Source organism: Actinomadura alba (genome assembly GCF_014323705.1).
GTDB lineage: Bacteria > Actinomycetota > Actinomycetes > Streptosporangiales > Streptosporangiaceae > Actinomadura_C > Actinomadura_C alba.
Genome location: NZ_JABVEC010000002.1, coordinates 283,642 through 341,312 on the forward strand (window position 1 = coordinate 283,642; position 57,671 = coordinate 341,312).

47 protein-coding genes and 1 pseudogene (2 of these 48 only partly in view) are annotated in these 57,671 nt (G+C 70.1%); 31 read left to right on the top strand and 17 right to left on the bottom strand.

Annotated elements, in window-relative coordinates:
* Positions 1-275, bottom strand: the beginning of a protein-coding gene (locus HKK74_RS04395; protein WP_187241731.1) for a glycosyltransferase family 2 protein. Its footprint begins 784 nt before the window's first position; the window shows 275 of its 1,059 coding nt (coding positions 1-275); the start codon lies at positions 273-275; its stop codon lies off the left edge, out of view.
* A gap of 75 nt (positions 276-350) precedes the next feature.
* Here HKK74_RS04395 and HKK74_RS04400 point away from each other — a divergent pair, with 75 nt between their 5' ends.
* From HKK74_RS04400 to HKK74_RS04410, 3 genes are all read left to right on the top strand, one after another.
* Positions 351-2,000: an LCP family protein gene (locus HKK74_RS04400; RefSeq protein WP_187241732.1), complete on the top strand. Its 1,650-nt coding sequence runs from the start codon at positions 351-353 to the stop codon at positions 1,998-2,000.
* Positions 2,001-2,100: 100 nt separating this feature from the next.
* Positions 2,101-2,964, top strand: coding sequence for a hypothetical protein (locus HKK74_RS04405; protein ID WP_187241733.1), 864 nt, complete (start codon positions 2,101-2,103; stop codon positions 2,962-2,964).
* An 86-nt stretch (positions 2,965-3,050) separates the two neighbouring features.
* Complete coding sequence (locus tag HKK74_RS04410; RefSeq protein WP_187241734.1) at positions 3,051-3,503, top strand: hypothetical protein; 453 nt, start codon at positions 3,051-3,053, stop codon at positions 3,501-3,503.
* Positions 3,504-3,594: 91 nt separating this feature from the next.
* Here HKK74_RS04410 and HKK74_RS04415 read toward each other — a convergent pair whose 3' ends face one another.
* Together HKK74_RS04415 and ispD are read right to left on the bottom strand one after the other, a co-directional pair.
* On the bottom strand, positions 3,595-4,398 hold the full coding sequence (locus HKK74_RS04415; protein ID WP_187241735.1) for a glycerophosphodiester phosphodiesterase: 804 nt from the start codon (positions 4,396-4,398) through the stop codon (positions 3,595-3,597).
* Entirely contained in the window at positions 4,388-5,128 is a 741-nt protein-coding gene (gene ispD / locus HKK74_RS04420) for a 2-C-methyl-D-erythritol 4-phosphate cytidylyltransferase (RefSeq protein WP_187241736.1), read from the bottom strand. The genes HKK74_RS04415 and ispD overlap by 11 nt, the downstream gene beginning before the upstream one ends.
* A gap of 150 nt (positions 5,129-5,278) precedes the next feature.
* On the opposite strand from ispD, the gene HKK74_RS40695 reads away from it, so the two are divergent.
* From HKK74_RS40695 to HKK74_RS04460, 8 genes and pseudogenes are all read left to right on the top strand, one after another.
* Positions 5,279-6,970, top strand: a complete 1,692-nt coding sequence (locus HKK74_RS40695; protein ID WP_187241737.1) for a CDP-alcohol phosphatidyltransferase family protein — start codon at positions 5,279-5,281, stop codon at positions 6,968-6,970.
* On the top strand, positions 6,967-7,623 hold the full coding sequence (locus tag HKK74_RS40700; RefSeq protein ID WP_222721848.1) for a DUF5941 domain-containing protein: 657 nt from the start codon (positions 6,967-6,969) through the stop codon (positions 7,621-7,623). Before HKK74_RS40695 ends, HKK74_RS40700 begins: the two co-directional genes overlap by 4 nt.
* Positions 7,620-8,348, top strand: a pseudogene (locus HKK74_RS04435) (phosphocholine cytidylyltransferase family protein); the annotation flags it as partial. The gene HKK74_RS40700 and the pseudogene HKK74_RS04435, both read left to right, overlap by 4 nt.
* Positions 8,349-8,455: 107 nt before the next feature.
* A complete protein-coding gene (locus tag HKK74_RS04440) occupies positions 8,456-9,511 on the top strand; it encodes an iron-containing alcohol dehydrogenase family protein (RefSeq protein WP_187241965.1) in 1,056 nt (351 codons plus the stop codon).
* Between the two features lies 1 nt (position 9,512).
* Positions 9,513-10,331, top strand: a complete 819-nt coding sequence (locus HKK74_RS04445; RefSeq protein ID WP_246491175.1) for a CDP-alcohol phosphatidyltransferase family protein — start codon at positions 9,513-9,515, stop codon at positions 10,329-10,331.
* A 74-nt stretch (positions 10,332-10,405) separates the two neighbouring features.
* Positions 10,406-11,284, top strand: coding sequence for a glycosyltransferase family 2 protein (locus HKK74_RS04450; RefSeq protein ID WP_187241966.1), 879 nt, complete (start codon positions 10,406-10,408; stop codon positions 11,282-11,284).
* A 164-nt stretch (positions 11,285-11,448) separates the two neighbouring features.
* On the top strand, positions 11,449-13,803 hold the full coding sequence (locus HKK74_RS04455; RefSeq protein ID WP_187241740.1) for a HelD family protein: 2,355 nt from the start codon (positions 11,449-11,451) through the stop codon (positions 13,801-13,803).
* A gap of 213 nt (positions 13,804-14,016) precedes the next feature.
* Entirely contained in the window at positions 14,017-15,759 is a 1,743-nt protein-coding gene (locus tag HKK74_RS04460) for a trypsin-like serine protease (protein WP_187241741.1), read from the top strand.
* Positions 15,760-15,924: 165 nt separating this feature from the next.
* Here HKK74_RS04460 and HKK74_RS04465 read toward each other — a convergent pair whose 3' ends face one another.
* Together HKK74_RS04465 and HKK74_RS04470 are read right to left on the bottom strand one after the other, a co-directional pair.
* Entirely contained in the window at positions 15,925-16,260 is a 336-nt protein-coding gene (locus tag HKK74_RS04465) for a hypothetical protein (RefSeq protein ID WP_187241742.1), read from the bottom strand.
* A gap of 258 nt (positions 16,261-16,518) precedes the next feature.
* Positions 16,519-17,547 carry a LacI family DNA-binding transcriptional regulator gene (locus HKK74_RS04470; RefSeq protein WP_187241743.1) on the bottom strand — a complete coding sequence of 343 codons (1,029 nt, stop codon included), beginning with the start codon at positions 17,545-17,547 and terminating at the stop codon, positions 16,519-16,521.
* An 85-nt stretch (positions 17,548-17,632) separates the two neighbouring features.
* Here HKK74_RS04470 and HKK74_RS04475 point away from each other — a divergent pair, with 85 nt between their 5' ends.
* Together HKK74_RS04475 and HKK74_RS04480 are read left to right on the top strand one after the other, a co-directional pair.
* A complete protein-coding gene (locus HKK74_RS04475; RefSeq protein ID WP_187241744.1) occupies positions 17,633-17,827 on the top strand; it encodes a hypothetical protein in 195 nt (64 codons plus the stop codon).
* The gene (locus HKK74_RS04480) at positions 17,784-19,076 is read left to right on the top strand and encodes a hypothetical protein (RefSeq protein WP_222721849.1); all 1,293 of its coding nucleotides are present in this window, start codon (positions 17,784-17,786) and stop codon (positions 19,074-19,076) included. Before HKK74_RS04475 ends, HKK74_RS04480 begins: the two co-directional genes overlap by 44 nt.
* 101 nt (positions 19,077-19,177) lie before the next feature.
* Here the strand turns inward: HKK74_RS04480 and HKK74_RS04485 are convergent, their stop codons facing one another.
* Positions 19,178-19,633: a BRO family protein gene (locus HKK74_RS04485; protein WP_187241745.1), complete on the bottom strand. Its 456-nt coding sequence runs from the start codon at positions 19,631-19,633 to the stop codon at positions 19,178-19,180.
* 203 nt (positions 19,634-19,836) lie between these two features.
* Here HKK74_RS04485 and HKK74_RS04490 point away from each other — a divergent pair, with 203 nt between their 5' ends.
* The 5 genes from HKK74_RS04490 to HKK74_RS04510 all read left to right on the top strand — a co-directional run bounded on the left by HKK74_RS04490 (position 19,837) and on the right by HKK74_RS04510 (position 25,567).
* Positions 19,837-20,493: a helix-turn-helix domain-containing protein gene (locus HKK74_RS04490; RefSeq protein WP_187241746.1), complete on the top strand. Its 657-nt coding sequence runs from the start codon at positions 19,837-19,839 to the stop codon at positions 20,491-20,493.
* A gap of 220 nt (positions 20,494-20,713) precedes the next feature.
* A complete protein-coding gene (locus HKK74_RS04495) occupies positions 20,714-21,127 on the top strand; it encodes a hypothetical protein (protein WP_187241747.1) in 414 nt (137 codons plus the stop codon).
* A gap of 192 nt (positions 21,128-21,319) precedes the next feature.
* The gene (locus HKK74_RS04500) at positions 21,320-22,051 is read left to right on the top strand and encodes an APH(3') family aminoglycoside O-phosphotransferase (RefSeq protein WP_187241748.1); all 732 of its coding nucleotides are present in this window, start codon (positions 21,320-21,322) and stop codon (positions 22,049-22,051) included.
* A 612-nt stretch (positions 22,052-22,663) separates the two neighbouring features.
* On the top strand, positions 22,664-24,022 hold the full coding sequence (locus tag HKK74_RS04505) for a sensor histidine kinase (protein WP_312881239.1): 1,359 nt from the start codon (positions 22,664-22,666) through the stop codon (positions 24,020-24,022).
* 186 nt (positions 24,023-24,208) lie between these two features.
* Positions 24,209-25,567, top strand: a complete 1,359-nt coding sequence (locus tag HKK74_RS04510; protein ID WP_187241749.1) for a hypothetical protein — start codon at positions 24,209-24,211, stop codon at positions 25,565-25,567.
* A gap of 56 nt (positions 25,568-25,623) precedes the next feature.
* On the opposite strand, the gene HKK74_RS04515 is transcribed toward HKK74_RS04510, so the two are convergent.
* Positions 25,624-26,106: an SRPBCC family protein gene (locus HKK74_RS04515; protein WP_187241750.1), complete on the bottom strand. Its 483-nt coding sequence runs from the start codon at positions 26,104-26,106 to the stop codon at positions 25,624-25,626.
* A gap of 29 nt (positions 26,107-26,135) precedes the next feature.
* Positions 26,136-26,750 carry an HD domain-containing protein gene (locus HKK74_RS04520; RefSeq protein WP_187241751.1) on the bottom strand — a complete coding sequence of 205 codons (615 nt, stop codon included), beginning with the start codon at positions 26,748-26,750 and terminating at the stop codon, positions 26,136-26,138.
* Between the two features lie 100 nt (positions 26,751-26,850).
* On the opposite strand from HKK74_RS04520, the gene HKK74_RS04525 reads away from it, so the two are divergent.
* Positions 26,851-28,644, top strand: a complete 1,794-nt coding sequence (locus HKK74_RS04525; protein WP_187241752.1) for an outer membrane protein assembly factor BamB family protein — start codon at positions 26,851-26,853, stop codon at positions 28,642-28,644.
* A 16-nt stretch (positions 28,645-28,660) separates the two neighbouring features.
* Here the strand turns inward: HKK74_RS04525 and HKK74_RS04530 are convergent, their stop codons facing one another.
* From HKK74_RS04530 to HKK74_RS04540, 3 genes are all read right to left on the bottom strand, one after another.
* On the bottom strand, positions 28,661-29,842 hold the full coding sequence (locus HKK74_RS04530; protein WP_187241753.1) for a glycosyltransferase family 4 protein: 1,182 nt from the start codon (positions 29,840-29,842) through the stop codon (positions 28,661-28,663).
* Positions 29,843-29,944: 102 nt separating this feature from the next.
* Positions 29,945-31,225: a nucleotide sugar dehydrogenase gene (locus HKK74_RS04535; RefSeq protein ID WP_187241754.1), complete on the bottom strand. Its 1,281-nt coding sequence runs from the start codon at positions 31,223-31,225 to the stop codon at positions 29,945-29,947.
* A gap of 54 nt (positions 31,226-31,279) precedes the next feature.
* Positions 31,280-32,791, bottom strand: coding sequence for a glycosyltransferase family 4 protein (locus HKK74_RS04540; RefSeq protein ID WP_187241755.1), 1,512 nt, complete (start codon positions 32,789-32,791; stop codon positions 31,280-31,282).
* 99 nt (positions 32,792-32,890) lie between these two features.
* On the opposite strand from HKK74_RS04540, the gene wecB reads away from it, so the two are divergent.
* From wecB to HKK74_RS04560, 4 genes are all read left to right on the top strand, one after another.
* A complete protein-coding gene (gene wecB, locus HKK74_RS04545; RefSeq protein ID WP_187241756.1) occupies positions 32,891-34,024 on the top strand; it encodes a non-hydrolyzing UDP-N-acetylglucosamine 2-epimerase in 1,134 nt (377 codons plus the stop codon).
* Complete coding sequence (locus tag HKK74_RS04550) at positions 34,021-35,712, top strand: hypothetical protein (protein WP_187241757.1); 1,692 nt, start codon at positions 34,021-34,023, stop codon at positions 35,710-35,712. Before wecB ends, HKK74_RS04550 begins: the two co-directional genes overlap by 4 nt.
* A gap of 83 nt (positions 35,713-35,795) precedes the next feature.
* The gene (locus HKK74_RS04555) at positions 35,796-37,907 is read left to right on the top strand and encodes a glycosyltransferase (protein ID WP_246491225.1); all 2,112 of its coding nucleotides are present in this window, start codon (positions 35,796-35,798) and stop codon (positions 37,905-37,907) included.
* Between the two features lie 52 nt (positions 37,908-37,959).
* Positions 37,960-38,109 (top strand): helix-turn-helix transcriptional regulator, encoded by a 150-nt coding sequence (locus HKK74_RS04560; RefSeq protein ID WP_187241758.1) that lies wholly within the window; start codon positions 37,960-37,962, stop codon positions 38,107-38,109.
* 28 nt (positions 38,110-38,137) lie between these two features.
* On the opposite strand, the gene HKK74_RS39585 is transcribed toward HKK74_RS04560, so the two are convergent.
* On the bottom strand, positions 38,138-38,614 hold the full coding sequence (locus HKK74_RS39585) for a macro domain-containing protein (protein WP_312881242.1): 477 nt from the start codon (positions 38,612-38,614) through the stop codon (positions 38,138-38,140).
* A 92-nt stretch (positions 38,615-38,706) separates the two neighbouring features.
* Between HKK74_RS39585 and HKK74_RS04570 the strand changes: the two genes are divergently transcribed.
* The 5 genes from HKK74_RS04570 (at position 38,707) to HKK74_RS04590 (ending at position 45,394) form a co-directional block, all read left to right on the top strand.
* Positions 38,707-40,662: an arabinofuranosyltransferase gene (locus tag HKK74_RS04570; protein ID WP_246491176.1), complete on the top strand. Its 1,956-nt coding sequence runs from the start codon at positions 38,707-38,709 to the stop codon at positions 40,660-40,662.
* A 96-nt stretch (positions 40,663-40,758) separates the two neighbouring features.
* Positions 40,759-42,432 carry a hypothetical protein gene (locus HKK74_RS04575; protein WP_187241761.1) on the top strand — a complete coding sequence of 558 codons (1,674 nt, stop codon included), beginning with the start codon at positions 40,759-40,761 and terminating at the stop codon, positions 42,430-42,432.
* Positions 42,433-42,516: 84 nt separating this feature from the next.
* Entirely contained in the window at positions 42,517-43,086 is a 570-nt protein-coding gene (locus HKK74_RS04580; protein WP_222721850.1) for a Uma2 family endonuclease, read from the top strand.
* Between the two features lie 274 nt (positions 43,087-43,360).
* Entirely contained in the window at positions 43,361-44,347 is a 987-nt protein-coding gene (locus HKK74_RS04585) for an NAD-dependent epimerase/dehydratase family protein (protein ID WP_187241762.1), read from the top strand.
* 84 nt (positions 44,348-44,431) lie between these two features.
* Positions 44,432-45,394, top strand: a complete 963-nt coding sequence (locus HKK74_RS04590) for an NAD(P)H-dependent flavin oxidoreductase (protein ID WP_187241763.1) — start codon at positions 44,432-44,434, stop codon at positions 45,392-45,394.
* A gap of 67 nt (positions 45,395-45,461) precedes the next feature.
* Here HKK74_RS04590 and HKK74_RS04595 read toward each other — a convergent pair whose 3' ends face one another.
* The gene (locus HKK74_RS04595) at positions 45,462-47,087 is read right to left on the bottom strand and encodes a glycosyltransferase family 2 protein (RefSeq protein WP_187241764.1); all 1,626 of its coding nucleotides are present in this window, start codon (positions 47,085-47,087) and stop codon (positions 45,462-45,464) included.
* A 263-nt stretch (positions 47,088-47,350) separates the two neighbouring features.
* On the bottom strand, positions 47,351-48,601 hold the full coding sequence (locus HKK74_RS04600; RefSeq protein WP_222721851.1) for an ROK family protein: 1,251 nt from the start codon (positions 48,599-48,601) through the stop codon (positions 47,351-47,353).
* Between the two features lie 62 nt (positions 48,602-48,663).
* Between HKK74_RS04600 and HKK74_RS04605 the strand changes: the two genes are divergently transcribed.
* Positions 48,664-49,890 carry an MFS transporter gene (locus HKK74_RS04605; protein ID WP_312881243.1) on the top strand — a complete coding sequence of 409 codons (1,227 nt, stop codon included), beginning with the start codon at positions 48,664-48,666 and terminating at the stop codon, positions 49,888-49,890.
* A gap of 15 nt (positions 49,891-49,905) precedes the next feature.
* Here the strand turns inward: HKK74_RS04605 and mihF are convergent, their stop codons facing one another.
* The 3 genes from mihF to HKK74_RS04620 all read right to left on the bottom strand — a co-directional run bounded on the left by mihF (position 49,906) and on the right by HKK74_RS04620 (position 56,214).
* Positions 49,906-50,214, bottom strand: coding sequence for an integration host factor, actinobacterial type (gene mihF, locus HKK74_RS04610; RefSeq protein WP_187241765.1), 309 nt, complete (start codon positions 50,212-50,214; stop codon positions 49,906-49,908).
* 109 nt (positions 50,215-50,323) lie between these two features.
* A complete protein-coding gene (locus HKK74_RS04615; RefSeq protein WP_187241766.1) occupies positions 50,324-53,794 on the bottom strand; it encodes a bifunctional glycosyltransferase/CDP-glycerol:glycerophosphate glycerophosphotransferase in 3,471 nt (1,156 codons plus the stop codon).
* A gap of 59 nt (positions 53,795-53,853) precedes the next feature.
* Positions 53,854-56,214, bottom strand: coding sequence for a bifunctional glycosyltransferase/CDP-glycerol:glycerophosphate glycerophosphotransferase (locus HKK74_RS04620; RefSeq protein WP_312881244.1), 2,361 nt, complete (start codon positions 56,212-56,214; stop codon positions 53,854-53,856).
* 332 nt (positions 56,215-56,546) lie between these two features.
* Between HKK74_RS04620 and HKK74_RS04625 the strand changes: the two genes are divergently transcribed.
* Complete coding sequence (locus HKK74_RS04625; protein WP_187241768.1) at positions 56,547-57,485, top strand: NAD-dependent epimerase/dehydratase family protein; 939 nt, start codon at positions 56,547-56,549, stop codon at positions 57,483-57,485.
* On the top strand, positions 57,482-57,671 hold the start of the coding sequence (locus tag HKK74_RS41265) for a bifunctional glycosyltransferase/CDP-glycerol:glycerophosphate glycerophosphotransferase (protein ID WP_222721853.1). The gene runs 1,994 nt beyond the window's last position; only the first 190 of its 2,184 coding nucleotides appear in the window; its start codon is at positions 57,482-57,484; the stop codon falls past the right edge of the window. Before HKK74_RS04625 ends, HKK74_RS41265 begins: the two co-directional genes overlap by 4 nt.

The window sequence follows — 57,671 nt, forward strand, 5'->3', positions numbered from 1 at the left end:
ACCACGATGATCCGCGGATCCTCGGCGGCGATCCGGTCGGCGATCTCCTGGGTGCGGTCGCGGGACGGCCCGACGGCGAGCACCAGCTCGAGTTCGCCGGGATAGTCCTGGTCCAGGATGCGCGAGACGGCGTCGGCCAGATGCCGTTCCTCGTTGAGTACCGGCATGATCACGGATACGGCCGGCCAGGTTGTGGGGCTTTCGGTGCTCACTCGGCTGCTCTGAGGGCGCTGGCGGGGTTCGACTGAACCACGCGCGTTGGGAGAGGGATTCATGACGGCGCCACGCTACTGTACGGAACCAGGGTCAACGCAACGAACATGAGGGTTTCGCGCGGAGGCGGCACCAGGATGGCCAACGACAACGACTCCGATCCATTCGAACGCTACTTCCGGCCTCGCCCGAATGGACGGCAGAGCCCGGCCGATCCAGAGCCCGACGAGGGCCGGCCGGAGGGCGTCATCATCGATGACACCCGTTCTCCACGCGTCGAGGTCGGCTCGTCGCGCCGCCGGCGGCGCGGGGCGGCCCGGTCGGCGATGAACGCTCGCCGGCAGCGCAGGTTCCTGATGGTCACGGCCACCATGTCGGCGTTCGTGCTGCTCACGTCGGGCGGCGCGTGGGCCTTCCAGGGCTTCGTGCTCGGCCAGATCGAGAAGATCGACCCCTTCGACGGCATCGGCAACCGGCCGGACGCCGGCCCGAAGGGCGCGATGAACATCCTGGTCGCGGGCGTCGACCGCCGCGATGGGATGAAGCCGGACCAGATCCGCCGGCTGCGACTGGGCCGGTTCGAGGGCGAGCGCTCCGACACGATGATGCTCGTGCACCTGTCGACCGACCATGACAAGGTCTCCGTCGTCAGCCTGCCCCGCGACTCGCTGGTGACGATCCCGGCGCACCGGTCCAACGGAAGCGAGGGCGCCAAGGGCACCCCGATACCGCCCCGGCAGGGCAAGCTCAACTGGGCCTACCCCTACGGCGGGTCGTCGCTGACGATCGAGACGGTCGAGCAGACGACCGGCGTCCGGGTCGACCACTACGTCGAGGTCAACTTTCTCGGCTTCATCAAGGTCGTCGATGCGCTCGGCGGGGTCAAGATCTGCACGGAGCAGGCCATCGACGACCCGAAGAGCGGTCTGCGGCTGCCGGCCGGCTCGAGCCACGTGGACGGGGAGAAGGCGCTGGCGTACGCGCGGGCCCGCTACACGCTCAGCGGCGGCAGCGACCTCGGCCGCATCGACCGCCAGCAGCAGTTCATGTCCGCTCTCATGAGCCAGGCGCTGAGCACCTCCACGCTCACCGACCCGGTCAAGGCCACCAAGTTCGTCACCGCCATGCTGAAGTCGATCCGGGTGGACAAGGGGCTGGCCGACGACGCCCAGGCGCTGCTCCGGCAGATGAAGGGGATGTCCACCGACAGCGTCGCGTTCACCAGTGTGCCGCTGGCCGACTCGAACTACATGACACCCATCAACGGGTCCCGGCCGCAGTCCACCGTGCGGTGGGACCAGCAGGGCGCACGAGACCTGTTCCAGAAGCTCAAGCGCGACGAGCCGCTCATCCGGCCGGCCGCGCCGGCGTCGCCGACGCCCTCGCCGACGAAGGCCGGGAACGAGCTGACCGTGCGCCCGGCGGACATCCAGGTCAGGGTGCTGAACGGCGTCGGTACCCGTGGCGTGGCGCGAGGAGCGGCCGAAGACCTGCGCAAGGTGGGCTTCGACCCGATCGTCGTCCCCGGCGTGGCGAAGCAGATCGGGCTCGAGCAGACAGTCGTCCAGTACGGCGGCGGACGCGCGGACTCGGCCGAGACCCTGGCCGCCGCGATCCCCGGCGCGAAGGTGAAGCGGGTCCCGTCGCTCGGCGACCGCGTCCAGGTGATCGTGGGCTCCGACTGGGACGGCGCCAAGAAGGTGCAGGTGGCCGGACCGGCGGGTGACACGGGCACGGAGCCCAAGGGCCCTCAGGCCAAGACCGCGACCCAGAATCTCTGTAAATAGCCTCGAATCGGTACGAGAGGCCGGGGCGGTGTGCCCGGACCGGGTTATTCCGGGCTATCTTGCTGCGTGTCGGCGCTGCCTGCCGGCCGAGGAGGTACGGATGCAGAACGGTGCACGCCATGCCGTGGGCGCCGTGGTCGGGCTCATCGTGACTCCGCTGCTCGCCGCGGCGCTCATGTTCGGCACCGAGCGGTTCGTGCGGGGCTTCAGGTACTTCGTGCTCGACGGGACGGATCGGTGGATCGCCGGCGCCGTGGTCCTGTTCGTCGCCGCGGTTCTGGGCGTACTGGCCGGGTCGAGGGTGTCTCCGCTCGCCTCCCTCATCCCCGGGGTGGTCTACTTCATCGTGGGATTGCTCTGGATGGTCTCTCCCCGCTTCGCGATGGAGCACACCATGCGGAAACTCCCCGACACGCTCGACCGGGGTTACCTCATTCTCGGACCCTATGGGTTCCTTCTGCTGGTGGGCGGGTTCCTGCTGGTGGCCTCGCTGCCTCGGTCACGGTGGGCCGCCGGGACACCGCGACGGCCCTCGGGTCCCGCCGCCGGGCCGCCCTACGAGTTCGGCGGCATGGCCCCGCCGTACGGCCAGGTCCCGAGCCCGGGTCCGGGCCAGTCGTCCGGCCACGCCGGGCCCGCCGCCATGGGGCAGGCTCCCGGCCCGCACGGGCAGGCTCCCGGTCAGCACGCTCAGGCTCCCGGCTCGCACGGGCAGGCTCCCGCCCCGCACGGTCAGGCTCCCTCCCCGCATCAGGCGCACGGTCAGCCGCCGGCGCCCTACCAGCCCGGGCCAGGCACGCCACCGCCGGCCTACTCCCCACCTGCGTATTCCCCGCCGCCGCCCGCGCCCTCCGAGCAGCGCCCGCCCGCGCGCAAGGACGAGGGCGAGGATGAGAGCGAGGCCGGCAGCTGGACCCAGATGTACGGCACCGGCGGCTCTGACAAGGACGACCGGAACTCCTGACGCCTCCCGTCGGCGGGACGGCACTGGTCTCATGATGGATGAGGGCGCCGTGCCCAGATGCGCGACCTGGTCAATACCATCGCCGCATGAGCATGAAGCTACTGCCGGTGGACGACACCTGGGTCGGGACCATGATCTCCCTGGCGGACGGCCCCTGGACCGCCCAGTCCGTCGAGCGGACGTTCGTGGATCTCGGTTGGGCGCAACCGGACCCCGCGGGCATCGCCCATGTGCACTGGAACGTGGGTGACGTGGCGATGCCCGTGCTCTACCTCTTCGAGGATCCGGCGGAGAACGACGACGATGCGGAGGAACCCGCCGGGTGGCGGTTGGAACTGGGAACACCTCCGCCGGATCAGGGCTCAGGCGAATCGCGTGACATCGGCAGCCACGCGTTCCGAGAGATCTGGGACCGCGGGACGATGGCGCTCACGCTCACGATCGAAGACGACATCAACTCGTACTCCTACTACGACCACATCGCCTTGGGAGTCTGGCCTGCCGATTCGGCGGACTGGACCGGTTCCGACAGCGCGTGACGGCGTCCCGACAGACGGCGCACCGGCGGTTCGCCGAATGGACCGCCGCGCGAGTCGGTGCCGAGCCCCGGGTCCGGCCACTCCACGAGGTTCAGGAGAGGGCGGACAGCACTCCGGGAATGTCGTTGACGACGAGGGCGTCGACGCCGCCGGCGGCGTAGCGCGCGGCGTCCTTGGCGGCCGGGCACCACGCCATCACCTCGAGGCCCGCCCTGTGGGCGATGCCGACGGAGTGCTCCAGCGGCCGGATGCGGGTGTCGTCGCGGTCGAGCGCGAAGGAGCCGGTGTGCAGGCCGACCGCCTGCAGGCCCAGGTTGGCCGCGGCCGAGACTCCGTGCCAGAGGGGGAACGACAGCCAGGTGAGCAGGCCGAGTGGCACGCCGGGCAGGTTCTCCTTGAGGTACAGGAGCAGGGCCGGGTCGAACGAGGTCACCAGCAGCGGCCTGCGCCGCGCCTCGCGGGCGAGCACGGGCAGCAGCAGCGCGCCCGTGCGGCGCGAGGGCGAGTCGACGGCGTCCTCGAGGATCGTCTTGACGTCGACGTCCACCGCGACCTCGGGCGGCAGGGCCGCGAAGATGTCGACGAGCCGGGGCAGCCCCGAGTCGGCCGCGGTGCCGTCGATCAGGAAGACGCCGTCGGCGGTCGTCGGGTCGTGCCGCAGCACGAGATCGTCGTCGGCCGTGCGCTGCACGTCGATCTCGACCCAGGACACCCCGGCCTCGGCGGCCGCCAGCAGCGAGGCGATGGTGTTCTCGGCCACGACGGTGTCGTCGTCGGCCGCGACCGTGTCCTCGGCCACCGCCTCGGTGGCGCGCCGAGCGGCGGGGGACACGGTGATGTTCCCGCTCCCGAATCCACGGTGACCGATGATCGCCGGCTTCGAATCAAAGATCATGCGCGTCTTCCTTACCGGGGAGGCGGTCGGGGAGGTCCTTGGCGAGTTCCCCGGCGATGTGCTCGGCGAGGACGATGTCGAGCGGATGCGTGATCTTGAGGTTGCGCTCACTGCCCTCCACCAGCCTGATCGGCACATCGGGCAGGTAGCGGTGGACGACGCCGCAGTCGTCGGTCGCCGTGAAGTCGGGGTCGGCCATCGCCAGCTCGTAGGCGCGGCGGACGGTGCCGAGCCGGAAGCCCTGCGGCGTCTGGAACCGGCGCAGGGTCTGCCGGGCCGGCATGCCGGTGACCAGGTCGTCCTCGACGGCGACGATCGTGTCGGACGAGGGCAGGCCGACCGCCACCGCGTCGTAGCGGCCCAGCGCGTCGAGACAGCGGCCGATGATCGCGTGGTCGACGAACGGGCGGGCGGCGTCGTGCAGCAGCACCCGGGTGTCGTCGGGCTCGCCGGCGAGCGCCGCCAGCGCGGCCAGGGTCGACTCCGAGCGGCTCGCACCGCCCTCGATCACCGCACGGACCTTCGGAAAGGGGGCGGCGATCCGGGTCGCGGCGGGCAGGTGACCGGCCGCCATGACGACGAGGATCTGGTCGATGGGCCGGCAGCCGTCGAACGCCTCGATCGCGTGGGCCAGGATCGGGCGGCCGCCGACCTCGATGAGCTGCTTGGGAAGGGGCGATCCGACCCGCTGTCCGGTGCCGCCTGCGAGGACCACCGCGATGGTTGTCATCGGTGCGTATCCACCTTGATGCCCACTATGCAGATAAGTGTCACTCTCGCGTCTCCACAAGTTCGAGCCGCTACGCTGTGGAGACGCCCGCGGTGTTGATCATGTCCAGTGCGGTGCATTACCCCATGTCCTGATGATCGGAGAGCGTCGATGACTTTGGCTGTTGTTGTCGCGACCGAACCGGTCGAGGCGGCGGCCGCGGGGGGTCCGGCCTCGACGGCGGAATTGCACTACGGCGACACCGACCAGGCGCTGCTGCGGCGGCTGCTCGACCAGCTGGCCTCGCTCAACGTACACGACGCCCACGTCATCGCCCGGCCCGAGACCGCGACCGCCCTGCGTCATCCGGATGAAGCGGCCGACCCCGGTCATACCGTCGTCGAGTCGTACGACATCGCCATGGACCTGCGAGAGATCGCGCGGCTGGCCGGTGCGGCGCGAGAACCGGTGCTCATCCTGCACGGCGACCTGGTCATGAGCAACGAGCAGCTGGCCCGCGTGGTGCACGACGCCAAGCCGGGCGCGCTCGCCCTGGTCGCGGGGCGCCGCCCCGAGGGGGAACCGACCAGGCCGGTCGTGCGCACCAAGGGCGGGCTCGTCGTCTCGGCCGGGTCGCGCCATCACCAGGTCACCGACCCCGACGCCGAGTTCCGCGGCGTGCTGCGGCTCGCTCCCAAGGTCGCGGGAGAGCTCGCCGCGGCCGCCAAGAACCTCGCCGATCTCGTCGGCACGCTGCCCGAGAGCGAGCCGGTCCGCACGCTGGGGGAGGCCCGGCAGGAGGTCTCCAGGTTCGTCGACAACGAGGCCGTCGCCATCGAGCGGGCGCTGCGCGAGCGGCCGGCGGCCGGGTCGGCCGACACGGCGCTCGGCGGCACGCCGCCGCGGGGCGACGACGCGCCGGCGCTGCTGCTGGTCGGGCTCGTTCGCTCGGGCGTGCGGGTGGCGGCGCGGCCGGTCCGCGACCTGGTCTGCGACCGGGTCCTCACGGTCGGCCAGGTGTCCGCGGCACGCGCTGCCGTCGACGCGGTCGACGAGGACCGCGTACGCCTGAATGACGCGGTGAAGGGCAACGACGGGTTCTTCACCACCTACGCCGTGAGCACCTATTCGCGGTACATCGCCCGATGGGCGGCCGGCCGCAAGCTCACGCCGAACATGGTGACGTCCATGTCCATGGCCGTCGCGGTGGTGGCCGCCGTGTGGTTCAGCGAGGGCACCCGCCTTGGGCTGGTCGTCGGCGGGGTGCTGCTCTACTTCGCCTTCGTCCTCGACTGCGTGGACGGGCAGCTGGCCCGCTACACCCGGCAGTTCAGCACGCTCGGCGCGTGGCTCGACGCGACGTTCGACCGGGCCAAGGAGTACGTCGTCTACGCCGGGCTGGCGGTGGGCTCCACCGCGGCCGCGGTGGGCACCGCCGCCCACGGCGGCGACGTGTGGGTGCTCGCGGTCGCCGCGCTGATCCTGCAGACCGTCCGCCACATGATCGACTTTTCGTTCGAGGCGGCCAGGGTGCGCGCCCCGGCGGCGCCGCTGCCGGAGGTCCCGCTCACCGACCGAGACGACAGCGTGCTCGATCCGCCGCCTCGGCCGGCCGGCCCGGCCCGCCGGTCCGGTGGCCTCGGCCAGCTGGCGATGTGGCTGTCCGCGCGCACCGAGAGGATCGGCGGCCTTCGCTGGGCCAAAAAGATCGTGATCCTGCCCATCGGGGAGCGGTTCGCCCTGATAGCGATCACCGCCGCCCTGTTCAACGCCAAGGTGACGTTCCTGTCACTGCTGATCTGGGGTTCGCTGGCCACGGCGTACACCCTCACCGGACGAGTTCTGAGGTCCGTAGCGCGATGACCTTCACGATGCCGCGGCGGTCTCCCGCCGCCGACGATTCCGGCCGCTCCGGCCGGCTACAGGTCTACCGGGACGACGGGCCGCTCTGCGGGTTGCTGGGGCGGCTCGCCCAGGGGCAGCTGCCGCCGTTGCCGGGCGTCCTGGTGGCCGCCGCCGTGACGTTCGTCCTGCTCATCGCCGGTGGCGGCGAGCAGGCCGGCGTCGCGCTCTTCGCCCCGGTGGCGGCGCTGCTGCTGACCGGACCGGCCTCGACGCACCCGCACGGCGGCCGGCTCGACTGGCTCGTACCGCCCGTGATCAGGGCGATCGAGTATGGTTACCTCGCCGTACTGGGGTTCGCTCACGACCTGTCGGCACCGCTCATCTACCTGTTGATCGCGGTGCTGGCCTACCACCACTACGACACCGTTTATCGCACTCGCCAGAAGCTCTTGCCGCAGCAGTGGGTCTTCACGGCCGGTCTCGGCTGGGAAGGCCGCATGCTGATCGTGGCGGCCGCCGGCCTCGCGGGGATTCTCCCGTTCGCGTACGCCGCACTGGCCGTCTACCTCGGCGTGCTGTTCGGAACCGAGAGCATACGCACCTGGACCAAGACCGGGCGCGGCACTGGCGTGATGGTCGACCTCGAGAAAGAGGAGGAAACCGGATCATGATCGGCATGGTGCTCGCAGCCGGTGCGGGACGAAGGCTGCGCCCGTACACGGAAACACTGCCCAAGGCACTGGTCCCCGTCAGCCCTGACCCGGCCGACGACACCACGATCCTCGACATAGCCCTGAACAACCTCAGCGAGGTGGGGCTGACCGACGTGGTGATCGTGGTCGGCTACCGCGCGAACGCGGTCGAAGAACGCAAGTCCGCTCTGGAGGAGCGGCACGGCGTCTCCCTGACCTTGGTGCACAACGACAAGGCCGAGGAGTGGAACAACGCCTACTCCATGTGGCTGGCTCGCGACCACTTCACCCAGGGTGTCCTGATGGTGAACGGCGACACGGTCCATCCGGTGAGTGTCGAGAAGACTCTATTGTCCAGCCGCGGACCGGACATCATCCTGGCGGTGGACAACGTGAAAACACTGGCTGACGAGGAGATGAAGGTGACCCTCTCCGAGTCCGGCAGTCTGCATCGGATCACCAAGCTGATGGACCCGGCGCAGGCCCACGGCGAGTACATCGGCGCCACGCTCATCGAGCCCGCCGCGGCCGGTCCCCTCGCGAGCGCCCTCGAGGCCACCTGGAAGCGGGACCCCGACCTGTACTACGAGGACGGCTACCAGGAGCTCGTGAACCGAGGCGGCCTCATCTCGGTGGCCCCCATCGGTGCCGTCGACTGGGTCGAGGTGGACAACCACGACGACCTGGAGAAGGCCCGTCGCATCGTGGGCAGCGCCCTGAGCGATCCGCTCCGTTCGTACACGAAGCTCGGCGACGCACCGTCGACCGGCGCGGCGCAGCGCCAGGGACACTGATGCCGCTCCTCGCGAGGATGCTCACCGCCCCGCTGTCGATCGACGTGCGGCGAGGCGCCATCGCGGCGCTGGGCGAGCTGCTGGCGGACCGGCGCATCGCCACCGAGGGCAGGGTCGCCGTCGCCGTCGGCCCCGGCCAGGGCGACCAGATCGCCGAGCACGTGCGGCCGAGCCTGCGGGACTGCGAGATGTTCCAGGTCGAAGGCGCCACGGTCGACGCGGCCGTCGGGCTCGGCGCGCGGTTGCGCGGCGGGTCGTACGAGGCGGTCGTCGGCATCGGCGGTGGCCGGACAATCGACGCCACCAAGTACGCCGCGACGCTCGCCGGGATCCCGATGGTGTCGGTCGCGACCAACCTCTCTCACGACGGCATCTGCTCGCCGGTCGCCTCCCTCTCCCACGAGAAGGGCAAGGGCTCGTTCGGCGTCGCGATGCCGCTCGCGATGATCGTGGACCTTGACTACGTGCGGGCCGCACCGGACCGTCTCGTCCGGGCCGGCATCGGTGACGTGCTCAGCAACCTCTCCGCGGTCGACGACTGGGAGCTCGCCGGCCGGGAACGGGGTGAGCCGCTCGACCGGCTGGCGCTGACGCTGGCCCGCAACGCCGCAAACGCGCTGCTGTTCCATCCCGAGGGCATCGAGTCCGACCGGTTCCTGACCGTGCTCGCCGAGGGACTCGTGATGTCCGGGATGGCGATGTCGTTCGCCGGGTCGTCCCGGCCGTCCAGCGGCGGCGACCACGAGATCCTGCACGCGATCGACCAGCTCTTCCCCGGCACCGCCAACCACGGCGAGCTCGCCGGCATCGGCGCGGCGTTCTGCTACCACCTGCGCGTCGCGTTCCTTGACGAGGACCCCGGCCGGCTGGACGAGGTCGTGCGCTCCCTGCGGCGGCACGGCCTGCCCGTGGTGCCCGCCGACGTGGGGTTGACCGAGGAGCAGTTCACCGCCGCCGTGCTGCACGCCCCCGGAACGCGGCCGGGCCGCTTCACGGTCCTCGAGCACCTCGACCTCGACGAGAGCGCCGTCACCAAGACGGTCGGTGACTATGTACGGGAGCACGGACAATAAGATGCCTGCGCGCAAAGCCCCTACCGTCGCAGAGGTCCGCGCGGGCGGCCAGCCGCCGGGCCTGAAAGAGCGCCGCAACGAGGAGCACTGGGCGGGACGCCTCTACATGCGCACGGCGTCGCCCTACTTCTCCTGGTTGTTCCTGCGGATCGGGTTCAGCCCGAACCAGCTGACCTATCTAATGATCGTGTGCGGCATGCTCGGCGGCGTGGTGATCGCGCTGTCCTCCTCGGGAACGGCCGGGATCCTCACCGCCGTCGCCGGCGCGCTGCTCATCCAGGCGTACCTGTTGCTGGACTGCTCCGACGGAGAGGTCGCGAGATACAGCGAGCGGACCTCGATCACCGGGGTCTACCTGGACCGGATCGGCCACTACATGTCCGAGGTGGCGCTGCTGGTCGGGCTGGGCGTCCGCGCCCAGGGCGGGCTGGAGTCCGGCATCTGGGTCGAGCTGGGCCTGATCGCCGCCCTCGGTGCGGTGCTCATCAAGGCCGAGACCGACAACGTCGTGGTGGCCCGCGCCAAGTCGGGACTGCCCGCCGAGCCGGTCACCGGCGACCGGGCGCTGCGGCCCCGGTCGACCGGGCTGGCGCTGGCCCGGCAGACGGCGTCCATGCTGCGGTTCCACCGGATCATCGGTGCCGTGGAGTTGTCGCTGCTGATTCTGGCCGCCGCGCTGATCGACGTGCTCGTCCTGCATGCCGACGGCGACGACGGCTGGACGGTGACCCGGGTGCTGGCCGTGGCCGTCGCCGCCGTCGCCGTCGTACAGACCGTGCTGCACTTCGTCAGCATCGTGGCCTCCCGGAGGCTGCGGTGAACCCTGCTACGGACGGGAACGTCGTGAGCCGCCCGGACCCCGCTCGTCCCTCGGCCCGCGCCGGTGCGGACGCCATGCTCTCGGTGGTCATCCTGACGATGGGCAACCGGCCCGCCGAACTGGAACGGGCCGTACGCAGCGCCCTCGAGCAGGAGCACGTCGACATCGAGGTGGTCCTGGTCGCCAACGGCGTGGTGGGCGACTGGCGGCCCGGTGCCGCCGAGGTCTTCGACGACAAGCGGGTGACGATCGTACGGCTCTCGCAGAACGTCGGCATCCCGGCCGGACGCAACCGGGGCGTCGAGGCGTCGAGCGGCGAGATCATCCTGTTCCTCGACGACGACGGGTGGTACCGCTCCACCCGGCTCGGCGTCTACCTGCGTGAGCGGTTCAGCGCCGACCCGGCGCTCGGCATCGTCTCCTTCCGGGTGAAGGACCCCGAGGGCGGGCTGGGCGAGCGCCGCCACGTGCCCCGGCTCAGGGCCGGCGACCCCGACCGGTCCTCGCCGGTGACGACCTTCCTCGGCGGCGCCTGCGCCATGCGGCGGGTCGCCTTCGACGCGGCCGGCGGGCTGCCCGAGCGGTTCTTCTACGCGCACGAGGAGACCGACCTCGCCTGGCAGGCCATCAACGCCGGATACCGGATCGAGTACGACGCGTCCGCGGTGATGTTCCATCCGGCGGTGCTGCCGACCCGGCACGACATGTTCTACCGCTACAACGCGCGCAATCGGGTGTGGCTCGCCCGCCGCAACCTGCCGTGGCCGATCGCCTTGGTCTATCTCGCCGTGTGGGTGGGCCTCACCGTGCTGCGGGAGCGCAGGCCGGCGGCGCTCAAGCCCTGGTGCCGCGGCTTCGTCGAGGGCTGGCGCAAGCCGGCCGGCCGGCGCCGCCCCATCAAGTGGCGTACGGCCTGGCGCATGACCCGCACCGGCCGCCCGCCCATCATCTGACCTCGTGACACGAACCGCCGTGGGCTTTTGATCAAGCATCAGAGCATCCCCACGTGCCCGGATGCTTGATCCTCATCTCGGGAAGCAGCTGCACGCGGGCCTCCTCCGCGGTCACGCACAACGCCTAAGCTGTATGTTTTCGCCGGTTCCCAGGGAGTCGCTGGATGTCGTCCGCGGTCAAGGATCAGGAGATCGCCGCAGAGCAGGAACGCGTCGATGTCGCGTACGCCCGGCTTGAGGAGATGCGCGAAGACGCCAAGAACATGATCAAGGAGGGCTACCGGCAGGCGCAGGCGGGCACCAAGGCCTCGCTGGTCGACCGGGACGCCATGGTCCACCAGGCGGCGCTCCGCGTACAGGCCCTCAACATCGCCGACGACGGCCTGGTGTTCGGCCGGCTCGACCTGACCGGCGGCGAGGCCCGCTACGTGGGCCGGGTCGGGGTGCGGACCCGTGACCACGACTCCCTGGTCATCGACTGGCGGGCGCCCGCCGCCGAGGCGTTCTACCAGGCCACTCCCGAGGATCCCCGTGAGGTGATCCGGCGGCGGGTGCTGCACTCCCGCGGCGACAGAGTGATCGACATCGAGGACGACCTGCTCGACCCCGGTGCCGCCGACGGGTTGACCATCGTGGGCGACGGGGCGTTCCTCGCCTCCCTCGCCCGCACCCGCGAAGGGCCCATGCGCGACATCGTGGCCACCATCCAGCGCGAGCAGGACGAGGTGATCCGCGCCCCGGCCGACGGCACCGTCATCGTGCGCGGCGGTCCCGGCACGGGCAAGACCGCGGTGGCCCTGCACCGGGTGGCCTACCTGCTGTTCCGTCACCGGCGCCGGTTCGGGTCCCGCGGGGTGCTCATCGTGGGCCCGAACCCCCGGTTCACGTCGTACATCAGACGCGTGCTGCCGTCGCTCGGCGAGGGATCGGCGACGCTGCGCTCCCTCGGTGACCTGGTCGAGGGCGTGACGGCCACTGCGCACGACACCCCCGAGCTCGCGGCGGTCAAGGGCGCCGGATCGATGGCGCGGGTGCTCCGGCGCGCGGTGACCGACCACCCGCCGGGTGCCGCCGACTCGGTGACCGTGGTGCACGCCGGCGTGGTCGTACGGCTGGACAGGTCCAGGCTGGACCGGGTCCGCCAAAACGTGCACCGGCGCAGCCGCGGCAACGTCAACACCGCGCGCGGGCGGGCCGGCGAACAGCTCGTCGACGCCCTGTGGAACCGGTTCGTGGAGATCGGCGGCCTCTCCGACGCCGCGGGCACCAAGCGCTCGGAGTTCGCGGCGAACATCCGGGACCAGCGGACCTTCACCGACTTCCTCGCGACGTGGTGGCCGGTCCGCCGTCCGCTCGACGTGCTCCTCTCGCTCGGCGACGCCCAGCGGCTGTCCAGCGCCGCCGGGCGGGACCTGTCCGGTCACCAGGTCGGGCTGCTCGCCGCGAGCTGGTCCGCCGAAGCGGCGCGGACCTACCAGGACGTCGCACTGCTGGACGAGATCGACAACCTGCTGGGGGCGCCGCCGCGGACCTGGGCCGGTGCGAACGAGGACGACGAGGACCCCTACGCCTCCGACGGGATCAACATCTTCACGGGTGAGAGGACCGGTTCCGGCCAGCCGGCGATGCGCGAGCTCACCACCACGATCGAGCGAATGGAGCGGGCCCGCCGGGTCGACGACGGGGTGGAGGAGTCGCGCGAGTACGCGCACATCGTCGTCGACGAGGCCCAGGACCTGTCGCCCATGCAGTGGCGGATGCTCGGCAGGCGCGGCCGCCAGGCGACGTGGACGGTGGTGGAGGACCCCGCGCAGAGCGCGTGGGAGGACCTCGACGCGTCGCGCCAGGCCATGGATGCGGCGCTCGGCAGTCGCGCCCGCCGGGACTTCGCCCTGACCACCAACTACCGCAACTCCGTCGAGATCGCCGACGTGGCGGCCCGTGTGCTCACACTCGCCGTTCCGGGCGCCGTACCGGCACGTGCGGTGCGCGCTTCCGGGTACGAGCCCGCCGTGACGGTGACCGGATCCGGCGACCTCGCCGACGCGGTGCGCGAGGCGGTCACGACGCTGCTCGACCAGGTCGAGGGAACGATCGGTGTCATCGTCCCGCTCGCGGTGACCGGCCCGGCCGAGGTCGCGGCTTCGGCGGTCACTCCGCAGGCGGACGGGCAGATCGCGCTGCCGATCGGCGATCAGCTGCCCCGGTCACAATCACCTGCGGGAACAAGGCCGGGACCACCGGCGGAGTCGCGGCCGGAAACCGCGGCGGCGGCGTCCGGGCGTGACCGGCGTGCACTCGTGGCCGGATTCCCCGACCGGGTGCAGGTCCTCGACGTACTCGAGGCCAAGGGCCTGGAGTTCGACGCCGCGGTGATCGTGGCGCCCGAGGAGGTCGCCGTCCAGTCGCCGAGAGGCTTGCGCACGCTCTACGTCGCGGTATCGCGGGCCACCCAGAGGCTCACCGTTCTCACCGCCGACCCGCACTGGCGTGACCTGCTCGACCACTCCCCGGCGTGATGCGTCGAGGTGGAACCAGAGGTCGCGATCAAACACCCGGCGTCGGTTGTGTCGCTAATCAGTCACACGAAGATCTCACAGTCTCGTTTGTCTGGTAAGTCACGCTAACATCGCCCCGTCAGATATGCGGCAACACATCCCCTCAGTGTGCGAAGCCCTCTGACACCACGTCAGGCGCTATTGGAGCGCGCCTTCTTCTTACAGGGAACCCCTTTGAATCCTGCTCTGCGCAGCGGGAGAAGGACGGGCGTTCGCCGTGCCTTCTCCGCTGCCTTCCTCGCGCTGGCGCTTGCCGGCACTGGTGCCGCGACCACATCCTCGGCAGTCGCAGCCAGTGACGGCACGACGACCGGCAAGCTGTTCCAGAAAATCCGCGTCGCTGCTGAGAAGCAGGGCTATGTGCCGAAGTCGGTCGTCCGTAAACCGTCAGCGCAGTCGACGCCGAGCGCGACGCCTATGATCATCGGCGGCTCGCAGACCACTATCGGTGCGGCGCCGTACATGCTCCAGCTGTGGTACTCCAACGACACTTCGGGCGAAGTCATCTTCTGCGCCGGCACCCTGGTCGCACCCAACAAGGTGATGACGGCCGCTCACTGCATCGACGGCCTGGACTGGATCAACAACGGTCTGATCCTCGGCGGCAGCGCCACCCTGTTGGACGAGAACGCCAAGATGGCCCTCGTCAAGCGTCAGTGGATCAACCCGCGGTACAACGCGTCGACCATCGACAATGACGTTGCGGTACTCACGCTGGACCGGCCGCTGTCGCTCACCACCGCCAAGATCGCCGCCAACACCGACAGTGCCCTGTACGCGGCCGGTACCAACGCCACGGTGTACGGCTGGGGTCTGACCAGTTCGGGTCCGGACGGCACCCAGTCGGAAGTGCTGAAAAAGGCGACCCTGCCGCTCGAGTCGGACGCCACCTGCGACGCCGCCCTAAAGGCGTCGCTCGGCGCGGATTACTTCGCCAACGGGCACATGGTCTGTGCCGGTCCCGTCTCGACGGGTGACGACGCCACGACCACCACCACCTGCGTGGGCGACTCCGGTGGTCCTCTAGTGGTCAACGGGCGTGTCGTGGGCATCGTCTCGTGGGGTGTGTCCGAGGCCAACCCCGACGGCAGCGTCTCGAAGTACTGCGGCGTTGCCGGTACGTACCCGGTGTTCACCAAAATGAGTGCGTACACCGGCGTCACGCTGGCACGCGTCAACGACACCGACTGGAGCGGTGACGGTCTGGCGGATGTGTTCGCCCGGTACAAGAGCGGCGGCACCGCACGGGTGTACAAGGGCTCCAAGCTGACCTCGTACTCCTCGGGCGGCAGCGGCTGGGGCAGCTTCAACAAGGTGCTGCAGACGGACCTCAACCGCGACGGCGTGGTGGACTACGTCATGCGCACGACGTCCGGGTACCTCTACTGGCGGCACAAGTCCGGGAGCACTTGGGTCAACACCAAGATCACTTCGGGCTGGAGCACCGTCAAGCAGATCATCGCCCCGGGCGATGTGACCGGCGACGGCCTGCCCGACCTGATGTCGGTCAAGTCCAGCGGTTACCTGTACGTCTATCCCGGCAAGGGCAACGGGACCTTCGGCAGCGGCAAGTCCCTCGGCTCCGGCTGGCTTTCGTACGCCCAGGTCGTCGGGCACGGCGACCTCACCGGCGACGGCCGCCCCGACCTCATCGCCCGGACCTCCGGCGGTGCGACCTACCTGTTCACGAGCAGCACCACCGGAACGTTCAGCAGCCGCAAGCTGGTGAGCAGTACCGCTCTCAAGTCCGCCACCGCGCTCGTCGCCACCGGCGACGTCAGCGGCGACGGCAACGCCGACCTGGTGGCTCGGAGCAGTGCCGGCAACCTGTGGCTCTACAAGGGCAACGGCAATGGGACCTTCGCCTCAGGGGTGAAGGCGGCCACCGGTATGAACTCGTTCAACCTGTTCGGCTGACCCAGAGCACAGCGAGCGCGCCCGCCACGGAGTCCTCCCGCGGCGGGCGCGTTTCTGTGTTGACGACCAGATCTAATTCCGGCAGTTCCACGATAAGGGCCTTATTTCGTCCGTCTATGCCCTTGTGTCATGCCTGGAACTCAAGGTCGATCAGCTCGCCTTGAGTTAAACGCCCTTGTCGTCGCCTTCATCCTTACCTTTCCCTTTGCCTTTGCCCTGGCCTTTCCCTGCGCCCTTGCCCTTGCCCTTGCCTTCGCCCTTGCCTTCGCCCTTGCCGTCCTCGTCCCTGCCGGCGTGGCCGGTCGTGGAGTAACGGTCGCTCTTCCGGTCCCGCCGACCGGCCACGGGCCGTACGTCCGAGTCGTTGTCGAGCACGATGGGGCGGGTGCCGGTAGTGCGCACCGAGGTCGTGGCCGCTTCCGCCGAGCCCATGCCGAGGGTGAAGATCCCGGCCAGCGTGGCCGCCGCTCCCATTGCCGCGATGATCCGCTGCTTGCGCACAATTCCTCCAGAAGGGGGTGCTGACAGAATACGGCTGAGAGAGTACGGCGCGGTTCGTGTCATGGCGATTGCCATGACAGTGACTATTCATTAGCGGCGACGCCCGAACGTGGCCCGTTATTAATAATTACAATGGCATGTAGTCGTTATGTCCGTGGGTGCCCGGCAGGGGACGGTACGAAGAGGTCGTCCACGTGAACAAACGCGGCCCGCAGCCGGCCTGACAAGGCGAGACCCGGGGCGAATCCTGGCGTTTTGTCAGGCGCCAGGTGGAGGTGAGGTGGATGAACGGGTGATCAGCTCATAGGGCATGAGGATGCGCGGAGCATTGCCGATGGTCTCCTCCAAAAGGAGGCGCCCTACGGTGCGGCCCTTTTCGGATTTGGGTTGGCGGATGGTGGTCAGGCCTGCCTCTCCTGCTTCCGGGATGTCATCGAAGCCGGCTATCGAGACGTTGCCCGGGACGGTGAGGCCTCGCTCGGCCACTGCCTGAAGGGCGCCCAGGGCGATCAGGTCGGTGGTAGCGATGATCGCGGTGGGGCGAGGGTACAGATCAAGGAGTTGGGCGGCGCCGGAGCGGCCGCCTTCTCGGGAGTGGGTCGTCGGGCGCACGGCTACGTCGTCCCAGGAGAGTCCGGCGTCCAGGACTGCGTCTCGGTAGCCGGCGAGGCGGTCTGCGATAGCGCTTGACATGTGCGCGGTGTCCATATTGATCCGCGGGTGGGTGGCTTGGAGGACGGCGAGGCGGCGGTGGCCGAGCCTCAGTAGATGGGTGCAGAGTGTCTTGGCCGCGGCGCGGTCATCGATACCGACGAAGGGGACGCCCTTCACGTACGGCTCTCCGGCGATGACGAAAGGCAGGCGGCGCTGGTGGAGGGCTTCGAGGGCGGGATGGCCTTCGTCCATGCAAAAGGCGACGAAGCCGTCCACGATGGCTTCGCGTACGACACGCTCAGCGGACGCTTCGTCGGGCCAGGCCATGAGCAGCAGGCTGGTGGAGGCGGCCTCGGCGATCTCTGCCAGGCCGCGCAGGAACGCGACCGCGTACGGGTCCGTGAAGGCGTAGGACAGCTCTTCGGTGAGCAGGACACCGATGACGCCCGCCTTGCCGCGACGGAGCGTTCGGGCGGCGGGGTCGGGGCCGGCGTAGTCCAGCTCCTCGGCGACCTCGAGGATGCGGCGGCGCAGCTCGGGGTTGAGCTGGTCGGGGCGTGAGAACGCGTTCGACACCGTCGTGCGCGACACCCCGACGGCCTCGGCGATCGTCTTGAGTGTGACACGTGGCATGTCCGAATCGTAGTTCTGAATTGATTCAGATCCAAATGCGGTCTAACCTGAGGTTCGATCTGAATCGATCCAGAAGGTGGCTCGGATGAGCACGTACCTGTCCCACGGTCCGGCACTCAGCGCGCAGCAGTCGTTCGTGACCAGCGCGCTGCCGGACGCCCCCGTCATCCCGCACGTCGAACCGCGGCAGCGCACTGCCGTCGCGCGCCGCAAGGCGGCCGTCGCGCTGCACTCTCTTGCCGACCGGATCGCGCCGGCACCCAAAGAACAGGCCTGCTGAAAGCGCGCACTGGGAGCCCACCGAGCCGCGGGCGGATGGGCGCTCACAAGGAGCTAAGTCAACTGACCGTTTGGCGGATTCGTTTGTTCTGGCATGCTGTCAGCATGATCAAGAGAATCGAGTCCTCCGTTCGCCGATGAGCGAGACGGCCGAGCATGGATCGCTCGGACCCCGGATGAGCCTGTATGACCACGCTCTGCGGCTGCATCACCTGAATCCCGACACGGCGCTGCCTCGTGATGGCGAGCCGTATCCCGACGAAGAACACCATCGGCGCGATGGCCGGACGCGGCGGTCGGATGACGCCCGTCGCCAGGGTATGGACGCCGCCGCCATCCTCGATTCTCATTTCGCCAGGTCCGACGCCAAACCGAGCGAACTGGCCTGGGCGTTCCATGATGTGGACGTCCCGATTCATCACAACGAACACATAGCGGCGGCCGCCCTTCGGGCCGACCGCCAACGGGTGCAAGAGACCGGGCGATGGCTTGTACGGCACAGCTCCGACCGGTGCTCAGCTCTGATCGGAACTGCGCTTTTGGCGGCCGACTGGGCGGATGAGGATGTCGAGATCATCCGGACCATCGGTCTGCTTTCCGAGCGCTTCGGTGTTCTTGCCGCCCATGCGCTGAAACGGCGTAGGGGCGGTGTCGACGCCCTGCTCTGGCTGGCCGAACGAGTCGCGGGCTGGGGACGCGTCTACATCGTCGAGGCCCTCTGTCTGGGCGGCAGCACCCGGGCTCGGTCGTGGCTGCTGCGGCGAGCCTGCGACGGCGACTACCTCAACGGTTACTTCGCGGGCAGGGTCGCAACGGCTGCTCATCTCCACGAAGCGATCGTCGCCCCCGACGCCGACGAGCCACTGATCGACCACACCGGCCGGCTACTCAAGATCATGGCCCAGTGCGGCGGCATGGGTACGACATGGGAACACTACCCGCCGACCAGCATCGTCCTGGAGGCTCACGCCGGCCACCTCGCCCACCAGGCACCGACCTTGTCCCGCTACCTCGACGCCGCGCACATCGCCGATGATCTCGCCCAAGCGGCGCCTGACCGCCTTGGCATCACCGCCGACCATCGACAACGCCTGCTCGACCAATACCTGGTCGTACTGTGTCGCCCCGACTGGTCCGAGGCGGCACAGGCCGGATTCGATCCTGACAACGACTACTTCCCCTGGTTCGCCGAAACGATCGCGGCACGCCTCCGATTGCCGGGCTTCACCGAACCGGATACCGACCCGTGATCGAGGACTGAAAGATCTTCTGCCTAGTGCCTTGGCGCAGTCCGGCTCTGCGCCGTGGCACTAGGGAGATCGGCTTTGTGATCTCTCCGACTACCGCGGGTTCATTGCGCATGGGCGCTGCGGAACTGGGGGAAAACGACGCTGATGACCCAGCGGCGGAACATGCGTGGACCGTCGCATCGAGGAGCAGCGAGGTCGAGGGTGAGGAACCCGTTCTCGGTGACGAACCATTGCTCGGCGTTTCCGCTGGTCGCGCCCGCCCTAAGAAAACTTAGAGTGGCAGGGCCTGCGGAGACGCTCCAGATGTCGATCTTCTTTTTGTCTTCGTCCTCGACCAGGTTGATGGCCGCTGACGTGTTGGAGTACCCGGCGCCTTTGCAAAGGTCGCCGAAGTGGAACCAGACGACGTCATCCAGGCGTAGCCACCGCAGCGGCCAGCCGGTCTGCGCGTGGTAGATGATCCCGGCGTTCGCATTAAGGTCGATGCCGTCGCTACCGAACAGGTTCCGCTCGGTCATCACCTGATCCTTCCTGCCGCTGGCCGTGCTGTCGGCCATGCCCGGGAAGACTAGGTAACAATCGGGAATCTAGCAAGAAGAAAGCAGCAATCCCAGGCTGGAGCTAAGGGTCCTCGTGAGACCTTTACGGACCAATTTATTCTGCTATCGCCTGTTTTGTTCGACACTTATGGCCTGGCCGGATCGAGAAGTTGGCCAAAAGAGGCTGGATGTTCCCAGTTGTTCCCTGCATGATTGATGCCATGAGCAGGGACCGGACACGTGTCGCACGCTACGTTATTGCACGTCGAGGTGAAGTCGGCCTGACCCAGCAAGGGCTCGCAGACCGAGCGGGCGTCGACATCAAGACCATCTATAACCTGGAGTCCGGCGAGCGATGGCCCCAGGCGAAGACCCGCGGTGCCCTCGAGGCGGTCTTGAGCTGGTATCCGGGAGATTTGCAGCGCATCGCTGAGGGCGGGGAGCCGGTCGTCTATGAACGCCCACCGTCCAGGCGCGAACTGCTGGCCGACTACATCCGGACCCGCATGGATCAGCTCCGACTGACATGGGCTGACGTCGCCAGAGACGGGCGCATTCCGGAGGAGGAACTCCATGACCTCAGGCGCCAGATGATTCCCGAGGGTCATGTGAAACTCGGCCTTGAGCGTGCCTTGCGCTGGGAGCCGGGAAGCATCGATGCGATCGTCGATACAGGCAAGGAACCTGCCACCGTTCACCGCTGGCCCGAAGAGCAGCGCGTCAAGCCAACGCAGGGGTTCACCGAAGAAGAGGTGCGCCAGGCCGAGGAGATCGCCGAGCGGGTGCGAAACGATCCGGAACTGGCGAGGGCGGTCGCGACGCTGCTCGGATTTCGGTCGCCCGGCCACGACGGAGCTGACGCGCGGGACACTGCCTGACCGGAGCGAGTCAAGGTAACGGAACATTAATGTTGCGCACCGTGCATACTACGAGGGGCGTACGCCTGGATTTGGCCGCAAAATATCTAGCAGTGCTTCGACGCTGAGTGACCGTCGGCGCCGAATGCTTCAGCGAAGACGCCTCCTGGCACGGAAGGGGCCTCCTGCCTTGTCATTCACGGACAAAGAGAACGATCACCATAACCGCCACGCAAGCACCATGACCGGCTTCGCGGATCGGCGCAACGTAGCCATCCTGTTCGCAGCCATCTTCATTTTCGGCGGAACCATGATGGTCGCGTTCAACGTCGAGAAGGTCGGTTCCATCGCCGGGTTCGGCTTCGGTGTCGCGTGCTGGATCGGGGCGACAATGATGATCTTGGCCGCGTTCGCCGCGGACAACCACACGAAGCTCGCCAAGGTCGCCGTCAACGGCGACAGGGAACTCGCCGAGATGATGGGCGAGCTGAGAAGCCGTCTCGCCAGACTCGAACAGAGCTTGGCCATCGCAGAGAAGAACGTCATCACCAGGCTCGAAGCGCTCGAAAGCGTTGAGCGCGCCACCAGCGACATGCTCAACGGCATGGTCCGTGGAGCAGGGGACGAGCTCAGCAACCGCCGTCGGCCGGATTAGGCTCGATTGCCCCCGGCCGCGGTGGGCGTACAGATACTCGGCCGCGCTGAGTCAGTGGCTTGACCGCCTGCCGTGACGCGGGCGCGGGCCGATAGCGGGTGATTATCTGTGCCAAGCGGTGACGGCGTCGAGCTGGGGGTGGGCGGCCGCGGGTGCGGAGGCGGGAGTCCGGACCTCGTTACGATCACCCGCATGCAGGTTAGCGACCGAATTGTGACCGTACTCGGCAAGGACCCCGTCTGGTCTGACAAGCACGGGGGGATGAGTGGTCACGTGCTGCGCGTGACGAGCGCGTCGGGAGTGTTCTACGTCAAGCAGGGCCCGATCGCCGTGGCCGAACATGAGCGGCTGCGCTGGCTCAAGCGCTGGGCGAGCGTGCCCGACATCGTCGCCTTCGACGACGACACCCTGGTGCTCGCCGACGTGGCCGCGCCCAGCCTGGCGAGTGCCGCGCCGCCGCGCATCGGCACGCTGATGGGCCAGGTCCTCCGCGACGTACACGCCATCGCGATCAGCGAGTGCCCCTTCAATGAGCGGCTCGATGTCCGCCTCACCCGGGCGGCTGAGCGCGTGCGCACCGGGCTGGTCGACCCGGACGACTTCGACGACGACCACCTCGGCCTGTCTCCCCTACAGGTCTATGACCGGCTGATCGCCGAGCGCCCCACCGCCGAGGACTTCGTCGTTGCACATGGCGACTACGCTCCGAGCAACGTGCTGCTCCCCCAGGTGGGTAATCCCGTGCTGATCGATGTCGGTGGGCTCGGCGTGGCAGATCGCTACCTCGATCTGGCCATCGCCGTACGAGATCTACACGACGACTTCGGCCCACCGGCCGTTGACGACTTCCTCGCCGCCTATGGGCTGGACACCCTCGACGAGCAGAGGCTGCACTACTTCCGGCTGCTGGACGAAATGTTCTAACGCCCGGCCCACGCCGCCCGAGAGCCGGTAAAAGAGGAGGCCACGATCCCGTCACTGGGCCGGCGCGAGCATCATCGACCGAGCTGAGGCTGTGGACAACCCGCTAGAGCGTCAGCTTGAGGACACCCGCACCCGCAAGGCCATGGATCAGGCGTTGGCCGGACTCGACACCGACCAGCAGCCGCCAGCACCCCGGATTGCGTCAGTAACGCCGCTCCGCAGCCATCGGCCCGGCACGGACTGATCGACCGCCAGCGTGACCCCGGAATTGCGGGTGGCCGGGCGGGCCGACGTGGCCGGTTCCCGCCTTGGTCGCAGATTCCAGCGGGCCGCCACTCGGGCCATTGCGGGCAGCCCAGAAGCTACCCCGTTCGCCCAGCCAGGCCTGGCGACCCGCCGCTACGAAAGCGCGGCATCGTTGAGTCGTGGCGTGTCGGGCCCTCATGCCGCTAGAAGACCCCGACACGCCACGACTCAACAGTCGGATCGTCCGGTATTTGCCCAGGCATTGCTGTGGATCTCCCTGTACGAGGAAAGGGGGGTGTAAAGGAAGCGAACCGTCTGCTCTGCGAGAGGAGTCGGTCGAATATGTGGCAGTGGCACTCCATCAGGGTGCGTCTGACTGTGGTGGCGAGCGTCGTCATGGCGCTGATCTGCACCGCCGTCGCGGTATTCATCCTGATAGCAGTCCGGACAGGCGCCACGGATTACCGGACCGAACAACTGGTCGCCAACGCCGTGCAGCTCATCCAGCGCACTCGCAGCAGAGGCGGGCCTGCGCTCCGGCCCGAGACCTCGGGCACCGAGATCCAGATGTTCACCCCCTCCGGTGTGCCGGCTGCTGCGACACCGAACCTGGCGGGCAAGCCGCCGATGGTCAACTTCCATCCCGACCCCGACTCATACGTGACCAAGAGGCTGTGCGACCTGCCCGCCTTTCCCGGCGAGTGCAAGATCGTGATCGACATCCCCTTCCACATGCCGGACGGCCTCTGGCGGCTCTACATGGCGACCCCCGAGGTGCCCTGGTACATCAGCTTCAGGCTGCTGGGCCCGCTTGTGGCCTGCTGGCTCCTGCTGATCGCAGTCACTGCCCGGGGCGCCTATCACATCGTGGGCAAGACCCTTGCGCCCGTACACGCCATCAGCGGCAAGCTCGCCACGATCACCGCCGGCGACTTGGACCAGCGCGTACCGGTGCCCAAAGTCCAGGACGAGCTGAAGGATCTCGCCGAGACCGCCAACCAGACCCTGGAGCGGGCCCAGGCAGCGATCCAACAGCAGCTCCAGTTCGCCTCCGATGCCTCCCACGACCTGCGCAGCCCGTTGACCGCCATGCGCACACAGATCGAAGAGGCGCTCCTGCATCCGCGGGACACCGACTGGCGGGAAACGGGCAATGCGTTGCTGAGCAGCGTGGAGTGGATGCAGGACCTGGTCGCCGATCTACTGCAGCTGTGCCGGCTGGATGCGGGCATCCATGGGCGGCACGACGCCATCGACCTGACCGCCTTGGTGACGTGCGAGCTGGACCGGCGGCCGCGCAAGGTCACGATAGGGAGGCGGCTCACCCCCACAGTGATCATCAACGGCGACCGGCTCGGTTTGACCCGGTTGCTGACCAACCTTCTCGACAACGCCGAGCGTCATGCCGCATCCAGCGTGACGGTCGCGGTCGCCCACCAGCAGGACACAGCGGTACTGGAGGTGACCAACGACGGCGAGGGCATCCCTCCTGACCAGCGGGAGATCGTATTCCAGCGATTCGTTCGCCTCGGCGCCTCACGCGCCAAAGACGCCGGGGGAACCGGTCTCGGACTCCCGATCGCCCGGCGGATCGCCCAGGCCCATGGCGGCACCCTCACCATCGAAGACAGTGATCATGGCGCGCGGTTCGTGCTGCGCCTCCCTCTACCTGACCTCGACAACGGATCGACACACTTGAAGCGCTTCACGCCTCAATCCCGATGACCGACCAAGCGTTCGTCACCTATGACAAGCGGCTTCTTGCGGCAGCACGCTCCCTTGGCTGTTGCAGCTCTCATCTTCTCGCTCGCAGGCACGCCGGCCGTCCCCGCGTCCGGGCTGAGCCGCGCTGAGGACGTCCGTTGGCCTGAGCCGTAACTCGCCTGTACGTCGTCCGCGACCTCGCGGACGATGTCGCGCTTCGACGGCGTTGACGACCTCGGCGGCGCTCCGCTGCCAATTCAGGTGCGTCGGGTTGCCGGTGCGGGCAGCATGGTGGGCGTGGTCGTTTTCCGGTGCATCGGCTGCGAGACGGCCCTGACCGTACCGGTCGACCGGGTGCGGTTGCCGAATTATGGGACGAGACCGCCGATGCACGGTCCTGGTGTCTGCCCGCCACTTATGCGGCAGGGAACCTATGCGGTCGACCCCGAGCCTTTCGGCCCACCGTGGCTACAGCTGGACGATGAGGAATCCGTCCTGATTCACGGCAGACCCGGCGGCCGCGGGTCTGCGGGTCCGCGAGACACCTACGTGCTGGCACCGGGGGACGTGCAGAACACTCGTTTGATCCTCGAGAAATGCGAAACGGGATGCTGGGGACTCAACGGGGGCGCGGGGCCGAATCTGGCCTGCGTATCCTGTGGCGCTGAGGTCGGCACTCGGACCGATGACTGCCAGAACTGGCAGGAGGCACGGCTGGATCCCGCTGCGGTGGGCGTGGCCGATGAAGATTCACACCGGGCGAGCGCCACGGTTCCATTCTGGTGGGACACCGCAGAGGCCGAACGGCTCGGAAACGCTCCGCTGGACGACCGAGGGGACCTGGACTGGCGGTGGATCGGTGAATTCGTGACCTGTACGGCCACGGTCCTCGCGCGTTCGGGCGGCGGGCCGATATTCGTGGCGGACGGGCCGGCCGCCCCGATTCGGGACCTCCTCACCGCGACGTTGCAAGGAACCGGTCATGCCCGCGCGCTCCGGCGACTGCCGCGCGTCGACTCCCGGCACGCCGGCCAGTGGCGGGTGGCCGCGGCCACGGTAGGCGTCACCCCGGCATCGGTGACCTCCGTCGGCCGGTCAGCCGTGATCTGCGACCTCGTAGGACCGGGCGAACCCTTCACCACGGCTGCGGGCCTGCTGAACGATTGGTGCGCTCAAGAACTCACCGAACCCCACGAGCTGAACCTGATCGGGGTGATTCCCCAGCATGACATCGGGTCCGACGCCCGGCCCGAACTCGCGCATGCGACCAGAGACCGCTCGATGCCGATAGCCGAGTACGTTCCGCTCGCCGCGCACGTGTGGTCTTACCTCGCACACGACCAGACCCAGAGCATCCGCGCCCTGTCCCGTACACACTGGGGTCACAACGGGCTCGCCGCCATGGTGCACCGCGACGAACCGACCCACCACGGCCTCGGCATGGAGATCACCGGTTACGCAAGGTGGTTCGGTCGCCACGACGTCCTGACGTGCCTGGTCAAGCAGCCCGAGGCGCGCCGGCCCTGGCTCCGCGGCCTGATCGGAGAAATCCGTGCGCAGCCCTGACTCAACGTTCCGGGCCCGAGCCGGCGATGTGACGTGCTCGGTTCCACGATCTGACGTCAGGACTCGACGGCGGCCTTGATGCGGGAGAGGGTGGCTCGCATGCCCTCGCGGTTCACGGCGGACCGCTCCTCGGCCTTCACGCCGGTGAAGATCCGGCCGAGTGCCGAGATGATCGGGGCGCTGCGGCTGTCTCGGCGCAGGTCCTCCCAGTACTCCGTGAGCCGGGTGGATCCGTCGCCGATGTCCTCGAAGCGGTAGCCCCACACCGAGCCGGGCATGCGGAAGCTGGTCACCCGGAAGGCGAAGACGCGGCCAGGCTCGGCGGCGGTGACCCGGCAGTTGGTGAACCACAGGCGCCAGCCGATCCGATTCCAGCCGACGAAGGTCATCCCGGGCCGCACCGGGCGGCCGCGGGTCCAGATGGCGAAGGTCTCGGGGCTCCACTCGCCCATGCGCTTGAGGTCGGCCACGGTCTCGTAGACCCGGTCCGGCGGCGCGGCGACGACCACGCTCTCCTCGACCACCCACTCGCGTGCCATGCCCTGATCCCTTCTCGTCGGCGAACTCGTCAGCGAAGATGGCCGAAATGTGTGCTCCAGCCGGCGAACCACGCGGCGAACCAGGGCTCGCCCTCGGCGAGCGGCTGGACGTACGTCACCGTCTCGGCGTAGTAGCGCTTCTGGAAGTCCGGCGGCATCTGGTCGAGCCGCTGCACGTTGCTCACCCGGTCGGCCAGCTTCACCAGGATCGCCTCGCGGGGGGCATCGCGCAGCCGCCGCAGGTAGGCGGCCTTGGCGGCGCGCTTGGCGGCCCGGCCACCGCCACCGCCCTCCTCGGCGGGCGGCTTGGTGACCCAGTCGACGAGTTCGGCCACCACGGGCCCGAACTCCTTCTCGACGTCGCCCAGTGAGGCGCCGGTGTCCTCGACCACGTCGTGCAGCAGGGTGGCCACAAGTACGTCCGGATCTTGGACGCCGGGGCCGCGCACCTGCACCTCGAGCGCCTCCAGCAGATGCTCGACGTACGGCACGCCGGTGGGCCGCAGCTGGTCGCCGTGCCAGCGCACCGCCGCGGCGGCCGCGCGGTCGAGCACCGGGATGACGGGACGGTAGGCACCGGAAGCGGCGGACAGCAGGTCCGGCCGGGCGTCGTCCCACGTCCGCCAGCTGGTGAAGGTCTCCATGTGTGAACTCCGAGTGGCATCGGGCCGGCGCATGCCCGCCCGCTGCGCCGTATTGTCGCGAAGCCGCTGCGAGCACGGCAAGCTTGGACGGCGAAGGGAGGTGACGGCGATCGGCAGCAGGCAGCGGCACGTGCTGGGTCTCGTGGCGGTGGTGCTGGCCGTCACGTCAGCCGCGGTCCTGGTCAACAAGTTCGTGCTCCAGGCGGAATGGTGGCAGGTCGACCGGAAGGTCACCGACCGGCCCGTCGGCCGGCTGGCCGACCTCGGGCCACCGCCCGGGCCGGTGGCCTCGGCCTGGCAGCTCGCCACGGCCGTCCGCCGCAGCGGTCTCTCACCGTACGACCAGGTCGCCCACGCCGTCGTACGGGGACAGGTGGTCGTGGCGTCGGGCCGGGGCCTGGACGTGCGCGACGCTCGTACGGGGGCCGCCCGGTGGCACTACAACCGCAGTGACTGGACGCTGCTCGGCTGGGCCGCGACCGGAGATCATCTGCTGGCCTACCTCGAGCGCGCCGGGCACCGCGGCGACCGCCTCATCATCGGCTTCGACGCGGTGAGCGGCCGGCTGCTCTGGCGGGCGGCCGGCGAGGCGCCCGCCGCGCTGGAGCGATCTTCACTGCGCTGGCCGGCCGGGTCCGGTGTGGTGCTGACGACGGATGCCGGGCGTACGTCACTGCGCGGCCGGTCCACGACCACCGGCAAGCGGCTGTGGACCACGAATCTCCCACGGGGGTGCGAGCTGCCCGACGCGACCGCGCACGGCTCCGGCGGCAGCGAGACCCTCTCGGTGCTGTCGCTCGACTGCGGCCGGCACGGCCGGGTGCTCGCCGTCGACCCCGCCTCGGGGCGCACCCGCTGGAGCAAGGTCCTCCGCCCGGCCGAGCCGCCGGCGGTGACCGTCGACGGCGATGTGACCGTGGTCTTCGACGGCGACTCGCTGCGGGCCTTCGGCCGGGACGGCAAGGAGATCGCCGTTCGCGTCGGTGACGACCTGTGCGGGGCGATGTGCCCGGTCGTGCTGTCCGGCGACCGCCTGGTCATCGTCTATCGCACGGGCGGGGAAGGGGACGCCGAGCACCGAATGGAGGCGATCGACGTCCCCTCGGGCCGCACCGCGTGGCAGCGCGACGTGCCCGACTACGCGGCGCTGACGGTGGGCGGCGACCGGCTCTACGGTCTGCGCCCGCGCCTGGCCGAGAACCTGCTGCCCGCCGGCATCGACATCGTCGCCCCGGCCGACGGTGCGACCACGACCGTGCCCGCGCCGTTCGTCATCGGCCCCGGCATGGACGGTGTCCGGCCGTGGGTGGCTGCGGCGGGCGGGCTGCTGTACGTCGCCGTCCCGGAGGTCGGGCCCAGGGAGGGCACCGGCGAGCGGCGCGACGCCTATCCCGCCGGTGCCGCGCGGCTCATCGCGTTGCGCGGGGGGCCGGGCGGACGCGGACCCGAGGAACTCGGCGGTGTCGCCACGGCGGACTGGCCGGACGCATGCGGCCTGTTGCGCAAGCACGATCTCGCCGCGGTGCGCAAGGGCACGTACCGCACCCGGCCGGAGCGGACGGGCGTCGGCGATGTGGGGTTGCCGCGGCCGGTGAGCTGCCGTTACGAGCCGGATGACGACAAGGGCCAGAGCGCCACCGCACTGACCGTCACGGTGGAGTGGGTGGCCGAGAGCCCGCAGGCGGCGGGCGAGCTGCTGGCCGCGTGGCGGGCCACCGAGCCGCTCGCGCGGCAGCTGATGGACATCAAGGACGAGGCGTACGAGCTCGGCACGTCCGGCACGATCGCGATGCGGGTCGACCGCTACATCGTCGCGGTGAACGCCTACCAGACCCCGGGTGTCGCCACCCGGTTGGCCCGGGCCGTCGCGACCCGGCTGCCGCCGCGGCCGTGAGGGGAGGCGCGCGGACTCAGGCCGGCAGAGAGGTTCCGTTCGGGGTGTGTTCGGCCGCCCCGATGATCTCTCCTGAGGGCTCCGTCTCGGTCTCCTCGGCCGCTCCGTCGGCGGTGGCGCGCGCCCAGTACTCCAGGCGGGCGACGAACCGCTCGGCCTGTACCGGCCAGTGGAAGCGAGCCCGGGCGGTCTCGTAGCCGCGCCGGCCCAGCTCGGTGCGCAACTCGGCGTCGTCGCGCAGCCGCCGTACGGCGTCGGCGGCGGCGTCCGGCTGCTCGAAGTCGACGATGAGCCCGGCGCCGCTCGATCCGATGAGGTCGACGGCGGGCGGGTTCGGCGTGGTGATCACCGGGATGCCGCGGGCCATGTACTCGATCACCTTGGTGGGCATGGAGTGCCGGTAGTTCGGCTCGTCGTGCAGCAGCGCCAGCCCCGCCATGGCCCCCTCGGCGATGCGCAGCGCCCGGTCGTTCGGCACGAAGCCGTACCACCGCAGGATCCCTTGGAGCTGTGCCTCGCGGAGCAGGACGCGGACGTCGGCGTCGGCCGCGCCGATCAGCTCGACCGTGATGCCCTCGCCGTGCAGCCGCCGGGCCACCTCGATCATGTCGCCGGCGCCGCGCGCCATGGACAGGTGCCCGACGTAGACGACGCGTCGGCCGTCCGGTGCGTCGGGGGCGGTATCGGAGACATAGGTGGTGTTCGGCACGACCGGGTGCTCGCGCTCGAACCGGGAGCGGTAGCCCTCCTCGGCCAGCAGCAGGCGGTGCCTGCGCTCGGTGCGGGCCTCGAGGTAGCGCACGGCCGGGCGCAGCAGCGGGAGCAGCGGCCGCGGCACCCAGCCCTTCGCGCTCAGCGCCGCCGCCGTGTCCTCGTGCACGTCCCACACGACCGTACGGCGCCTGAGCTTGCGGGGGATCGCCAGCAGGAGCTCCGGGTCGTGCAGCAGGACCACGTCGGAGTACGGGGCGTGCCGGGCCAGCACGGCGCGCGCGGCACGTATCGCGCGCAGCCGGTTCCGCCCCGTGGCACGGGGCACGTCCACCGGATGGATGTTGCGCCAGGGCGTGACGTTGCACGCCCGGAACGGCGCGATGTAGGTCACCTCATGTCCGGCGTCCAGCAGGGCGCGAATCTGCCTGTGCAGAATGCGCGCGTCCTCGGGATGGTGCACGATCGTGCAGACGCAGACCCGCATATTCCTCACTCCGACTGGGGTGGCATCGCTCCCGTGGGGAGTCTCACCTGGCCTTGCAACGTGCAGATGAATTCAGCGAGTCCGGCAGATGCATCCTGGACTTCACAGCAATTCCACGTTGTCCACCGGCAGGCCGCGGGTGCGGCCCCGCGTGTCGAACAGCAACCGCGCGTGCTCGCGGAGCGTGTCCGCCGCATAGACGCTGTGGTCGGCCAGCACGATCGCCAGGTCGGCGCTGCGGAGTGCCTCGACGAGGTCGGTGCCGGCGTTGGGGATCTCGACGCCGTCGACGTCCCAGGTGGCGACGTAGGGGTCGTGGTAGGTGAGGTTGGCGCCGAGGCGCTGCAGGCGCCGGGCGACCGGCCGCGCGGGGGACTCGCGCTGGTCGGCGATGTTGGGCTTGTAGGTGACGCCGAGGATCAGGATGTCGGCGTTCTTGAGCGCCTTGCCCTGCTGGTTGAGGAGCTGCTGGGTGCGCTCGACGACGTAGCGCGGCATGCGGTCGTTGATCTCCTGGGCGAGCTCGACGAACCGGAACGGGTACCCCAGGGACCGCACCTTGTAGGACAGGTAGTTGGGGTCGATGGGAATGCAGTGGCCACCGACGCCGGGGCCGGGGCGGAAGGCCTGGAAGCCGAAGGGCTTGGTGGAGGCGCAGTCGATGGCGTCCCAGAGGTCGATGTCGAGCTCGTTGCAGAAGATCGCCATCTCGTTGACGAGCGCGATGTTGACGTGCCGATAGGTGTTCTCGAGGAGCTTGGCCATCTCGGCCTCGCGGGTGCCCTTGGCCTGGACGACCGTCTCGACGAACTTGCCGTAGAACGCGGAGGCGGCGCTGGCGCAGGCGGGCGTGTGCCCGCCGACGATCTTGGGGGTGTTGTGGACGCCGTAGACCGGGTTGCCCGGGTCGATGCGCTCGGGCGAGAAGGCCAGGTGGAAGTCCTGCCCGGCGGTGAGCCCGGACTTCTCCAGGATGGGGCGGACGACCTCGTCGGTGGTGCCGGGGTAGGTCGTCGACTCCAGCACCACCAGCGCGCCGGTGGCGAGGTTGCGCGCGACCGTCTCGGAGGCGCCGCGCACCGCGGTGAGGTCCGGCCCGCCGTCCACCGACAACGGCGTGGGGACACAGATCACCACGGTGCGCGCGCCCTCGAGGATCGCCTCGTCCAGCGTGGGCGTGAAGCCGGTCGCCAGCATCGCCTCGACCTCGTCGGCCGACACGTCGTCGACGTGAGAGAGCCCCGCCTTGAGACCTGCCACGACACGGTTGTCGCGGTCGAGCCCGCCGACCCGGAGCCCGGCGCGACAGGCCTCGCGCACCAGAGGCAGTCCGACGTACCCGAGCCCGATGACCACGAGATCCACGCGGCGCTCCCTTCGCATGTCCCCCACGGAAAGCGGAGCCGAGCCGGGAGTGGGGGGTGGATGCGGGCCCGGTCAGCCGATGTCGCGGTAGGCCTCCAGGTAGTGGGCGGCGACCGCACGCCAGGTGCGCCTTGCCCGGACCCAGTCCTGGGCGGCCTCACCGATTTTCCGGCGTTGCTCTGGACTGTAAATCAGTTCCAAGAGTGATTGTGCCCAGACCTCGGGTTCTTCCGGAAGAGTTAACGTCCCGGTCACGCCTGGTTCCACGATTTCACGGAGAGCTTTGACATCACTTGCTATTACTGGGACACCCCCGGCCATCGCCTCGACGGGCTTCAGCGGGGTGACCAACTGGCAGACCCGGTCCGCCCTGCGGGGAACGGCGAAAATATCGAGGACGGCGTGATGGTGACGGACCGACGACATCGGCACACGGCCGGTGAAGACGGCGTCCACCCCTTGTTCGGTGGCGCGCCGCTCCAGCGCCGCGCGCTCGGGTCCGTCGCCCACGAGCAGCAAGGTGATCGGTGTTCCGCGCCGGCGCAGCAGCGCGGCGGCGTCGATGAGCGTGTCAATGCCCTCGTAACCGTAGAACGACGAGGTCAGTCCGACCACCACCGCGTCGGGTGCGATGCCGAGCGACGCGCGCAGCTCGGTCCCGTCGGGCAGCGGTTCGAGGAAGGTGTCGTCGACCGCGTTGGCCACCACGAAGATCTTCTCGGGGTCGACGCCCCGGCCGGCGATCTCGTCGCGCATGGCCTCGCCGAGCGTGACGACGCGGTCGGCCTCGCGGATGCAGCGGGTCTCGATCTCCCTGGTGAGCCGATAGAAGTCGTCCTGCTCGCTGTGCGCCGGATCACGCGACAGCCACGAGTCCTCGAGAAAGCCGCGCACCTCGTACACCACCGGCAGGCCGTACCGTTCGCGCAGTTCCAGCGCCACGGCGGCGTTGAGGTGGTTGCTCACCGGATGCAGCACGGCCGGTCGCAGCCCCTCGACCAGCCGGGCGGCATGATCGGCGCCCGCCCGCACGCCGGCGGCGAGGTCGCGCGGCGGCAGCCAGGGCAGGAGGCGGTGGTAGGGAACGCCGTCGACCTCGACCCGGGTTCGGCCGTCGAAGGCCCCCTGGGCCGCCGGGTGACCGAGGCGCGACGCCACGTGCGGGTCCAGGCCCAGCTCCCGTTGGGCGAGTGCGATCTTGTGCGTCCGTACGGTGTAGCCGGCGTTGGTCCGCGGCAGGGCGTTGGTCACGAACTGCAGCACGCGTCCGTCCACCGCCTCCCGCCGGCCGGTCGCGGCAGCCGTGGCGTTCGTGGCGATCGCGACGGTCGGTGCGGCCGTGACGGCCGTGACGGTTGGTGCGGTCGCGGTGGTGGCAGCGGTCGCGGCGGTGGGCTCGCGGCGGAGCGAGAGCAGCGCCCTGAGATCGGCCACCTCGCGGCGGGGATCGCGTGGGCGTGCGACGATCAGGCCCGCCAGCCGCTTGCGCAGCGGCCCCGGCATGAACCGCTGCGTCAGCCGAACGCCGAGCCGCAGGGCGCGGGCGGGGTCGTCGCGCAACTGCCGCAGGCCAAGCCCGGTCATAAAGACGATTAGCCTCAACCGATGTCGCTTCGCCCGAGGTTGTGTTTTTTCCAGCACGACCCACCAGCGTAGGCAAGTTCGATGAACAGAAGGGAAATCATGTCCGACCGTGTGTCTCCGGGCAACCGGCCGACGGGGAGCCATCCGCTGGTCGCCCACGTCCTCGGTGCGCGGCCCAACTTCGTCAAGGCCGCCCCGGTCATCAACGCCCTCGCCGACGGTGCCATCGGTACCGGGCAGGTCGTCATCCACACGGGGCAGCACTACGACGAGCGGATGTCGGAGATCTTCTTCCGTGACCTCGGGCTGCCCGAGCCCGATGTCAACCTCGAAGTGGGCTCCGGCAGTCACGCTCAGCAGACCGCCGCGCTGATGATCGGATTGGAACGGGAGTTCACCGAGCGTTCACCTGCGCTGGTCATCGTGTACGGCGACGTGAACTCGACGATCGCCGCCGCCCTCGTCGCGGCCAAACTGCACATCCCGGTTGCCCATGTGGAGGCCGGGTTGCGCAGCTTCGACATGACCATGCCGGAAGAGGTCAACCGGCGCCTCACCGATCAGCTCTCCGACCTGTGCTTCGTCACCAGCCCTGAGGCGATCGGCCACCTCGCGGCCGAGGGCGTGCCCGTCGAGCGGACGCACTTCGTCGGCAACCCGATGATCGACACGCTGCTGGCCAACCTGGCCGCGTTCGACACCGAGGCGGTCCGGGCCCGCTACGGCCTGCCCGACCGCTACGTGCTCGCGACCATGCACCGCCCGGCGAACGTCGACTCGCCCGCCGTCGCCGGTGAGCTGGTGAACCGCCTGCACGAGATCGCCGACATGACCGACGTGGTGATCCCGCTGCACCCGCGCGGCCGGGCGGTGCTGCTGGCCGCGGGCCTCGACGACCACCCGGGCCTGCACGTCCTCGACCCGCTCGGATACATCGACTTCATCGCGACGGTGCGGGGAGCCGCCGCCGTCGTCACCGACTCGGGCGGGCTGCAGGAGGAGACGACGATCCTCGGCGTCCCGTGCCTGACCGTGCGCCCCAACACCGAGCGGCCGATCACCATCACGCACGGCACCAACCAGCTCGTCACCTTCGACGAGCTGGTCCCGGCGGCGCGCAAGGCGCTCGGACAGGCCGCCGGCGGCCCGGCCGCCGGGGACCGTACTCCGCCGCTGTGGGACGGCCAGGCCGGCCCCCGCATCGCTGAAGTGATCACGAGGTATCTGGGGTGACAGAGTCCAGCACGTCCGAGACCGCCGAGAAGTCCGCCGAGAGCGCCAAGGCGCTCCGGACGCAACAGGCGCAGGCGAACCGGCAGGTGGCCAAGCTACGCGCCGCCGTGCGCGAGCGCGACGACCGGCTGCGTGAGCTCGAGGAGCGGCTCGTCGCGCTCGAAGGTTCGACGACCTACCGGTTCGGGCGCATCGTCGTCGGCGCGGCCCGCCGGCCCGGCCGCCGCGCCACGCGCCTGCCGCGCGAGCTCTACCGGCTGTGGAAGCACCGGGACGCGCCGCAGCGGCCCGGCCAGAGCTCCGATTTCACGCGCGGCCGATCGGAGGTCTTCGACCGCGAGGAGGACCGGCTGCTCGCGGCCTCTCCCGCGGCGCTCGAGGGCTCGGTGCGGCAGCTCGTCATCGCCGGCGTGTTCGGCCCCTCCACCACGGCGGACCTCGCCGGGTTCGCGCGCACGCTGCCGCTGTTCCCGCACGACGGCGGGCTCGTCCTGGAGTCCTCCGACGCCGATCTGGTGCTCGTCGACGTCACCGCCGGCGCTCCCGGCGGCCCGTGGGCCTACCTCGGCGAGCCCGGCATGTACGACCGGGAGCGGACGCTCGGCACCCTTCTCGACGCGGCGCGCGGCCGCGACCTCCCGGTCGTGCTGTGGCCGGCCGGCCGGGGCGACGAGGGCGAGCTCGGCGGAGCCGCCACGGCACCCGGGCTGAGCCGCCTCGACTGGGACGCGATCGCCGTCCCCGGCGTGTCACTGCTCCGCTTCAACCCCGCCTGGGGGGCCGAGCGCGACCGAACCCCGCTCGTGATCGACCCCGGCGTGCGACTCCCGCTCGGTGTCCGCCGTGCCGTCGACGCGATCACCGCCACGATCGGCGCGCGGGTCGCCGACCCCACGCCCGCGGAGCTGCCGCAGCTGCTGCGACGGCACTCCGTGACGGTCGCGGCCACGCCCGCGCAGGTGCCCGAGCAGCTGGCGTCCGGCGCCTTCGTGCTGTGCCCGGCCGCCGTCGCCGGCGCGCTGCCCGCCGACCTGCGCGCGCACGTCCACGTGGTGACCGATCCGGCGGCGCTGCCCGAGACGCTCTCGGCCGTGCCGCTGTACGACCCGAGGCTCGCGCTGCGCACGCTGTTCCTTCGCCACTCGGCCCCGGTGCGGCTGGCGGAGCTGTGCGAGCGGCTCGGGATCGACGCCGACCCCGCCGCCGGGCGCCGCGTGACCGTGGTCGCGGACGTCGGATCGGCGGCCGACGCGGCGCGGCTCGCCGACGACGTGCTCGCCCAGTCGCACCGTCCGGCCGAGGTCGCGTTCGCGCCCGGCGCGGGCCTGCCCGGCGGAGCCCTCACGGCCGTCACCGCGCGGCTCGCCGAGCACGGCGTGACCGTGTGCACGCGGTCCGCCGGCGATCCCGCCGGCCGTTCCGGAACGGCCACGCCCGGCGAGGCCCCGTGGGTGGCGCCGTGGCCGACCGGCGCGCGGGTGCCGGAGTCCCATCTCGCCGATCTGGTCTGTGCCGCGGAGTGCTCCGGCGCCGACGCCGTCGGCCCGGCGGCCGGTGCCCCCGACCACACGTTCGTGGCGGCGGTCGAGCCCGCGCTGGTCCGGCGTGAGCTGTACGAGACGGGCGGTGCCCCGGCCGGCTGGTCGGCCCAGGGAGCCCGTCTCATGTCCCTCGACTCGAGAGGTTAGGAATCTCAGTGCGACCACGCGCCCTCGTTTACGGCGACGTCGATCTCAACCTCATCGACGGTTCGGCGATCTGGGCTCAGGGGATGGTGCAGGCCCTCGCACGTGCCGGCTGCGCGGTGACGCTCGTGCTCAAGGCGCCGGTGCGCACGGGCCGGCTGGTCGACCCGCTCGCCGCCATCAAGGGGGTGACCGTACGGCGCCCGCACGAGGAGGGCCGCGTCGAGGGTGGCGCGGGCATGACCGCCAAGCAGGCCGTACGGGTGCTCACCGAGATCGATGAGGCGGAGCCGTACGACCTGGTGGTGATCCGCGGCCGGCGGCTGGCCGGCAAGCTCGCGCACAGCCCCCTCAGGGGCAGGCTGTGGACCTACCTGACCGACGTGCCGCAGTCGGCCCCCGAGTTCGACGGCAACGCGCGCGGCGAGTTGACCCGCATTGCCGAGGCGTCGCGGTTCCTGCTCTGTCAGACCGAGGAGCTGCGCTGCTTCCTGGAGGCCGCCGTGCCCGCGACCGCGGGCAGGTGCGTGCTGTTCTCGCCGGTGGTGGTCCTGCCCGACGGGCTGTCGCCGCAGGACCGTACGCCACCGGACGGCCGACCGCTACGCCTGGTCTACACGGGCAAGTTCGCGCCGCGCTGGAACACCTACGAGATGACCGGGCTGCCCCGCCTGCTCGCCGCGCGGGACGTCGAGGCCGAGCTGCACATGGTCGGCGACAAGGTGCACGACGATCCGAAGGACCCGAACTTCTCCCGGCGGATGCGCACCGCCCTGGAATCGGGGGATGGCGTCGTGTGGCACGGCGGGCACCCGCGCGCCGAGGCGATGCGGCTGACCGCGGGCTGCGACATCGGGTTGTCGTGGCGGCACCCGGACATGGACGCCAGCCTGGAGCTTTCCACGAAAGTCCTTGAGATGGGCGCCCTCGGCGTGCCTGTGGTGCTCAACCGCACGCCCATGCACGAGCGGCTGCTCGGCGCGGACTATCCGCTGTTCGCCGCGTCGGAGACCGACGTCGTCGAGGCCCTCGCCGTCACGGCCCGCGAGCCGGAGACCTACGCCCTGGCCGCCGAGCGCTGCCGGGCGGCGGCCGCCGGGTTCTCCCTCGATGCCGCCGCCGACCGGCTGCGGCGCTACCTGACCCAGGCGTTCCCCGAGCCCTCCGAGGCGATTCTGCGGGCGTCGCGGGACGGCGGCCGCAAGCTCCGGGTGGGCGTCGCGGGGCACGACCTGAAGTTCTTCACCAGGCTGCTCGACTACCTGAAGTCCCGCCCCGACATGGAGGTGCGGGTCGACCACTGGTCGGCGCTGAAGGTGCACGACCCGGAGCGCAGCCAGGAACTGGTCGACTGGGCCGACGTCGTCATCTGTGAGTGGTGCGGGCCGAACGCCCTGTGGTACGCGGAGCACAAGCGGCCCGGCCAGCGGCTCTTCGTGCGCCTGCACCGGTTCGAGCTCTACTCGGGCTGGCCGCAGCGGCTGGACATCGGTGCCGTCGACAAGATCATCTGTGTCAGCCCGCACTACGGCGACCTGACCCGCAAGATGACCGGCTGGCCCGCGAACAAGGTCGTGGTCGTGCCCAACTGGGTCGACGACACCCAGTTCGACCGGGAGAAGCTCGAAGGGGCCGAGCACCACCTCGGCATGATCGGCATCGCGCCGGCGCGCAAGCGGCTCGACCTCGGCCTCGACGTGCTGGAGCAGCTGCGCCGCGACGATCCGCGCTTCATGCTCTTCATCAAGTCCAAGCTGCCCTGGGACTACTGGTGGATCTGGCAGCGTGAGGAGGAGCGGGAGCACTACGACCAGGTCTTCCGCAGGATCCGCCGCTCGCCGCTGCTGGCGGGCGCGGTCGTCTTCGACTCGTACGGCCGGGACGTCGCCTCGTGGCTGCGGCGCATCGGGTTCGTGCTGTCCACCAGCGACGACGAGAGCTTCCACCTCGCCCCGGCCGAGGGCATGGCGGCCGGGGCGGTCCCGGCGCTGCTGCCGTGGCCTGGCGCGGAGACGATCTACGACCCGCGGTGGATCCACGCCGACCCGGCGGCGATGGCCGGCTCGATCGCGGCGACCGTACGCGAGGGGCGCTGGGAGGACGAGCGGCGGCTCGGCCGGGACCAGCTCCGCGAGGCCTACGCACTCGATGAGGTCTGCCGCCAGTGGACCGTCCTCATCGCGGGCGAGCAGATGTAAAGGACGCTTGACTGAACGACAAGCATCCTTAACGCTGCAGGCGGTTGCGCATATGCGCGCCGAGTGCGAATGGAGCCAGGAGGCTCGGCGCGCATCGATCGAGAAGGGCAGGTACGACCCGAGCCTGAGCCTGGCGTTCCGGCTCGCCGAGACGTTCGGATGCCGCATCGAGGACTTCTTCACCCCCGACGCCGGGGCATGAGCCGCGCCCGCCACCGATGACCAGGGTCTCAGTCGAAGTCGTAGACGGTGGTGGCGATGTCGCGGCGGCACAGTGTCTCGACGATGATCGGTTCGATTCGGCCCCAGGTGCCGCCGGCGAGCCCGCAGCCGATCCGGGGCATGTGGAGCGAGGCACCCAGGTCGAGCGCGTGGTCGGCGACGGTGCGCAGGCACTGCTCGACGGCGTCGTAGCGGATCGGCGGCCCGCTGCTGCCGGCCCGCATCCCGTGCTGGCCGATCATGTTGGCGACCCAGATGTCCGGGCGGACCTGGACGAGTCGCACCGTGCCGAGGGCGAAGTCGTTCTCGGCCCGCTCGCGGTGCCACGAGCGGTATTCGCGTTCCGGCTCCGGCCAGCGCCGCGAGATCGCGAGTACGAACCCCTTGCCCCATCCGCCGCGGTCATTGCAGACGTGCGCGACGATCTTGGGTCCTGTCGCCTGCGGGCTGGTCGCGTCGCCCTTGATGATCCTCAGTGCCTCCACAAGGTCATGCTGGCGCAGGTCATGGTCAGCGGGCCAGAGAGATACGCCCGGTTCGGGGGGATTCGGCACGTTAGGTCTGGGAGGATCGATCAATGGTGCGAGCTGGGACGGATGTCCGCGAAGATGCAGCGCCGGCTGCCACGCTGGACGCGGAGAAGCGGGACCGGCGGCGGTCGTGGCGCCGGGTGTCGAAGACGCTCGCGCATCCGAGCGTGGTGGCGGTTCTGGTTTGGTTGGCCGCCGCTCCGGTCGCGGCCCTCGTGCCATCAGCCCTCGACCTGAACCCCTTCCGGCAGGCGGGGGCCGACGTACCGCTCGTGCTCGGGGGGTTCGCCGCCGTGGCCACCGCAGCGCTGGCGTTGTGGAGGCGGAGTCCGGCGGTGACCGGCGCGGCCGCCGGGTTGTTCGCGGCGTGGACGGTGCTGCTGCTGCGCACCGCCTGGCACGGCACGCCCTTTCCATCTGAGGGCGTCTTCGGCGACACCGGGCGGCTGGCGGCCATGGCCACCCGCTACACGGTCACCTCGGCCAGCAGCGACGGCATTGTCGCCGGCGTCCCCTCGGAGTACCCGCCGCTGTACCCGTGGCTGATCGGCAAGGCTGCGGTGCTGCTGGACGTCGAGGCCTGGCGGCTGCTCGCTCCCGCCGCGATCCTGGTGGTCTCGGCGTCGATCGTGATCGGCTTCGCGCTCTGGTCGCGGCTGACCACCCCGGCGGCGGCGCTGGCGATCAGCGCACTCGGCCTGGTGATCTTCGGCAAGCCGGACAAGGCGTACGAGGTCGTGGCGCTGGCGATCGTCATCCCCATGCTGCTCCTCACCGTGGCGTCACCCGCGAGAGGGCGGATGCACTGGCTTCCGGCCGGGGTCATCGGCGGCCTGATGGCGCTGACCTACTACGCCTATCTGGCGTTCGCGGTGCTGGGGGTGCTCGCCCTGGTGTGGCTGACCTGGCGGGCCGAGTCCGACCGCAGGGCCTACGCGTTCTATCTGGGCCGCATCGCCGCGGTCATGCTGGTCGTGACGTCGTGGTACCTCGTCCCGTACGTGTGGGCGATGCTGCGCGGCGGCCAGCAGGTCGCCGACATGTTCCAGTCGAGCCTGATCTCCTTGAACCCGCTGCCGTTCCTGGAGATGACGCCGCTCGGCGTCGCACAGCTGATCGGGCTGGCCGGTCTGTTGTGGCTACGGAGCTCGGTGTGGTGGGCGCCCCCGCTGCTCGCCATCGTGCTGGGGACGTACGGCTACTACCTGATCAGCCTCGCCCGCTACGTGACCACCACGCACACGGGCCTCTTCTACTACGCGTTTCCGCTGATCTCCGCCTGCCTGCTCACGGCGGCCGTACTCACCGTCGTGCACGCCGGGCCCGCGCTCGCGCGTCGCGTCGCCACCCCGGTTCCGCCGGGAACCGGGGTCGCGGTCATGTCGATCGTCCTGGTCTTCGCGGGATACACGTACTGGCACACCAACATGCCCGTCGTCCGCTGGACGGCCAAGGCCACGGGCGGCGGCAGGATCGACTTCGCCGCGGGTGAACTGTCGAACTCCAACGCCGCCCACGCCCACAACCAGCCCTTCCCGAACGGCAGCCGCCCCAGGTTCAGTGCCGACGCCGCCGGAGACCGCCGATGGCCCTGGTTCCCGGTCGAGCCGGTGCAGCGCGCCGTCGAGGGGACGCTGGGCGAGGGCGCGCGGCCGAACACGCTGTCCTACGACGAGGAGCTGTTCGCGTTCCTGCCGTGGCGGGGCTACATCGGAACCGACCGCAACGCCTCGTACGGGCCGGTCCGCTGGGACGACCGATACGCCGAGCTCACCGAGCTGGCCAAGATCACCGACCCAGCCGCCTTCGCCCAGGCCTCCGCGCGCACGGAGTTCGGGCCGATCGACGTCTTCATCCTGCACCGGGAGAAGACCGACCTCGTGTGGCGGCCACTGCGGCTGCCGACGGTGCTGCGGTTCCAGCCGCAACAGTTCGACGCCAAGACCTTCGTCCTCGTGGACGATCTGCCGGAGGACACCGTGGTCGCCATCCGCCGCCCGTGACCGCCTCCCGGCCGAGGGAGCGTCCGGCCGGGCCGGGCGGCCAGTGGCCGCGACCGCTGGATAGGGTCCGTCGAAGTGTTCACCGATCGAGGGGTCATGTCTGCGCTGACTCGAACCGCCGACCTCACGGAGGCCGTCAACGCCCGGGTGCGCGGCAGATGGTGGCGCGACCCCTACCTCGCGGTGGCGGCCGTCGTCGTGCTGTGGACTGTGCTCGTCACGCTCCGCCACGGGTGGGCCGGCGACTTCCGGTTGCATCTCGCGACGGTGCACGCGCTGTCCACCGACCTGTGGAGCCCGGCCGACCCCCTCGTAGGCGCCGCCTCCGGCAGCCCGTACTACTCGCCGTACATGGTGCTGCTGGGCGCGGTCTCGGCGCTGACCGGCGCGGCGCCGCAGACCGTGCTGGAGGTCGCGGGGGTCGTCAACGTCGTCGTCCTGCTCGTCGCGGTCCGCCGGTTCTGCCGCCATCTCGGCGGTGGGCCGCTGGTCGCGGCGCTCGCGGTCGTCTTCACCCTGCTGCTGTGGGGCCTGCGGCCGACGGAGTGGAGCGGCTTCCTCGGCCTGACCTCGCTGTCGTGGACGATGAGCTACCCCAGCGTCATCGGCACCGCCCTCATGCTGCTGCTCTGGGACGCCTTCCTGCGGTACCGCTCGGGGGACCGGGGCCCGCGCGCACTCGCCGTGATCACGGTGCTGGGCGCGCTGCTGCTGCTGACCCATCCCTTCACCGCCGCCAACGCGGTGATCGGCCTGGTGGCGTTCGCCTTCGCCGGCCCGCGTACGCTGCTGCGGGCCGGAACGCTCCTCGGGCTCGCCGGTGCCGCCGGCGCGGTCGTCGCCTTGACGCTGCTCTGGCCGTGGTCGGACGTGTTCTCCCTCTTCGGCGTGGCCGGTGACTTCGACGCTCCGCACAAGACCCTCATCGCCGACGTGACCCGCTCGTTCGGCTTCGAGCACTACGGCCTCGCGCTCGCCGGGCTGCCGGCGCTCGTCATGGGCGGCCGGCGCCCGCTCGGCCGTGAGCTACAGATCCTGTTCGTCCTGGCCGTCTCGCTCGTCGCCGTGGGGGCGCTCACCGGGTCGTACGGCTTCGCGCGCTCCATCCCGGTGGTCATGCTCCCGCTGCATCTGGCGCTCGCGTCCTACCTCGGTGGGCCGCGGGGCGGCCGGACACCGGTCCGTGCCGGGTACGCGGTGGTCGCGCTCATCGCCTGCTGCGTCGGTGCGTACGGCGCGTCCGGTGGCCTGGTGCGGGCCTACTGGAAGGACGTAACACCACAGACGTTGACGGCGTGGGGCGCCCGGCCGGTGACGACGTCCTATGACCCGCTCCTGCCGCACATCGGGCCCCGAGACGTGGTGATCACAGAGGAGCCGTGGCCCAGCCGCCTGGTGAACGGTCGCGGTGCCCGTGCGGTGGTGACCGCGTGGCCGTACCCGTTCGTCGACGAGGCCACCCGCCGGCGCGACGCGGCGGAGTTCTTCGCCGCTGGTACGGGCCCGGAGCGGCGGGCGGCCATCGCCGACCACTACGGGGTCACGTGCGCCCTGCTCGCCCACCGCGGAGCCGCGATGCGCCCCGGAGCCGTGCCGGGCTTCCACCTGAAGGCGACGAATGGCGGTCGCGTGCTGCTCTGCCGCCGCTGCCCCTCAGCCCGCCACGGAGTGCTCACCGACCTGCAATCACCGGCACTCGTACCCGTCCAGGCGCAGCGTCACCCGGCCGTGGGTCGTAAGCTGAACGCGTCACACGGCCTGAGATCATGAGGGGATGCCGGATGACTTCCCTACCGGAAGACAGCTGGCTCCTGGGCATCCGGCCTCAGCCCGATCGCGTGACCGCGTGACCGCGTGACCGCAGAAGAGTACGAGGCGCTCCCCGAGGAGATCGCCAAGGCGATTGAGATCGTGGACGGCTACGTCGTCTACTGCGAGGCGCCTACTCCCGATCACCAGACGGTGGGCAGGCGGCTCGCCAACTCGCTGGAACGTCATGCGCGTTCGGCCATGGAACGTGGCCACGGGTGCGTCACGGTGAACAACTACGTCGATCTGAGACTTCGTGACGTTCCGTTGCTCAACCGCCGACCCGATGTCGTGCTCTATCGGTGCCTGGATCGCGAGCGAGGAGAACGGTTGCGAGCCGAGCACGCTCTGCTCGTCATCGAGATCGTTTCCCCTGGATCGGAGACGCAGGACACCCTCGACAAGCCTGCGGAGTACGCCAAAGCCGGCATCCCGCACTACTGGGTGGCCCGGCTGGACGGCACAGGTGTATCGGTCATCGAGCGCTACCAGCTCGACCGGGCCACGATGCTCTACAAGCACATCGGCACGTTCATGAAGGACGAGGCCGGCGACGCGCCAACGGTCAGCAATCCCATCACCATCACGATCGACTGGGCCGAATTGCGATTCTGAGGACCTCGACCGGAGTCAGGGCCTTCAGCGCTGCGCTGCGTCAGCGCTGGATGTTCAACTCATCGCGCTTCACGCGGCCGACCCCAGTACGACGCCAGGACCGGCCGTAGCTCATTTGCCCGCAAGCGGGCTGGGATCGAAGGCGTCGAACTTGGCCCGCACCCACACCTGGCCACCTTGCCGGTTGACGACATCGGATCCGCTGTGGGCGAATCGGGTCCGCTGTCGGTGAACCCGCCTGGGTGCTCCGTGTTCGCGGTGCTTAAGTGTCGGGATGGAGATCTTGGTGCTGGGCGGGACAGCTTGGGTGGGCCGGGAGCTGTCGAGGCAGGCGATCGAGCGCGGCCATCGAGTGACGTGCCTGGCGCGCGGCGAAAGCGGAGAAGCCGCGGGCGGAGCGAGGCTGGTGGTCGCCGACCGGCGCGATCCTGTGGCGTACCAACCGCTGCTTGACCGCGAATGGGATGCGGTCATCGAGGTGTCATGGCAGCCGGGCTTCGTTCGTGAGGCGCTCAACGCACTGGGCGGCAGGGCCAGGCATTGGGCCTATGTCTCCTCCGTCAGCGCCTACGCCTCCCATGCCACGCCGGCCGCGGACGAGTCCGCGGCCCTTCTTGCTCCGGCCGATCGAAGCGAGGTCGACCGCGCGTTGTACGGCGAGGCGAAAGTCGCCTGCGAGCAGGCCTCTACGGCGATCGTGGGCGACCGTCTGCTCGTCGCACGCGCCGGTCTCATCGCCGGCCCGGGCGATCACACCGGACGCACCGGCTACTGGGTGGCCCGTGCCGCACGCGATCCGCAAGGGCCGATGCTGGTTCCCGATGCACCGGCCATGCCGACACAGGCAGTCGACGTGCGGGACCTCACCGCTTGGCTGCTCGACGCCGGGGCGACGGGGAGCGTCGGCACGTACGACGCTGTCGGTCCGGTCGTTCCGTTCGGAGAGTGGATCGAGCTGTCTCGTAGCATTGGCGGGCACACCGGTCCGGTGGTCACCGCCGACTCGGCCTGGCTGCTCGCGAAGGGCGTGGCCGAGTTCATGGGGGCCGAGTCGCTGCCGATGTGGCTGGTCGAGCCGGGCTGGGAGGGCTTCTCGGCCCGCAGCGGATCTGCGGCGCGCGCCGCGGGGCTTCGTCATCGGCCCCGGGCGGAGCTGCTGGCCGACACGCTGCTGTGGGAACGCGAGCAGGGTCTGGACCGGGCAAGACGTGCCGGCCTCAGCGCCCAGCGCGAGCGCGAATTGCTCGACGCTCTCGGCTAACGGCTTCGGTCCATGTCGCCGCGTCGGCGGCCAGTTCATCTGCCCGACGCCCTTGTGTGCCGGTAAGGGGTGATGATTGTGGGCATGGCGTTGTCGACGGCATTCACGAAGTTGTTCGGTGTGCAGCACCCGATTGCCCTGGCGCCGATGGGCGGGTCGGCTGGTGGTGCGCTGGCGGCGGCCGTCTCTCGAGGCGGGGGGCTCGGGCTGCTGGGCAGCGGCAACGGGGATCGGGACTGGCTGGCCCGCGAGCTGCCAATAGTTGCCGAGGGCACCGAAAAGCCGTGGGGGATCGGCTTCCTGACCTGGGCGATCGATGTTGGCGCGGTCGAGCGGGCGCTGGAGCACAACCCCAGGGCGGTGATGTTGTCCTTTGGAGACCCGAGCCCGTTCGCTGAACGCATCCGCCAGGCGGGTGTGGCGCTGATCATTCAGGTCACCGATCTGGAGGAGGCCCGGCGGGCGGTGGACCTGGGCGCAGATGTCATCGTGGCGCAGGGGACCGAAAGCGGTGGGCATGGCGCTCGGCACGGGCGGTCCACGTTGCCGTTCGTGCCGGTCGTGGTGGACCTGGCGGCGCCGGTGCCGGTGCTGGCGGCCGGCGGGATCGCCGATGGACGTGGCGTGGCCGCCGTCCTGGCTCTGGGGGCCGCCGGGGCGCTCATCGGTACCCGCTTTCAGGCCACGCCCGAGGCACTGGTCGCCCCCTCGACCGCCAAGGCGATCGTCGAGGGACACGGGCAGGACACCGAGCGCAGCAGCGTGCTCGATATCGCCCGAGGCTCTCGGTGGCCGTCGAAGTACACCGCCCGCACCCTCGGCCACCCCGTTCTTGACCAATGGCGGGGCCGAGAGGCCGAACTCTCCGCCGATCCCCAGGCCAAGCAGGCCTACCAAGATGGCGTGGCACGAGGCGAGATACCCCCACTGCCGGTGTGGGCCAGCGAGGCCATCGATCTCATCAACGACCTGCCCTCCGCAGCCGATCTTGTCGCCACCCTGGCCGCGCAGGCTGAGGACGCACTGGCCCGAGCGGGAAGGCGCTGACCGGAACGGTCTGCCAGGAGCGGTCAGATGGGCCTGGAGGTTGACCGGCCCGCGTTCGGGGCGCTGGCTACGACTGCGCGCGCGGGCCGACGATGCTTCGCCGGATCCGCCCGAGCCGACGGCGGAGCCTGCGGTGCAGCCGGCGGTTCTGCTGTGCCTTCATCTCGCGGATCTCGGCGTTCAGGCTGTGCGCCTGAGCCCGCCACTTGGCCGCCTCGGACTCCCACTTCACGGCGCGGGCGTGCCAGTCGACCGGCGGTTGCGGCACGTCGGTCGTGGCCTGCGTGAGAGCCCATTCGGTGCCGTCGATGGTGTGCGCCGCGAACATCTCGCGCACCAGGTTGTCGACGTCGTCATCGGCCCCGGCGATCCGGTGGGCGCGAGCGTACGCGCGCGTCTGCTCGAACCGCGCGGTGGTCGCCTCGGTCTGCTCGCCGGACAGATCGAGCGTGACGAGGCCGTACCCCTCCTTCTCGACCAGCTGGATCAGCCGCTGGAGGGCCCCGGGAGCGGGGACCCATCCGGCCGGGCAGTGGAAGCGGTAGGGCGAGGGGAACGCGGTCTCGGCCACCGACTCGACCAGGCGCACCCTGCCGTCGTCGCCGAAGCCCTCGCGCATGAGCCGCAGATCGAGCAGCGGATCGGCGTGCAGGTCGCGTCGCCGGTCGTGGAGCTTCGACCACGGTCCGACCAGATCGATGCGTACGTCCGACACGTTGCCGGCGGTCAGCCCGCTCACGGTCGCCCTGGCCTGCTCCCAGGTCGCCTCGGTCACGTCGACCACGGCCTCGACGCCGGGCACCCGCCACTGCCTGCCGGGGTCGGGGCGGCGTTTGCGCGGGATCAGCACCCGGTTGGCGTAGAAGGGCCGGCAGTAGCGGGTGGCGCGTTGGCCGTTGGTCATGGTGGTCGACCAGCCCAGGTGCCAGCTGCTGCTGGCGAGCTCCGGGACGAAGACCCCGCCGGCCTGGCCGAGGCGGTACCCGAACTCGGTGTCCTCGCCAAGAACCATGTCGCCGTCGACACCGCCCGCGTCGTGGTAGAAGGAGCGGTGGTAGGAGGCCGAGGCCCCGGTGAAGACCCGGGAGGCCTGTGCGCCGGCCGAGCGGAGCAGATCGGTCTTCTCGATGAACTCCTCGTAGGGGTGACCCTCATGCCGTTCGTTGGCGAAGATCTTCTCGCCGTCGCCGCGGGCCACCGCGTCGTAGGCGTCCTGAGGAGTGAGGGCACCCGCCTGGTAGTCGACGAATCGCTTGTGTCCGACGAGGACCAGGTGGTCGGCGAGGTGGTGCCAGCGGACGTGGGCCTCGACATTGTCGTGGAAGCACAGCATGTCGGCGTCGAGCCGCACGATCACATCGCCCTCGGCGGCGAGCGCGCCGGAACGGTAGGCGTGCGCGCAGCCCCATCCACCGGGCAGGCTCGGCACGATCCGGGTGTGCTCCGGCCGGATCTCGGGCAGGCGCAACGGCGGGTCGCTGCCGTCGTCGGCGATCACTACCTCGAGCAGATGCCCCGGGTAGGTCTGTCCCGCGAGCCCGGCGAGCGTCAGGTCCAGCTTCTCCTGTGACCCGTAGGCCGGTATCACGACACTTACGGTCAGGGTGGGTTCCCATTGACCGAGCGTCGGCGGCCGGAGGTCGCCGTAATCGTTGTCGCGGATCCGAGGCTGTGCGCTCGGAACTACCAGCATGCTCACTCGTCCGGTGTCCCTCGCTTGTCTGGCCCGGTCGCCATCCTGGTGCGAATTTCATGCAGGCTAGCAGGTCGACGTGCCATTCGAGTGACCCCGGCCCGTGGTATTTCCGCCGGCTGTTCCACGAATATGAATTGGCTGCGAATTTCTAATTTCAGGCTGTCAACGAGATGGCGACATTCGGATGAACCCCTGCCAATTGGAATCTTGCCCGCAGGTGTCAGGCGGGTGCGAGCCCGATGAGCCGGGCGCGCTTGAAGTCAGCCGGTCGGCCGGCGGTGTTCGGCCACGGATCCGGCCAGGGGCGAGACCGCCTGTTGCCATGCGTGCAGACCCCGCGGCGTGAGGAAGGCGTCGAAGACCATCTCGGAGGCGCCGACGAGGATTCCCTCGCTGCCGAGGGCCGACGAGACGAGTTCGGGCGGCCGGTCTCGCCGGAACATCATCAGCCCGTGCAGATAGGCCTCGCGCACTGCCTCTTCGGCGTGTGTCCGCAGGTCGGCGCCCACCCCGGAGAGCGTCACCACCTGGGGATCGTGGGCGTTGACCAGCGCGCTCACCCCCTGTCCGAGGGCGCGCGCGGTCGAGGTCAGCGCGGCGGCGGCGCGGTCGTCGCCCGCCATCGCCTCGGCGATGATCCGCTGGGCCTCCTCGCGCCCCTGCCCGGGGGTCACCTCGCCGCCGGTCAGCCGGACCAGGGCGTTGGCGCCTACGCCCAGGCTCCAGCATCCGGTGGCGCCGCAGGCGCAGACGCCGGACGCGCCGGTCAGCGGCATGTGTCCGAATTCGCCGCCGGTGCCGTGCGCGCCCCTGAGCGGACGTCCGTCGAGGATCAGCGTTCCGCCCACATCGAAGTCCACGTGCAGGTGCAGCCCCACCGCCACGCCGCGCAGCGCGCCCCGGCGGGCCTCCGCCAGTCCCGCGAGCGTCGCGTCGTTGTCCAGCAGCACCGGCAGCGGTGCCGCCGCGATCCGCGAGGCGGCCAGCAGTGCGGTGACCTCGACGTCCCGCCAGCCGAGGTGGGGCACGTCGAGCAGCCGGTCTCCGCGTACGGGACCGGGCATCGCGATCCCCACCCCCGCGACCCGCTGGCCGAGGGCGCGGACGTGTGCGCGCAGCGCGTCCGCCAGCTCGCCGAGCACCGCCTCGGGCGGGCCGGGCCGGTGCGGCCGGGTCTCTCTCGTGGTCAGCCGGCCGCCGAGCTCGGCCATGGCGACGGTCCAGGAGTCCTCGCGGAAGTCGACGGCGAGTGCGACCGGCCCGTCCGGGTGTGGTCCGGGAACACGGGTCGGGCGGCCACGGGTGCGCTGGACGGTCGGTTCCTCCCGTACGAGCCGGCTGCCGATCAGGTCCGCGACCAGCACGGTGGCGGTGCCGCGGGCCAGATCGAGGTCGTGGGTGAGCTGGGCCCGGGTGCGCATCGCTCCGCCGTCGTGCACCGCGCGCAGCACCCTGAGCAGGTTGTGGACGCGGAGCTGGCCGCTCGTCGTCGCTCCCGTCTCGCCAGGCACCCGCCCATTGTGTCAGTCGTTCTGGGTTGTTATGTTCTAGCCAAGAGCAAAAAGGAGGGCCTGTGGTCGACCCAGACGTGCGGCGTGCGCGGATGAGCGTGTTCGGTTATTTCGGTCTGTGTGGCGTCGTCGTGGGGATGTGGGCGGCCGGGCTGCCCGCCCTGGACGACCGGCTCGGGCTCGGCGCGGCGAGGCTCGGCACGGCGCTGCTGTTCGTCTCGTTCGGCGCGCTGATCTCCATGCCGATCGCCGGCCGGTTGTGCGACCGATGGTCCAGCCGGGCCGTCTGCGTGCCGGCCGGCCCGCTCTGCGCCCTGTCCCTGATCTGTCCAGCGCTGGCGCCCTCGTACGGCACGCTCATCCTCGGCGCGCTCGTCTTCGGCATGGGACTGGGGCTGCTCGAGATCGCCATGAACGTGCACGCGGTCGAGGTGGAGCGCCGCCATCCCAAGCCGATCCTGTCGGCGTTCCATGGAGTGTGGAGCCTCGGTGGCGCCGCCGGCGGCGCGCTCACCGCCGCAGGGCTCCACGCGGGGATCGGCTCTCAACGCATGCTGGTCGTGGCCGCGCTGGCCGGAGCCGTCCTGTTCCTGCCACCGGCGAGGTGGCTGCTGCCCGGCGCCGCCGGACCCGGTGCCGGTACGGAGGCGGAGCCGCACGTGAAGACGGCGCCCCGGCGGGTCGGGCTCTGGCGCTTGGTGCTGTTCCTCGGCACCATCGTCTTCGCCGGTCACCTCAGTGAGGGAGCGGCGCTGGACTGGGCGGCCGTGCACGCACGCGACGTGCTGGAGGCCGGGCCCGCGGTCGCCCCGCTGGCGTTCACCGTCTACTCCGTGGCGATGACGACGGTGCGCCTGCTGGGCGACGGGTTGCGCGACCGGCTGGGCGCGGCTCGCACCATCCGGCTGTCCGGGCTCGTGGCCGCCGCCGGCTACGCGCTCGTCCTGCTGGCCCCGGTCACGGGAGGGGCGAGGCTGGGCGTCGCCTGGGCCGGCTGGGCACTGGCCGGCGTCGGCCTGGCCACGATCGTGCCCGTCGTGTTCAGCGCGGTCGGGGCGGCGGGCGGCACCGCGGGGCGTGCGCTGTCGACGGTGACGATGTTCGGCTACGCCGGTCTGCTCGGCGGCCCACCCGTGATCGGGCACCTCGCCGACGCCACCTCGCTGCCACTGGCGCTGGCGATACCCGGAGTGCTGTGCGCCTACATCGCCGCGGCGGGCCCGGCCGGGATCAGGGCACTCGCCCCGCCCGGTCCCGAACCCGCCGTGCGCTCGTCCGTCAGAGCGTGATGCGCCGGCTCATGGTCAGGCGGACACGGCCTCGAGCAGCTTGCGGCGCTGCTGCTCGCCGAGGCCGCCGACGCGGCGGCTGTCGTCGATGCCGGCCTGCTCCATGAGCGCGGCGGCCTTGGCCGGGCCGTAGCCGGGCAGGGCCTTGAGCACCTGGACGACCTTGGTCTTCTTGGCGATGTCGTCGGTGCGAGCCAGGACATCACCGATGGTGAGCGTGCCGGCCTTCACCCCCGCGAGCAGCTCACTGCGCTCCTTGCGGGCCTGCTGCGCCTTCTCCAGGGCCTGGGCACGCTGCTCGGGGGTGAGCGTGGGCAGAGCCATGAACGTCTCCTTCGTTGTCATTGACCGTCGCAGCACGCGACGGGTATTCGGGCCATCATGGCGGAGTCTTGTGACTTCCGTGGTGGGAGGGTCGCCGCGGACGGCATCGTCAGGACGTGCCGGGGAAGATTCCGTCGACCACCCGGGCGGCCGCGCGGCCGTCGTCGAGGGGGCAGAACCGCCGCACGAACGCGTCGTAGGCCGGCCTGTGGCGGAGCGCCGTGTCGTCCGCGGAGCGGACGGCATCGATGAGCGCGTCGGAGGTCTCTATGAGGGGTCCCGGCGCCTCCTTTCCGAAGTCGAAGTAGAACCCGCGCAGCCGGTCCCGATAGTCGCGCAGGTCGTAGGTGAAGAACAGCATCGGCCGGCGGGTGTTGGCGTAATCGAACATCACCGACGAATAGTCGGTGATCAGCAGGTCGGCGACGAGGTAGAGCTCGGCGATGTCCGGGTACGGCGACACGTCGTGGACGAAGCCGTCGCCGTCCCCGGGCACGCCATCGACGATGTTGGAGTGCAGCCGCACGAGCAGTACGTGGTCGTCGCCCAGCGCGGCACGGGCCCGGGCCAGGTCGATCCGCATGTCGAACCGGTAGCGGCCCCGGCCGTAGTACTGGTCGTCACGCCATGTCGGGGCGTAGAGCACGACCTTCTTGCCGTCGGGGAGGCCGAGGCGTGACCGCACCCGCGCGGCTATCTCGTTCGCCCGCGGGCTGTGGAGCACGTCGTTGCGTGGATACCCGGTCTCGATGATGTCGCCGTCGAAGGCGAGCGCCCGGCGCAGGATCTCGGTGCTGAACGGGTTGGGGGACAGCAGATGGGTCCACTCCGGCAGGGCCGGACCCTTGAGGTCGCCGGGTCGCAGGGCCTTCCGCATGCCCGGGGCATAGGCGAAGTGCACCTCCTTGACATCACGACCGATCTTCTTCAACGGCGTGCCGTGCCAGGTCTGCAACACCACCTGGCCGGGATGGCGGTGGAACCGGTCACCGAGCCGGTGATTGGTGACGATGTAGCGCGAGGAGGCCATCGCGTCATGCCATTCGGCGCCGTTCAGTCGTACCGCCCGCAGGGTGCCGGGCAGTTCCACCTGGGCGTCGTCCACCACCCACAGCTGTTCCAGGTCGCAGCCGCGGCGGACCAGTTCCTCGTGGATCGCACGGGTGCTGTCGGAGTACTGCCTGCCGTTGAAGCAGGAGAACAGCACGGTGTCGCGCAGGCCGTCGCGGGCCACCCGGCGACGGGCCTCGTCCCGCAGCCTGGTGCCCGCGGACCTCTCCTCGGGCCTGAGGTCGCCGGTGACCTCGAGGACCAGCCGGCCGTCGTGGTCCTCCAGCGTGTAGCCGCGCAGCGCGACCTCGACGGCCGAGGGCAGCCGCTCGCCGACCCGCCCGTCCAGCCGTACGGCCAGCGCGCGGCCGCCCGCCGGCCGGAAGAGCACATCCCAGCGGCCGGGGCGCAGCGGCAGCGGGCCCCCGAGCGTCGCGATCGCCGCGGCGGGCACCCGCCCGCGCAGTTCATCGCGGTCGAAGGTCATGGCGAAGGCATGCTCCTTACGGCGGCCACGAGCGCGCAGGACCAGGTCGCCGCGCGGCTCGGATCCGGCGTTGGGGGCGGGGTGGGTGCCGCTCAGCTCGAACACGCCGGGCTCACGCCACGCGCACGAGGTGACGGTCATCCGCGCGGACCTGGTCCGGATCCGCAGATAACCGCCGACGCCACGGCCCGCCACGAGCTCACGGGCGCCCACGAGCCGTACGGCGTCCTCGACGCCCTCCGCCAGCGCCAGCGGCTCGCCGCCGAGCGAGACGGTCCGGTCGCGGGTGTCGTCCATCACCTCCGGGTCCGCGTCCGGGTCCTGGTCCGGGTCCCGATCCGCCGGGTCGTCGGCCAGCACCGCGTGCTCCAGCCGGGCGGTGAACCCGCCGGCGTGGACCGTGACGGGGATCGGCACCGGCACCGGCACGTCGGGGCGCGACAGGACCGGCTCGACCGCGACACCGTCCTCGGCGGTTCCCTCGATCTCGAGCGCGCCGCCGGACCAGCGCAGAGCGGTGGCCCTGGCCCGCACCGTCTCGATCCGAAGCCGCAGCCCGCCGTCGGCGACGAGCGGTACGACCCGTACGCCGTCGGCGACGTAGCCGTAGGGCGGGTTCGCGCCGGTGCCGGAGACGCCCCCGCGCAGCGCGCCACTGCGGTAGATCCCGGCGTTGAGGACCGCGACCTCGACGTTCCACGTGCCGTCGGCCCACCGGGTCCTGCGGCTCCATCGGCGCCGGCGCAGCCTGCGCGGATCGATGGTCACCTCGAAACCGGTCCATGCCCCTGATGCACGGCCGGGTCGCGGGGTCTGCCGGGCGCGCAGGAGGACCAGCCCGCCGTCCTCGGAACGTAGGATGACGGCCTTCACGGACGTCCAGCGCCGGCGCATGCCGACCGAGTTGATGTAGGCCTCGCCGGTGATCCGTAACCTGCCGTCGACCCACCGCACCTCATGCGCCCGGCCGCGCATCGCGACCTCGCGGCGGGCCCGGTAGACCGCGCGGGGGATCGCCAGCGAGTCGTCCTTCCAGTACGGATAGACGACGAAGCGGCGCACCGGATCACGCACGATGGCGGGCGAGGTCCCGCCGCGTTCGAACCGTACGAGCTTGACGAGTTCGGTCACCAGCCGCCGGCTCGCCAGATGCCACTTCAGCCGGGTCAGCGCCGGCAGCGCGGTGAAGGCCCGGGGGTCGACGCCCTCGGCGTAGGCGGCGGCCCGCTCGACGATCCGGACGCGCTCGTCGGCGCCGGCGTCCGGCATCGCGTCCAGGAAGACCCTCAGCTCGCGGTCGAGCGCGGTCGTCTGGAAGCGCAGGCGGTCCTTGGCCCGCCAGGTGCCGTCGAGCCGGGCGAACACCGCCGACACGGCGGTGTAGCCGTCCGCGATCTCGCGCGGCTCGGCTGTGGGTTCGGGCCACCCGTCCCGGCCGCGAACGACGACCGTACTGCGCAGGACGTCGACCGAGCCGGCCAGGTGGTGCGCGGCGATCGACACGACGAGGTCGTCGTAGCGGTTCACGTCCGGGAACGACAGGGCGTGCTCGTCCCAGAACCGCCGGCGGAACAGCTTGTTGGTGACGTACCGGTCCTGCAGCAGCGCGGGGTGCCGGGCGATGTGGGTGCGCAAGAGGGTCCGGGTGAACGCCGTCTGGTGTGTGCGGGACGGCGCGATCACGCGTTCGCGCCGCACGCCGACGTTGCCGGCGGCGAGGTCCGAGCCGGTCTCGGCCAGTGTCTCGGCCAGCGCGCGCAGACCGCCGGGGAGGAGCACGTCGCCGCCGTCGACGAACGCGAGGTAGCCGCCGGTGGCCTGGGCCACGCCGACGTTGCGGGCCGCGCCGCGGCTGGGCGCGCCCGCCCGGACCAGCCGGAACCGCTCGTCCGGCAGTCGCACCGAGGCCGCCGCTCCGGCACCGTCGTCGACCACGAGGACCTCGAGGCGGTCGTGGGACTGCGCCGCCACCGACCACAGGGTCTCGGCGAGGCGCGCGCCCGCGGCGTGGGTCGAGACGATGACGCTGATCGTGACGTTCATCGGTCGGCCTCCTTGCGTCGGGGAGGGAAGGGCGGGGTTGCGTCGCCGCTCGGGTGGGGTCAGCGTCGCCGCTCGGGTGGCCGCTCGCCGAGGATGACGCGCCGCACGGCGCGCTCCGCGGCGTTCCCGTCGTCGTAGGCGCAGAACCTCCGGCGGAACTCGGCGCGCGCCTTGGCGGCGACGTCGCCCCAGACCGCGCCGGACCGGAAGGCCTCGATCAGCCCCGCCTCGGTGGTGGCGACGACGCCGGGCGGTTCGGCGGTGAGGTCGAAGTTGACCCCCCGGGTGCGGACGTAGGTGTCCCAGTCGTTGGCGTAGATCACGATGGGCCGGTCGTCCAGGTTCGCGTAGTCGAACATGATCGAGGAGTAGTCGGTCAGCAGCACGTCCGAGGCGAGGCAGAGGTCCTCGATGGCCGGGTGCGCCGAGACGTCGAGGACGCGGCCGGCCGGCCAGCCCTGCCGGGTGGCGAGGTCCCGGGTCCGGTAGAAGTAGTGCGCCCGCAACAGGATGACGTAGTCGTCGCCGAGCCCGCGCGCCAGCCGCCCGAGGTGCACCATCGGTTCGAAGCCGAGCAGGTAGTCCCGGTGCGTCGGGGCGTAGAGGATTGCCCTCGCGCCCTCGGGGACGCCGAGTTCGGCGCGCAGCCGGGCCACCTCGCGGTCGGTGGCGCGGAAGAACCGGTCGTTTCGCGGGTAGCCGATCTCGAGCAGCTCGTGGCGGCCGGGGTAGGAGCGGTCCCACACCTCGGTCGTCAGCCGGTTCGCGGAGATCAGGAAGTCCCAGCGGTCGATCCGGCCGAGCAGCGCCTCGAAGTCCATGTCGCCGCCGGTGGCGAGCGGGTAGCCGATCTGCTCGATGCCCATGACCTTGAGGGGCGTGCCGTGCTGGGTCTGGAGGTGCACCTGGCCGCGGCGCTTCACGAGGTCGTCCGGGAAGTTGACGTTGTTGACGAAGTACTTGGCGCGCGCCATGAGCCGCAGATGGCCCCGGGTGCCGGCGATCACGTACTCGACGCCCGCGGGCAGGTTCGCGGCCTGGCCGCGGTCGCGTACGACCCAGACGCCGCGGACCCTCGGTGCCAGCTCCCGGGACTTCTCGTAGATGGCCGCCGGATTACAGGCGTAGCCGCGGTACCAGTACGCCGCGTAGACGGCGAGGTTCTCGTCGATCGGCAGGCACAACTGGACGCGGTAGTAGAGCCGCCCGGCGCGGCCGCGCAGGAACCGGGCCGTCGCCCGGGCCGCCGCGCGGGCACGGCGCCGCAGGCCGCCGTGCACCAGGATCCGGCCGATGTTCAGGACCTTGAGCAGGCTGAACAGGGCGAAGGTGTCGCGCTCGACCAGGCGGTACTTCAGCCCCTGCAGCCCGCCCGGGAGAATATGGCCGGATTTCGGGCGGTAGGCGGTGTAGAGGCGGGACATCTCGTGGAAGAACTTCGGCCGCAGCTCGCGCGGCACCCGGTCTTTCTTCGCGAAGACGATGAGCAGATGCCACATCATCCGGTCGAACATGCTCGCGCGGAAGGGCTCGCCCCGCTCGCCCAGCCGGTCGAGAAAACCGAATATCGAGCGGTACTGCTCGAAGACGTCCAGGTGCCTGGCGCTGACCGTCTTGGTGATCGAGGCGCCCTGGCGGCGCTGCCGGTAACAGACGGTGACCCGGTCGAGCATGCTGATCCGGTCGGCCGCGAAGAGCACCGGATAGGCGACGGGGGAGTCCTCGTAATACCCCTTGGTGAAGCGAAGGCCGTGCCGGAGCATGAACTCGCGGCGGATCACTCTGTTCCACGCGAACGGCAGGATCTCGAGCAGCTCCAGGCGATCTTCGAGCCGGAACACCTCCGGCGCGTCCGGGTCGGCGAACAGGTGCCTTTGGACGCTGCGGTGAATCCGCCCGTCCCAGTAGACCCGGGCGTAATCGAGCAGCAGGACGTCGGGACGGGTCTCGCGGAGCCGCCGGAACACCAGCGGCATGGTGTCGGCGGTCAGGTAGTCGTCACTGTCGATGAACCAGACGTAGTCGCCGGTCGCCATCGAGAGCCCGAGGTTGCGCGCCTCGCCCAGGCCCGCGTTCTCGTCGAGGTGACGCACCTGGAGCCGGGAATCTCGCTCGGCGAACGTGTCCAGAAGCTCACCGCACGCATCGGGTGAGGCATCGTTGATCGCTATGACCTGCAAATTGGGGCATTCGGGGTCTAGTACGGACTCCAGGCATTTCCGTAGATAGCCATATACTTTATGCACGGGGATGACGACGGTAAGCGAGATGTTGCTAGCTAAACTCATCAAAGCGGGCCATTCGTTCGATATGATTACATGATGATCCCCCGTTAATGAATGGACGGGGAGCGTATCTCCGGGCAACGTTAACCGGTCGCATTGGCGATTGGATCGGATTTGCTCAGCCGGTGTGCACATATCGCCCCCGGGGCTCCCGCCCAGGGGCCGTACGACGACCCGCGCCCGCGCAGCACGCCCGTGATGTCGTCCGGGGGGGTGTCGTCCGTGACGAGACCGTGACGAGGACGCCGTGCCACTGATGGTGAACGCCCAGAAAACGGGCGATGACCGGAAGATGCCCCTTGCTCTGCTATATCGTGATGAAGGATCTACCACCGTCGGCCGTGCGTGGAGCGGGTGGCTCGCCCGCGACCAGGCCGGGGCCTGCTCTCCGAATCCGCTGGCCGCCGGCCCTGCCGATCACCTCAAAGGAAGACGAGACAGGACGGATGTCGCAAAGTTCAAAGGTCATGCGGGTACTCGTGACGGGGGGAGCCGGCTTCATCGGCTCTCACGTGGTCGATGCCTTCCTCGAACAGGGTGCCGACGTCACCGTGGTCGACGATCTGTCCAGCGGCCGCCCCGCCCGGCTCGACCCGGCGGCCGAGCTGCACAAGGTGAGCATCGCCGACGCCGCCCGGCTGACCGAGATCGTCGAGCGGGTCCGGCCCCAGGTGATCTGCCATCTCGCGGCTCAGGTCGACGTCCGCGTCTCGGTGGAGTCCCCGGCCGAGGACGCCCGGATCAACGTCCTTGGAACGATCAACGTCCTGGAGGCCGCCCGCGCGGTCGGCGCGCGTGTCCTGTTCGCCGGCACCGGCGGCGCGATCTACGGCGAGCACGCGCCCGTTCCCTCCGCCGAGACGGTGCAGCCCGCGCCCGAGGCACCGTACGGCACCGCCAAGTACTGCGCGGAGCAGTACATCGGCCTGTTCAACCGGCTGCACGGCACGCGGCACGGCGTCCTGCGCCTGGGCAACGTCTACGGCCCGCGCCAGGACCCCTCCGGCGAGGCCGGGGTGATCGCGATCTTCTGCGGCCGGATCCTCCAGGAACAGCCGCTGACGGTGTTCGGCGACGGTACCCAGACGCGTGACTACGTCTACGTCGGCGATGTCGTGGACGCCTTCCTCGCGGCGGCGGACGGCGACCGGGCCGGAGTGTGGAACATCGGCACCGGAACGGAGAGCACCGTGCTCGATCTGATCGATCTTCTCGGCCGGGCGGCCGATCGCCGCCTCGAGCCGGAGTTCGCCCCGCCCCGTCCCGGCGAACTCCAGCGCAGCGCCCTCGACAACGCCCTGGCGGAGCGTGAGCTCGGCTGGCGGCCGGCCACCACGATCGAGAGCGGCATCGCGGCGGTCTACCAGTGGGCGGCATCGGGCGCACCTGAGCGGGCCGGCCGGTGAGCGAGATCCTTCTCAGCGTCATCGTCCCCGCGTACAACGTCGCCGGATATCTCCGGGAGTGCTTCGACTCCGTTCTCGCCCATCAGGGCGACGACATCGAGCTGATCACGATCGACGACCGCTCACCGGACGGCTCCGGCGCGATCATGGACGAGTACGCGGCGAGCGACCCCCGGGTGCGGGTGC

What these genes read in the sequence shown, in the direction of transcription:
- HKK74_RS04400 (WP_187241732.1), top strand. Translation starts at nt 351, where the DNA reads ATGGCCAACGACAACGACTCCGATCCATTCGAACGCTACTTCCGGCCT.
- HKK74_RS04405 (WP_187241733.1), top strand. Translation starts at nt 2,101, where the DNA reads ATGCAGAACGGTGCACGCCATGCCGTGGGCGCCGTGGTCGGGCTCATC.
- HKK74_RS04410 (WP_187241734.1), top strand. Translation starts at nt 3,051, where the DNA reads ATGAGCATGAAGCTACTGCCGGTGGACGACACCTGGGTCGGGACCATG.
- HKK74_RS04415 (WP_187241735.1), bottom strand. Translation starts at nt 4,398, where the DNA reads ATGATCTTTGATTCGAAGCCGGCGATCATCGGTCACCGTGGATTCGGG.
- ispD (WP_187241736.1), bottom strand. Translation starts at nt 5,128, where the DNA reads ATGACAACCATCGCGGTGGTCCTCGCAGGCGGCACCGGACAGCGGGTC.
- HKK74_RS40695 (WP_187241737.1), top strand. Translation starts at nt 5,279, where the DNA reads ATGACTTTGGCTGTTGTTGTCGCGACCGAACCGGTCGAGGCGGCGGCC.
- HKK74_RS40700 (WP_222721848.1), top strand. Translation starts at nt 6,967, where the DNA reads ATGACCTTCACGATGCCGCGGCGGTCTCCCGCCGCCGACGATTCCGGC.
- HKK74_RS04440 (WP_187241965.1), top strand. Translation starts at nt 8,456, where the DNA reads ATGCTCACCGCCCCGCTGTCGATCGACGTGCGGCGAGGCGCCATCGCG.
- HKK74_RS04445 (WP_246491175.1), top strand. Translation starts at nt 9,513, where the DNA reads ATGCCTGCGCGCAAAGCCCCTACCGTCGCAGAGGTCCGCGCGGGCGGC.
- HKK74_RS04450 (WP_187241966.1), top strand. Translation starts at nt 10,406, where the DNA reads ATGCTCTCGGTGGTCATCCTGACGATGGGCAACCGGCCCGCCGAACTG.
- HKK74_RS04455 (WP_187241740.1), top strand. Translation starts at nt 11,449, where the DNA reads ATGTCGTCCGCGGTCAAGGATCAGGAGATCGCCGCAGAGCAGGAACGC.
- HKK74_RS04470 (WP_187241743.1), bottom strand. Translation starts at nt 17,547, where the DNA reads ATGCCACGTGTCACACTCAAGACGATCGCCGAGGCCGTCGGGGTGTCG.
- HKK74_RS04475 (WP_187241744.1), top strand. Translation starts at nt 17,633, where the DNA reads ATGAGCACGTACCTGTCCCACGGTCCGGCACTCAGCGCGCAGCAGTCG.
- HKK74_RS04485 (WP_187241745.1), bottom strand. Translation starts at nt 19,633, where the DNA reads ATGGCCGACAGCACGGCCAGCGGCAGGAAGGATCAGGTGATGACCGAG.
- HKK74_RS04490 (WP_187241746.1), top strand. Translation starts at nt 19,837, where the DNA reads ATGAGCAGGGACCGGACACGTGTCGCACGCTACGTTATTGCACGTCGA.
- HKK74_RS04495 (WP_187241747.1), top strand. Translation starts at nt 20,714, where the DNA reads ATGACCGGCTTCGCGGATCGGCGCAACGTAGCCATCCTGTTCGCAGCC.
- HKK74_RS04500 (WP_187241748.1), top strand. Translation starts at nt 21,320, where the DNA reads ATGCAGGTTAGCGACCGAATTGTGACCGTACTCGGCAAGGACCCCGTC.
- HKK74_RS04510 (WP_187241749.1), top strand. Translation starts at nt 24,209, where the DNA reads ATGTCGCGCTTCGACGGCGTTGACGACCTCGGCGGCGCTCCGCTGCCA.
- HKK74_RS04515 (WP_187241750.1), bottom strand. Translation starts at nt 26,106, where the DNA reads ATGGCACGCGAGTGGGTGGTCGAGGAGAGCGTGGTCGTCGCCGCGCCG.
- HKK74_RS04520 (WP_187241751.1), bottom strand. Translation starts at nt 26,750, where the DNA reads ATGGAGACCTTCACCAGCTGGCGGACGTGGGACGACGCCCGGCCGGAC.
- HKK74_RS04530 (WP_187241753.1), bottom strand. Translation starts at nt 29,842, where the DNA reads ATGCGGGTCTGCGTCTGCACGATCGTGCACCATCCCGAGGACGCGCGC.
- HKK74_RS04535 (WP_187241754.1), bottom strand. Translation starts at nt 31,225, where the DNA reads ATGCGAAGGGAGCGCCGCGTGGATCTCGTGGTCATCGGGCTCGGGTAC.
- HKK74_RS04540 (WP_187241755.1), bottom strand. Translation starts at nt 32,791, where the DNA reads ATGACCGGGCTTGGCCTGCGGCAGTTGCGCGACGACCCCGCCCGCGCC.
- wecB (WP_187241756.1), top strand. Translation starts at nt 32,891, where the DNA reads ATGTCCGACCGTGTGTCTCCGGGCAACCGGCCGACGGGGAGCCATCCG.
- HKK74_RS04555 (WP_246491225.1), top strand. Translation starts at nt 35,796, where the DNA reads ATGGTGCAGGCCCTCGCACGTGCCGGCTGCGCGGTGACGCTCGTGCTC.
- HKK74_RS04560 (WP_187241758.1), top strand. Translation starts at nt 37,960, where the DNA reads ATGCGCGCCGAGTGCGAATGGAGCCAGGAGGCTCGGCGCGCATCGATC.
- HKK74_RS04570 (WP_246491176.1), top strand. Translation starts at nt 38,707, where the DNA reads ATGGTGCGAGCTGGGACGGATGTCCGCGAAGATGCAGCGCCGGCTGCC.
- HKK74_RS04575 (WP_187241761.1), top strand. Translation starts at nt 40,759, where the DNA reads ATGTCTGCGCTGACTCGAACCGCCGACCTCACGGAGGCCGTCAACGCC.
- HKK74_RS04585 (WP_187241762.1), top strand. Translation starts at nt 43,361, where the DNA reads ATGGAGATCTTGGTGCTGGGCGGGACAGCTTGGGTGGGCCGGGAGCTG.
- HKK74_RS04590 (WP_187241763.1), top strand. Translation starts at nt 44,432, where the DNA reads ATGGCGTTGTCGACGGCATTCACGAAGTTGTTCGGTGTGCAGCACCCG.
- HKK74_RS04595 (WP_187241764.1), bottom strand. Translation starts at nt 47,087, where the DNA reads ATGCTGGTAGTTCCGAGCGCACAGCCTCGGATCCGCGACAACGATTAC.
- mihF (WP_187241765.1), bottom strand. Translation starts at nt 50,214, where the DNA reads ATGGCTCTGCCCACGCTCACCCCCGAGCAGCGTGCCCAGGCCCTGGAG.
- HKK74_RS04615 (WP_187241766.1), bottom strand. Translation starts at nt 53,794, where the DNA reads ATGAACGTCACGATCAGCGTCATCGTCTCGACCCACGCCGCGGGCGCG.
- HKK74_RS04620 (WP_312881244.1), bottom strand. Translation starts at nt 56,214, where the DNA reads ATGTGCACACCGGCTGAGCAAATCCGATCCAATCGCCAATGCGACCGG.
- HKK74_RS04625 (WP_187241768.1), top strand. Translation starts at nt 56,547, where the DNA reads ATGCGGGTACTCGTGACGGGGGGAGCCGGCTTCATCGGCTCTCACGTG.